Here is a 57,671-nt window from a genome sequence, read left to right on the forward strand (position 1 = left end):
AAAGCGTTTACAGTCAGTGCGCAGATAAAATACGACGATCAGGAGTATCAGGCAAGTATAAAAAGACTTGGCAAAGCTAACTGGGACGTGGAATTTTCTTCTCCGAATACTTTGGCAGGCGTTCTGCTGTCGTACAGAGATGATAACGTAGAAGCGTCTTATAAAGGACTGAGTTTTTCTGTTCCTAAAAGCGCATTGCCTTTGAAAGCTATTATTTCATCTTTGATAGATGTAGTCGATACTACTGCTGAACTTCCTGAAATTAGCGGTGAGGAAAAAGACGGTGAAATACTTGTTGAGGGAGAGTTAGAACAGGGAAAATATACGTTAAAAATGGATAAGACAGGAGTGCTTATAGGATTTAGCATGTCAAATCTTAATTTAGAAATTATATTTACTGATTTTCAGGAAAACGGTTCAGGTATGACTGAAACAACCGAAACAACGGAGAATGTACCGACTGAAACGGTTGTTTCTGAAAGTGAAGAACAAAACGAAATGCAAAGTGAAACATCAGCTTTGGAAGAAATGGAGGAAACACAGGCAGAATAAAAATAAAACCCGGAAAGAAATTATGTTTTCTTTCCGGGTGTTTTAATTTTTTTGATGCATTAGAAATTTTATAAATATCTTGTTAATCAATGGAATTTATCCATTCAATCAAAGGATTTAAATATTTTTTATCGGTCCAGTCACATTTTTGACCTACTGCACACATTAAAGCTTTTTGCCATGGTTCATATGTATCTGGAGACTGTTTTGAAACTGCTTTTTGCAAAAGCTTACATAGGGTTTTGTCTTTAAATGACATTAACGATTCATCCCATGAACCCCGCCCATAATAGCATGGAATTCCGTTTAATGAACCATTAAAATTATGTTTATAAATTTCTTCAAAAGCCTTTTCTTCAAATGGTGATGCTCCTACGCAAAGTACTGCAATTTTTTTATTTGCAAAATGTGCGAAGTTTTTCTTTAAAAACGTTAATCCGGCTATTCCAGAAGCATATATTCCACCGGCAAAAATAATTATATCATATTGAAGTATTTTATTTATATCAATAGATTTATTAATTATACAATCAAAATTAGTTTCTTTTGAAAGCCAATTTGCATATTTTTCTGTTGCTCCGTATTTTGATTTATATATTATTATTCCTTTTTTCATAATAAATGACCTTTATAAATATTATTAAATTTTCTCAAGAGCCTGAGCAATATCTTCAATAATATCATCAATATTTTCAAGACCGCATGAGAAACGAATCATACCTCCGTCAATACCGGCAGCTGCAAGCTGTTCATCGGTTAACTGACGGTGAGTAGCACTTGCAGGGTGAAGTACGCAAGTCCTGATATCCGCAACGTGAACAACGTTTGATGCGAGCTTTAAGCTGTCCATAAATTTGACTGCATTATCTCTTCCGCCTTTGATTGAAAAAGTAATCACGCCGCTGCATCCGTCAGGAAGATATTTTTGAGCCAGTTCGTAATACTTATTGCTTTTAAGTCCGGGATAATTAACGGAAAGAACTTTGTCGGAAGCTTCAAGATAGTCTGCAACTATTTTAGCGTTTTCACAGTACTGCTTCATACGTACTGCCAGTGTTTCCAGACCTAAATTAAGCAGGAAAGCGGAATTTGCAGCAGGATAGCATCCGAAATCTCTCATAAGCTGCATTCTTGCCTTTACGATATATGCAAGCTTTCCGTAGGATTGTGTATAAACTATACCGTGATAGCTTTCGTCCGGTTCGGTGAATTCAGGGAATTTACCGTTTGTCCAGTCAAAATTACCGCTGTCAATAATAACGCCGCCGACTTGTACAGCATGTCCGTCCATGTACTTTGAAGTAGAATGTACAACAATGTCTGCTCCATGTTCAATAGGTCTGCAAAGTATAGGCGTCGGGAATGTGTTGTCAATAATAAGAGGAACATTATTTTTATGGGCAAGTTTTGCGAATTTTTCAATGTCAAGTACTGATAATGCCGGATTTGCAAGTGTTTCGCCGAAAACAGCCTTGGTATTCGGTTTAAATGCTTTTTGAAGCTCTTCTTCAGAAGCGTCTGCATCGACAAATATGCATTCAATACCCAATTTTTTTAAGGTTACGGCAAACAGATTTACTGTTCCTCCGTAAATAGTTCCGGTAGAAATAAAGCTGTCGCCGGCACTGCATATGTTGAGCAACGAACAAAGTGTAGCAGCCTGACCGCTTGATGTTGCCATTGCAGCTGCACCGCCCTCAAGAGCGGCAATTTTTTCTTCAACTGCCATGACGGTGGGATTCTCAAAACGTGAATAAATCAGACTTTTTGTAGGATCGTCAAAGACGGCTGCAACATCGTCTGTAGAGTCATAGACGTAGGTCGTACTTTGTACTATCGGTATAACTCTGGGTTCAGTATTTTTTGGGTGATAGCCTTCATGAAGACATTTTGTTTCAATTTTCATAATAAACTCCGTTCTGCCTAAAGCAGCAAATATTTTTATTTTAATATAATATCATATTTTAAACTCATGGTCAATACTTTATTTCTTAATTTTCATTAAAGCGATATACACTAATTTATCTGTCAGATTTTGTGCAATTTGTGAAATTTTTATTGAAAATATAAAAAAACATTGAAAAATCATTGAAATTTATAGTTGGAATGTGATAAAATAATAAATATGGATATTGGATTAATATTAAAAAATGGAGGTAGATATTAAATGAGAAAAGCAGCTGGATGGAAAAAAGCCATGGCTTCATTAGTCAGCGCTGCAACGCTGTTTTCATGTACGATTACAGGTACAATGAATTTTTCAACAGTTACTGCGGCTGACGGAGCAAATTATGCTGAAGCTCTGGCAATGTCATTGTATTTTTTTGACGCTAATGAGTGCGGTACAGAGGTAGACGATAATTGTCTGACATGGAGAGGAAATTGTCATACATATGATGCACAGGCTTCATTGGACAGTGCTAAAGGCCTTTCATCTTCTTCAAAAAGCTTTATACAGAGTGCAAACGGTGGTTCAAATACAGTCGACGTTTCCGGCGGATATCACGATGCGGGAGATCATATTAAATTCAACAAAACAATGGGATTTGCTATGACAAGTCTTGCATGGTCTTATTACTCACATCCGAATGCATATGACAAAACGGACAGTACAGATCATCTTAAATATATCCTTAAGAAAAATGCTGATTATCTAATGAAGGTTACATACCTTAACGGAAATGATGTTGTTGCTTTTTGTTATATGGTGGGCGATGAAGGTACTGACCATAGCGTATGGAGTTCGCCGGAAAGTCAGAATATGACTCGTAATACATATTGGGCTGATTCATCACATCCTGACGGATGTACAGCGGGTTGGATGTCGTCATGCCTTGCAGCTACGTCTATTGTTTTAAAGGATTCTGCTCCGGATTATGCAAAAGAATGTCTGAAATATGCTAATTCTCTTGAAGCTTTTGCAAAAAAATATCCGTCATGTGCATCGGATGGATATGGTAGTATGTACCAGAACAGTAACGATGCATATGATGAGATAGCATTTGCAGAACTTTGGTGTGCAATTGCAAATAATGGCGGAACACTTCCGGCTTCATATAATCCTACATATAAATGCACAAACAACGGTAAATATACAGGAAACACAGGCGATGTTTATGATTATTATATGTATACATGGGATAAGGCATGGTGCGGTTATGCAGCTCTCCTTGCTGAATGTGGATATGATACAAATACATATGTCAACGAAATGAAGTTTGAACTGAACAATATGGGTGGATTATCTACAAGCAAATATGCGACTCCGGGTTATGACGGCTGGGGATTTTCACGTTATAATTGTGCTTTGCAGATGCTTGCAACACATATAGCTGATATTACAAATGATGATTCGTATTATGAAGCTTCCAAATATCAGATGGATTATATTTTAGGAAACAATCCGACAGGATATAGCTTTTTAATTGGATATAGTGATAAATATGCTTTACGTTATCATCACAGAGCAGCTAATCCGGGAACAGGTAATCCGGCAGATAATACCGAAAGTAAATATGTTCTTTACGGTGCGATGATAGGCGGCTGCGATGCAAATGGAAATTATTTAGATCATCAAAATGAATTCAAATTCACAGAACCTGCACTGGACTACAATGGTAGCTTTGCTCTTGCTATTGCAGCACTTGCAGATAAATACGGCGGAGATTCTTCAACAATTAAAGATATTATAAAGAATGCACCGGAAATTGATGAAAATTACAAATTCGACGGTGAAGAACAGCCTCAGCCGTCAACGGAAACTACTGAAACAACAGGTGATGAAAAGTTAAAGGGCGATGTAAATAATGATGGTGTAGTCAATGTTACTGATGTTGTATGCCTTGGAAGATATCTTGTTAAGGCTGAACTAACTGAAGATGTTGATACTAGTGATTTTAATTATGATGTAAATGATGACGGAAAGATAAATGTTTTTGATCTTGTTGCAGTAAGAAGAATATTAATTGAACAGTAATAATAACTTATAAAATGTCAGTGCATTAAAACGCATTGACATTTTATCTGAAAAGGAGTGTAATGTATGAAAAAAATTATTGCAGCAGCTGTTTCGGCTGTTATTTCTCTTTCTTCTGTGGCTTCTTCCATGCCCTTAATAAAAGAGACGTCAATGACAGTATCAGCTGAGGAAGGAAGCAAATATAATTACGGTGAAGCGTTACAAAAGTCAATGTTTTTCTATCAGGTTCAGCAGGCGGGTGAACTGCCGGACTGGAATGAAGTATCGTGGAGAGCTGATTCAGTTGAGAATGACGTTGTTCCCGGCGGTTGGTTTGACGCAGGCGATCACCTTAAATTCTCATTGACAAATGCTTATTCGGCTACTATTCTTGCATGGGGACTTATACAATATAAGGATGCTGTAAAGAATGCAGGTCTTTATGATTCGTATCTTAGAAATCTTCAGTGGGGACTGGATTTTGTCGCAGGCTGTGACCTAGGCGATAAAGTTATAGGAACAATCGGTGATGACGCTTTTGACCATGTATGGTGGGGTTCTGCTGAAGTTTATATGAGAAAGTATGTACTGAAAGGCGGTACAGATCCCCGTCCTTATGATGAAATCACTTGTACTACAACTGTTGCAGAAATGGCGTCTGCAATGGCGGCGGGATATATCGTGTTCAAGGACGAAAATCCTGAACTTGCAGAAAGCTATCTCAATCATGCAAAAAGTCTTTTTGAACTTGCCGATAAAACAAGAAGCAATGATGATCAGGGCGTGCAGCAAAAATACTATAATACAAAACAGTCAGGCACTGTAGCAGATTATATTGACGAACTTTTTTATGCTGCCAACTGGATGTATATGGCAACCGGAGAACAGAAATATCTGGATCTTTGTGAAAGCGATTATATTCCCTACTTCCCAAAAGAAAATCAGTCTACAGAGCGTAAGTATACGTGGGGTTTATGCTGGGACGATACCTCACAGGCAGCTGCCCTTCTTTATGCTATGAATACAGGTAAGGATGAATGGAAACAGCATGTTAAGCATCATCTTGAATACTGGACTACCGGATACGGCGGAAAGCAGGTTCAATATACTCCGGACGGTCTTGCTTGGCTTTTCAATTGGGGTTCATTAAGACATGCTACAACTACCGCCTTTATGGCTATGATAGCTTCTGATACTATTTTTGCTGATGATGCGGCATTTGTTGATAAATATAACACATGGGCAAAATCACAGATGGATTATGCTTTCGGAGATAATGATCTTGGATTGAGTTATGTTCTTGGAATGGGTGAAAAAAATCCTGTTAATGTTCATCATAGAACATCAAGCGGTATTTATGATGATCACTGGAATGAATTAGGCTCAGACACTCCAAGCGATAAGTGGGAAACTGAATATGCGCATGTTCTTTACGGAGCTTTAGAGGGCGGTCCGAATCAGGACGGAACATTTACGGATACAAATTCATCATACCAGAATACAGAGGTTGCAATTGATTACAATGCTGGATTTACCGCTGCGCTTTGCGCTATGATCGACGATTACGGCGGTACGCCGTTAGAGGATTTTCCTCCTGTTGAAACTCCTACAAGACCTGAATTTCTTATTAAAGCATCAATAAATCAAGCGTCTAATAGCTTTACTGAAATAAAGGCGTATGCTATGAACCATTCGGCATGGCCTGCCAGAGTAATAGAAGATTTATCATATAATTATTATTTTGATATTTCAGAACTGGTTGACGCAGGTTATTCGATAGATGATGTTAAAGTTCAGAAAGGTACTGATCAGCATTCAGGTGATGAGGGCGTTGCAACAGTATCAGATCCGATTCATTATGAAGGCAATATTTATTATGTAAAGATTACTTTTGGCGACGGCAGAGTGGTAATGCCTACGGGACAGTCAGAACATCGTTCAGAACTGCAGTTCAGAATAGGTATTGCAGATACAATTCAGAATGTTTGGGATCCTTCAAATGATTATTCGTTTAAAGACCTTGTACAGGGCGGCGAAGATGCAATGATCGAAACCCCATATATGACGATGTATGACGGAGATAAGCTTATTTGGGGTACTGAACCTAATGGAAAAACGCCTGACGACGTTTCAAAGCTTAAAGGTGATATTAATCTTGACAGTGAATTTAATATAGCTGATGTTGTATTACTTAATAGATATCTTATTAAAGATACGATTAAGATTGATAAGCAGGGCGTAATTAATGCGGATATGAATGAAGATGATAAGCTTAATATTTTTGATGCAGTAATTATGCGAAGAACTTTGGCGAAATAATTAACTTTGTCCGTTCATATATTGAGAGATCTAAATTAACAATTAGAGGGATTTTAAAATGCGATTATATATATAGATATAGGGAATAATGTTCTTCCAAGGGAAAACATGAACTGCATATAAAGCTGATAACATCTGTGTTTTACGCAGATGTTATTGGCTTTTTTATATTTATAAGAGTTTAATTTATTATTTTTATTGCAGGGTTATCTTTACTCAAATAAATCTAATAACTCTACGGCAGTGAATTTACCTCATTGATTGAAACAAAATTCAGTTTCTTTTGACTCAATTAATTTTATCAGTAGTTTTTTATGGAAAAAATTTCACTGAATCATCATGCATTTTCAGGCTTATAAATGCCAATAATTACAATAGAAAAAATTGTGAGGTATTGGCTATGGCATATAATAAAGTTGTTATATCCGGAATTAATACATCTAAGCTGACAGTATTGAAAGAAAAAGAAAAAATGGACTTGCTGCGTGAAATTCAGGAAACAGGCAGCAAGGAAGCTAAGGACAAGCTTATAAATGGGAATTTACGTTTGGTATTAAGCGTTATACAGAAGTTTACAAACAGAGGAGAAGATATAGACGATTTATTTCAGATAGGCGTAGTGGGACTTATCAAAGCAATAAATAATTTTGATCTGACTAAGGAAGTTAGATTTTCAACCTATTGCGTACCGATGATAGCAGGAGAACTCAGGAGATATTTAAGGGATTACAGTCAGATAAAGGTAAGCCGATCAATGAAAGACCTTGCTTACAAGGCTATGCAGGCAAAAGAACGTCTTACGGCCGCTAATCAGCGTGAACCGAAAATTGAAGAAATCGCAAAAGAGATCGGCGCTGAACGAAGCGATGTAGTACTTGCACTGGAAAGTATAAGTGATCCGGTTTCATTATATGAACCGGTTTATTCTGATTCCGGAGATACTCTGTATGTTCTTGACCAAATTGGCGACAAAAATGATGTGGACAGCTGGCTTGATGAAATATCTTTAAAGGAAGCCATAAGGGATTTGCACCCGCGGGAAAAAAATATACTGTATCTACGATTCTTTCAGGGAAAAACACAGGTTGAGGTTGCAAATGAAATCGGAATTTCACAAGCTCAGGTTTCACGGTTAGAAAAAGGCGCATTGGCAAAAGTTAAAGGTCAAATTTGAATTTTTTTTAAATTTATGCAACATTTTGTAGTTTTCAATCGTATAATAAATAGAAAGTAAATTTTCACTGTACAGATAACAAAATGATGCATCATTATTATCAGTAAATAATTGATTTCCAAGACAAATTTCATAAAAAGCATGGTATATATGAAAGTTGCGGCGGAATGGTATAAATGTAAAAAGAGGGATAATAATGAACGAGATTTTAAATAAAAATGATGTAAAAACAAGAGAGGAATATGAGAATTTTGTTTCTAATCATATAAATGGTAATTTTATGCAGTCCCTTTGCTGGACGGGTGTAAAAAAAGATTGGAATTACGAAGCGGTGATTTCAAGAGATAAAAATGGAACAATTAAGGGTACGGCTTTAGTGCTTATTAGGCTAATACCCTTTCTTGGTTGTTCCTTTTTGTATTCTCCTCACGGACCAGTCTGTGATTACAGAGATACAGAAACTCTTAAGGATATTTTTGCAGGAATTGAATTAATAAGGAAGAAATACCGAGGGTATGAACTGAGGGTCGATCCTTGTATTACAGAAAATGATAAAATTGAAATTGAAGTGCTCCGGAATTTGGAATTTGAATTTAATGAAAATGCTCCGGAACTGACAACTATACAAGCAAGAAATAATTATATACTGCGGATAAATGGAAGAAGTGCAGATGAAATTTTTGAAAGTTTTCATAAAAAATGGAGATATAATATAAGAGTTGCTTCAAGAAAAGGAGTAGAGTGTAAAGTTTGCGGTACAGAATGCTTAGATGATTTTTATATGCTTATGGAGGAAACCGGAAAACGTGATGGCTTTTGCATAAGAAGCAAAGAATATTTTAGACGTATGCTTGAAAGTCTTGGGGAACACTGTCGGCTTTATATGTGTTATTATAATGGCGAACCGTTGTCCGGAGCTGTTGCTACTCAGTATGCAGGAAAAACATGTTATGTTTACGGTGCGTCAACAGCACAGCACAGAAACGTAATGCCGAATTATTTAATGCAGTGGAATATGATTTGCTGGGCTGTGGAAAATGGATGCAGTATTTATGACTTTCAGGGAATACCTTTTTATAAAAACGAAAATCATCCTAATTACGGTGTATATAGATTTAAACAGGGATTTAACGGGGAAGTTCTTACATATGCAGGAGAATTTGTTAAGAAATACAGCGGATTCAATTCGGGAATTATTGAAAAGATCGGAATACTTTCCCGTAGATTTTTGCATGTAAGTCCGGCAGGACTTCTTGATATGTGCCGACGTCACAAATAAAAAATCAGGCTTCATTTACGAAGCCTGATTTTTTGAATTACTGTATTTTTTACGGTATGACAGACAGGTTATATTTTCAGATTTTTTAAACTGTTTTGAAAAATAACTTTGATCGTGGAAACCGCATATTTCAGAAATTTCTTCAATAGTCTTATCGGTGAAAGTTAAAAGTTCTTTGGCATATTCTATTCGTTTGTTTAAAATATATTGGATTATCGTAATACCAAATTCCTTTTTGAATTCTCTTGTAAGATAAAATTTACTTATGTAGAATCTTTCTGCTAAATCGTCAAGATTAATGGATTCTGTAAAATGCTTGTCAAGATAATCAATTACTGAAAAAATCTTGTTTTTGGATTTGCCACTGCAATCTTTATATATACAATATTCTGTGATAATAGAAGTCATTAAATCTGTAATAAGCTTTGCGTTTATAATTTCAGTATATTTGGATTTTCGGTCGTTATTATTTATAATTTGACTTATAATTATTTTAATGTTTTGAGGATTATTAGGAATGAACACACAGCATTTTTCACGGGTAAATAACGAATAATAGTATTGCGCCGGGGTGCCGTTGAATTTTACCCACATGACCTCCCATGGTTCTTTCGAATCGGATTGGTAGGAATGCGGACGGCGGCAGTCAAGAAAAATACATTGCTCTGAATCGGCCTTATAAACTGAACCGTCGTATTCTACAACTCCTTTTCCGTTTACTACATACAGGAAGAGAAATGAATCTGTTTGAAATCGCTTTGTGGGAGATACACTTTTAGATGTTAAATATCCTACTTCGTGAACATACAGTACAGATTTCTCGGTTTCTTTTGAAACAATATTGGTTATTTTTATATCTTTTTGTGAAAAATTATCAAGTGAATTGTGCAATGTATTCACATCCTTTTGTTAATTATAAATATATTATAATATATTTTGTAAAATAAGTCAATAGTTTAGAACAAAATAAAAAATAATATGTTAAATATGCACAAATAACATGCGGCTGGGATAACAATAAAATACAAAAAGAATGCAATATTGTCGGTTGATATTTTGCAAAAACAGGTATATAATAATATTATTGTCGGTGGTTTTATAGTCGGCAACGTACAGATGAATAATTTATAAATTTATAGAATTATACGATATTGACTTGGTTGGATATGAATTTTAAAAAGTTTTATATAGTTTTATAAGAAGATAAAAAAATAACTGTAGTTTTTAATTTATTACTAAACATTATAATTAAGTTACCTGTCCATTTTAACTGTTAAAGGGATATGTTATGTCGGACATATCGGAGAGGCCTTTACAGTGTATCGTTTTTGATTATTATTCTGTATTTTACAAGTCTTATTCTGCAATTAAATAGTCAGAATAAGGCTTGTAATTTTTTGCAATATTAAAGCTATACTATATATAATTAAGTATTGCACAGAATTGAAAAATTTGATATAATATATAATAATTAGTGGTTATTTTAACTGAAATCATCATATAGTGCCAAAAATCTCCGTTTGCCGCTGTGGAGATTTTATTATTGTTTATATGGGTACTTCAACGGCATGAAAGGAGTTTAATATGAATATTGCAGCAGCACAATCCGGAGGCCCTACATGTGCAATTAATGCTTCTCTCGCAGGAGTTTTTTCAGAAGCGTCAAGAAATGAGCAAATCGATAAAATTTATGGTTCTATAAATGGTATTGAAGGCATTATTAATGACAGACTTGTGGAAATGAGCAGTATAATAAAAAGCAATAAGGATCTGGAGCTTCTTAAGCTTACTCCTTCTACTGTATTGGGATCATGCAGATTTAAGCTTCCTGATGCTAATGATAACAGTGAGGTTTATGAAAAGATCATTTCCTGCTTTAAAAGAAATAACATTGATGTCTTTTTTTACATCGGCGGAAATGATTCTATGGATACAGTATGTAAGCTTTCTGAATATTTTAAGAAAAACAATATTAATGTAAAGGTTATCGGTATTCCTAAAACCATTGATAATGACCTTATGTGTACAGATCATACTCCCGGATTCGGTTCAGCTGCAAAATATGTTGCGGCAACAGTGCAGGAAATTGCAAGGGATAGCTCTGTATACAGTGTGAAATCTGTAACTGTTGTGGAGATTATGGGACGTGACGCAGGCTGGCTTACAGCTTCAACCTGTGTTCTTAAAGCAAATGATGAAAATGCTCCGCATCTTATTTATTTACCCGAAACGCCATTTAGTGTTGAAAGATTTCTTGAAGATGTAAAAAGAATGCTAGTGGAGCATAACGCTGTTGTTGTTGCTGTTTCGGAAGGATTAAAACTTAGTGACGGGGAGTATGCTGCTGAAGAATTCCAATCGGGACACGATGATGCATTCGGTCATAAATATTTATCGGGAATAGGAAAATGTCTTGAAAATATTGTCAGAAAAGAAATTGGCTGTAAGGTTCGTTCGATCGAACTTAATGTAATGCAGAGATGTGCGTCACATATGGCTTCAAAAACTGATGTAGACGAATCAGTAAAAATAGGTGAAGAAGCAGTAAAGGCAGCCGTAAAAGGCGAGACTGGTAAAATGATGGCATTTAAAAGAATCAGCGACAGACCTTATTTTTCGGAAATTGTTACTGTAGATGCAAAGGAAGTTGCCAATAAGGAAAGACTGTTTCCAAAGGAATGGATAAATAATCAAGGCAATAATGTTACAGCTTTTGCTCTGGATTATTTCCTGCCGCTTATTCAGGGAGAAGTAAATGTTCTTATGGAAAACGGTATGCCGGTACATTTGAAAATTCCAAACTGGTTTTAATAAAAAATACTTGACAAGCTTAAAAAAAACTGATATAATAACTATGTAAATTTTTATATTGTAATCTCAGGAATTGAAGGGGTGCACCACCACGGGTGCAACCCTTTTTTTGTCTTTTTGAGGAATAAAAGGAGGAAATATGAAAATAAACGGTAAAGAAATTAAACTTGAAACTCAAACAATTCTGTCGGGTATTTTGAAGGATCAGGGATTTAATCTATTGAAAATTGCGGTAATGAAAAATGGAGATATTGTTCCAAAGTCAGAATATGATAAAACGTTAATAAATGATAATGATAGTCTTGAAGTCGTAAGTTTTGTGGGTGGCGGCTGATGAAAATTATACTTAATGGTAAGCCGTTTGAAACGCAGTATTTGAGATTATTTGAGATCCGTGATAAATATTTTGATTCCGCATGTATTACTATTTTAAACGGTTTTCAGACATCTGATAATTTAACTGTCAAAGACGGAGATATTGTCAGTATTATCAAAAAAGGAGTTATGCCTCCTAAGGAAGAGTTGGAAAGTCTTATGGCAGCAAGACATACGCCTAAAGTTCACGATACAGTAAAAAAAGCAAGAGTCGCCGTATGCGGACTAGGCGGACTTGGCTCAAATATTGCAGTAATGCTTGCCAGAATGGGTGTAGGGTATCTGAAACTAATTGATTTTGACATTGTTGAGCCAAGTAATCTTAACAGACAGAGTTATTATGTTGAACATCTGGGTATGTTTAAAACAGATGCTTTAAAAGAACAGATCAAAAGAATAAATCCTTTTATTGAGGTTTGCTGTGAAACAATAAAAATTACAAATGAGAATTGTACAGTACTTCTTAGTGACTGTGATATAATCTGTGAGGCTTTTGATAATCCTGAAACTAAAGCTATGCTTACTGAAAGAGCCCTTTCTGATTTTCCTGACAAAAAGCTGGTATGCGGTTCGGGAATGGCAGGATTTGAAAGTTCTAATAAAATAGTAACTAAAAAAATAATGAAAAATCTGTATATCTGCGGAGACGGTGAATCAGAAGCCAGACCGGGAAACGGTCTTATGGCGCCGAGAGTTTCAGTCTGTGCAGGACATCAGGCTAATATGATATTACGGCTTATTATGGAAAATGAGGAGCCGTGAGAGGAGTAAAGAAGATGAATAATGATAAGCTTATTATCGGAGGACATGAATTTAATTCCCGTTTTATTTTGGGTTCGGGAAAGTTTTCTATGGACATGACAAAAACGGTTATTGAAAATGCGGGAGTAGAAATGGCAACTATTGCAGTTCGCCGTGCAGATGCCGGAAGCAGTGACAGTATTATAGATTATATTCCCGAGGGAATAACACTTCTTCCTAACACAAGCGGTGCAAGAACTGCCGAAGAAGCGCTGAAAATTGCAAGACTTGCAAGAGAACTGGGCTGCGGCGATTTTGTTAAAGTCGAAGTTATTCGTGACACTAAATATCTTTTGCCGGATAATTATGAAACGATCAGAGCAACTCAGATGATGGCAGATGAGGGATTTATTGTAATGCCTTATATGTATCCTGATCTGAATGCAGCGAGAGAACTTGTAAAAGCAGGAGCATCGGCGGTAATGCCTCTTGCAGCTCCTATTGGCAGTAACAAAGGACTTTCTACCAGAGATTTTATAAAAATTCTTATTGAAGAAATTGATTTGCCTATAATTGTTGACGCTGGTATTGGACGTCCGTCACAGGCATGTGAAGCAATGGAAATGGGCTGTGCAGCCGTTATGGCTAATACTGCCGTTGCAACTGCCGGAAATGTAGGGTTAATGGCTTCTGCGTTTAAACTTGCTGTTGAATCAGGAAGACTTGCTTATCTTGCCGGTATGGGACGTGTTTTGGAGCATAAGGCAGAAGCTTCAAGTCCTCTTACGGGATTTTTGGAGGATTGATAAATTATGATAAAAATTCGTGAAACCAATCATATGGAATATCAGGAAGGTATGGAGCAGATTGATCATAGTATCATGAACAAGGTTCTTGAAATGACTGATAAATATGATTACTCAAAATATACTGCATGGGATGTCCGCAACGTACTGTCAAAGGATAGTATTGATATTAATGATTTGGCTGTTTTGCTTTCTCCTGCGGCAGAACCGATGCTGGAGCAGATGGCACAGCGTGCAAAAACTGAAACTGCAAAGCATTTCGGCAATACAGTATGTATGTTTACGCCTCTTTATATTGCAAATTACTGTGAAAATTACTGTGTTTACTGTGGGTTCAACTGTTCTAATAAAATTAAAAGAGGAAAGCTTTCAATGGAAGAGATCGAAGCGGAGTACAAAACTATTTCAGAAACCGGACTTCGTGAAATTCTTCTGCTTACAGGAGAGTCAAAAACCGCTTCTCCGGTTGAATATATTGCAGACGCTGTAAGACTTGCAAAAAAATATTTTTCAACTATAGGCATTGAGGTTTATCCTATGAATTCCGATGAATATGCTCTGATCAAGGAAGCGGGTGCGGATTTTGTAAGCGTTTATCAGGAAACTTATAATCCTGTAAAATATGAGGAAGTACATTTAAGGGGAGCAAAGAGAATTTTCCCATATCGTTTTAATGCGCAGGAACGTGCATTAATGGGCGGTATGAGAGGTGTTGCATTTGGTTCTCTTCTTGGACTTAGCAACTTCCGAAAAGACGCTTATGCAGCAGGACTTCATGCATATATGATTCAGAAAAAATATCCATGGGCAGAGATATCATATTCTCTTCCAAGATTGCGCCCATATATAAACAATGCGGAAAATAATCCGAACGATGTTCATGAAACTCAGCTTTTACAGGTAATGTTGGCGTATAGGATTTTCATGCCTTATGCAGGAATTACAATTTCAACTCGTGAACGTGCCGGTTTCAGAGACAATGTAGTTGGACTTGCGGCTACAAAAATTTCAGCAGGCGTTAAAGTAGGTATCGGCGGTCATGGAGATAATGAACAAAAGGGAGACGAACAGTTTGAAATATCTGATCCTAGAAGCGTTGATGAAGTGAGACGGTCTTTGTTTGATAAGGGACTTCAGCCTGTTTTTACCGATTATGTGAGAGTGTAATATATGGTTATTGCGGTAACAAACAGAAAGCTTTGTACAGATAATTTTGTATTGCGAGTACGTGAAATCCTGTCTGCCGAACCTTTTGAAGTAATACTTCGTGAAAAGGATCTGAGTGATGATGAGTACTGTGATCTTGCGAAAGAAATTATTGAAGAGAATAACGAATATAAAAAAATACTTGCTTTGAACCGTCCGGAAATAGCTTTGGAGCTGGGAATTGAAAATGTTCATCTTACTATGCAGCAACTAATGGAACATGGGAGACCGTCTTTTATAAAACGAGTAGGAGTATCGGTTCATTCCGCAGAAGAAGCTGAAACAGCACAGAAACTGGGCGCTGATTATCTTATTGCCGGACATATTTATGCAACCGATTGTAAAAAAGGTGTTCCTCCCAGAGAAATTGAATTTTTCAGGGGTGTATGTGAAAGTGTTGATATTCCTGTTTTTGCGATAGGAGGTATTTCGGAAAATAACTTTAATGAACCGCTTGAAAACGGTGGAACGGGAGTTTGCCTGATGTCAGAATTTATGAAATGTGAAAATCCATATGAACGTGTAAGGATTTATAAATAAATTTATAAAAAACCAAGATGGAATAATGAACCGGTGTACAGAACAACTATACACCGGTCTTTATTGTATTAATGCTTATATAAAAAAGCGACTAAGAGTTATCTTAGTCGCTTTAATTTATTTTTTAGAATAAAATTCATTATCAGGTTTATCTGCCGGACCTAAATCATCTAATGTGTTTAATTGTAGGACGTAATTAATAATAGCAATAGAATCCTTTGTATCTAATATTTCATCATATACAGTATTAGAGTTTTCTTTTGCAGTTGCATTTTGAAGTGAATACATTGTGTTGCTGATTAAATATTTATTTAATACAACAATATCAGTTGAATTAACCTCGCCATCTACATTAGCGTCACCATAAAGAACTCTGTTCCAATCGATTATTGAATCAGGATCAACGGTAGTTGTAACTGCTGTAGTAACAGTAGTAACGACCGGTGTTGTTGAAACAACTGTTGTAACTACAGGTTTTGTTACTGTTACATTAACTATAAATTCCTGTCCTTCAGGAGTTGTAACTGTGATAGTTGCTGTACCGGCAGCAATACCCGTTACATTACCGTTTTTATCAACAATAGCAACATTTATATTTGTTGAACTGAATGTACAGCCATCTACATTTACATTAAGCTGCTTTGTTTCGTCCACTTCAAGTTCAAGTTCAGCGGGATCAACAATTAGCTCGTTTTCTTGTGATATATATGTGTAGTAATCAACAGATTTAAGAGTAACGCTTTTTACTTCTGTACCTTCCTTATCGCCGCCGTACCAGAAACCAAACATTACTTCTCCATTTTCCTTATACACATCATCTCTAATGGATTCCGGAAGGATCCACATGATTTCTGCTGTTTTACCTCCGTCAAGAACAACGATATTTGATGGTTGATACCAACCTTTGTCTGCTACTACATTGTCTTCGCTTACAGAAATGCCAACGCCTGATGTAAGCTTATGAAGATCTGTTGCAGAAGTTACTGTAAACTTAATTGCGGAAATCTTATCTCTTTCACCGAGATTTAAATCAGCAATAGAAAGCTTTGTCTGATTTGTTGCATCGCTTCCGGATGTGAGAGATTTATTTGAAGTTTTTGTAATAGTTTTGTTGTAAGGAACAGTCATGGTTCTTGTGTATGTACATGAAGCTCCTGTAAGGTTAACAGATTCAATTTTAATAGGTTCATATGTTTCTTCATCTTCACCGTTAGCGCCGTACCAATACTGGAAACCGACTGCGTCGCTTTCGCTTTTTGTCACATATTCCTGAACGCTGACTGGAACGTCCCATACAATTTCTACATATTGACCAGCATTTGTTGCTGTATAGCCTTTACCGTAATCGTCAATTTCAAATTTGTCTCCAAATTCTTTTATGTCTTCTTCACCCTGATCGTTATACCAGTAACCATTCTTGCCTTTAGAGTATTCGGTATCAGCAGGAGAACCCTGTCTTACATTGATGCCGCCGCCGTACATAAACTGCTTAAGATCAGTATCAGATTCAATTATGTAGTTAAATGACTGGAACTTAACGTTAGTAATATCTTCAATACCGAATTCAGAAAATTTGAATTTGTGTGAATTAATTGGTGCAGTACCGTCTAAAAACGCTTGTCTTTCTTCGTCTGTCAGTTCAGGATTTAGAGTAGGATCATAATAATCTTCGTCATATCCGAGAGTAAGAAGATAATTTATATCACCTTCAATTTCAGCTGTCAAAGTTGAAGAAATTGTAGCTGTACCATCTTTATTATCAACAAATGTGCAGCCGTTAATGGGGTTATTTGAAGTTGGAATATTTGGGTCATCGCCTGGGGTAGGACCAACGGCAGCGTCTGTTTCAATTGAAGTGAGAGTGAATGTAGTACCGTCTTTTGGATACCATACTCCGACTCCGACTGTCTTAACCTTGCCTTTTACTTCTGACGGAATAGTGAAAGAAACAGAGAATTTTCCGCCGCTTACATTCGGTTTAGCTTCCTGTTTATCATCCGCCCACCATGGATCTTCAGATATTTCCCAACCGTAAATACCGATTGTTGGAGTACCAGTAAAAGAAGTAGTAAAGTTAAGTTTAATTGTAGAAGCGTTACCTATACCTGAAAGCGGGATTTTTGCTTTGTTTGGTGCAGTTTCTGCGGTGCTTTCAGATGTTGTGAAGGTTTTGTTCACAGAAATTGTTGCTGCAGTTACATTGCTAAATGTTGTTAATGAAGGCGTAATAAATGTGGTAGCTATCATAGCTGCACTTACAACTGCGGCTTTGATTCTACCGATAAGTTTTTTCTTAATCATCCTTAATCATCCTTTCGGTTTTTTATTTATAATTGCCCCTTTATTTATATTTATATTATAACATACAGTTTTTAGCAAATTGTTAACAAACTGTTAACAAAACCCCATTTTGCTAAAACTTGTGTTAAAATATTTTTGCAGTTTTTTGTGCATATTCAACAAATTGTTATAACAATGAGAAATTTAGTAGTAAAAAGCATATATATTGCATTGTTTTGAAAAATATGCTAAAATATATATATTATATACTATTAAAGGAGAATTAACATGGCTGATGAACGTGTAATGTCGATTATTGAATTTATTAAGAATAAATATCCGAATCCTGATTTGTCTGCGTTTCCGGATAAATTTGCTGTACAGATAGAACTTATAGATATACCTGGTGGAGTTTTTTATATGGAGGTTTTAAATGGAGAATTGTCAATAGAACCATACGAATATAATGATAGGGATTTGTCAGTAAAAATTTCTAAATCCAATTTGGAAAAACTGATTAATGGAAAATTGAAAGCAGAAAGTGCACTGATAACCAGAAAAATTATTATTTCGGGTAACATGAGTAAGGCTTTGCTTATTAAAAAACTTTTAAAGTAAGGATTTTATATGGATATTATACTTGCATCGTCTTCTCCGAGAAGAAAAGAATTAATGAAATTGATTTTCGATGAATTTATTATCAGACCGTCTGAGATTGAGGAAAATATTCCGTCAGCAATAAATTATGAACTTGCTGCGGAGTATTTAGCGTCAAAAAAAGCAAATTCTGTAGTTAAAAAATCTGATGAACTAGTTATAGGCTGTGATACTGTAGTAACTGCGGGAAATATTATTCTTGGAAAACCTCATGACTGTAAAGAGTGCAGGAAAATGCTTCGGCTGCTTTCTGGCAGAACTCACAGTGTTTATACAGGAGTATCAATAATTTTCAATGGAAAAGAATTTTGCTTTACTGAAAAAACTGATGTGAAATTCCGGAACATTTCAGATGAGGAAATTGAGGAATATATGAACACCGGAGAACCGTTTGACAAAGCGGGCGGATACGGTATTCAGGGCAGGGGAGCGCTGTTTGTGCAATCTATATGCGGAGACTATTTTAATGTTGTAGGACTGCCTGTTTCCCGTTTGAATTATGAATTGAAAAAAATCGTATTATAAAATGGAAAGAAGGTCGGAGTTAAAGTCCTTGTTATTGTACAAACCCTTTCCTAAAACGAAATATGTAGAAATAGCTTTCCCAATCACAAAATCGGAGGAAAATTATGAATAAACAACAGTTAGCAGCAAAGATTTGGGAGTCTGCAAATAAAATGCGTTCTAAAATCGAAGCAAATGAATATAAAGACTACATTTTGGGCTTTATTTTTTATAAATTTCTTTCAGAAAAAGAAGTTAAGTATCTGAAAGAGAACGATTGGACTGACGAATACCTTCCGGAACTTACCGAAGAAGATACAGAAACTTTAGAAAGCGTACAAAAGAATTTAGGTTACTTCATTTCTTATGAAAACTTATTTTCTACTTGGATTGAAAAAGGACGGGATTTCAGCGTTCAAGATGTACGTGACGCCTTATCTGCATTTAGCCGTCTGATTAACCCGACGCACAAAAAAGTTTTTGAAGGTGTTTTTGACACTCTGCAAACAGGACTTTCAAAACTTGGCGATAGTTCGGCCTCCCAGTCAAAAGCAATCAGCGATCTTATTCATCTGATTAAAGATATTCCTATGGACGGCAAGCAGGATTATGATGTTCTTGGTTTTATTTACGAATATCTCATCAGTATGTTTGCCGCTAATGCGGGAAAAAAAGCAGGAGAATTTTATACCCCGCACGAAGTTTCAATGCTTATGTCAGAAATTGTTGCGGATCATCTGAAAGATAGGGACGAGATTAAAATATATGATCCGACAAGCGGTTCCGGTTCGTTGCTTATCAATATCGGCAAGAGTGCTGCAAAATTTATTGAGAATGAGAACAATATCAAATACTATGCGCAGGAATTAAAGCAGAATACGTACAACCTTACTCGTATGAACTTGATTATGCGTGGCATTTTACCAGATAATATCGTCACTCGCAACGGAGATACTTTGGAGAATGACTGGCCGTATTTTGACGAGAACGACCCGATTGGTACTTATGATCCGCTTTATGTAGACGCAGTTGTCTCCAATCCCCCGTATTCTCAGGCATGGAATCCTGAAGACAAAGAAACCGACCCTCGTTATGCCCGTTTTGGTCTCGCTCCAAAAGGAAAAGCCGATTATGCTTTTTTGCTTCACGACCTTTTTCACATTAAGAGCGACGGTATTATGACGATTGTTCTTCCGCACGGTGTTTTGTTCCGTGGAGGTGAAGAAGGCGAAATCCGCAAGAACTTAATTGAGCAAAACCATATTGACGCAATTATTGGATTGCCGGCAAATATTTTCTTCGGCACAGGTATCCCCACCATAATTATGGTATTGAAACAAAAGCGTACAAATACAGATGTCCTTATCGTTGATGCATCAAAAGGTTTTATAAAGGTTGGTAAGAACAACAAGCTTCGTGCTTCTGATATTAAAAGAATTGTCGATGTAGTAACAAAGCGTGAAAGCGTAGAAAAATTTTCAAAAGTTGTCAGCAGAGACGAAATCAGAAATAATGAGTACAACTTGAATATTCCGAGATATGTTGACTCTTCCGAAGCGTCCGAGTCCTGGGATATTTATGCTTCTATGTTTGGCGGTATTCCTTGGTCTGAAATTGATGAACTGAAAGAATATTGGCATGCTTTTCCATCTTTGAAATCAGCTTTATTTGAAAATACATCTTCAGATTATTGTAAATTAACAGCCACGGATATAAAAAAGGTCATCAAGGATCATAATGATATACAGTCTTTTGAAAATAATTACTATGCCGTCTTTAATGGTTTTGATCAATATTTGTATGATGAATTGATTGATAAGATGGATACCCTTAATATTTCAAAAACCGAAGCTGTTTTATCCTTAAACATCTTTGAACGCTTAAAAAATATTCCCTTGGTTGACAAATATGAAGCATATCAGCTTCTTGATGATGATTGGACTAAGCTTGCCGTCGATTTAGAAATGATACAAACGGAGGGATTTGAAGCAACGAAAAAGGTTGACCCCAATATGGTGGTTAAAAAGAAAGACGGAAAAGAGCAGGAAGTACAGGAAGGATGGGTAGGCCGCATAATACCGTTTGATTTAATTCAGGACACTCTTCTTGCCGATGATAAAGTAGCATTAAAAGAAAAAGAAAACCGTCTTTCTGAAATTGCTTCGGAATATGAAGAATTGTTTGAATCACTAACAGAGGAAGAAAAAGAAGGCGATTATGCAAGTGAAGGCGGTTTTGTTAATGCTGAGATTAAGAAAGCGCTCAAATCTGACAGTATTGAACCGGAAACAAAAGAAAAACTTCTTAAAGCAGCAGCATTGAATACGGAGGAAAAATCACTGAAAGCGGCAATTAAGAAAGAAACCAGACTTCTTGAAGTTAAAACCAAGGATACCATCGAAGGACTGTCTGATACGCAAGTTATCGAACTTCTGAAAGCCAAATGGATTCAGCCTCTTATTCAAAGTTTAATGAAATTGCCGGACAGAATTGTAAACGAATTGGTTTCAAAGCTTGAAACGCTCGCTAAAAAATACGAAACTACATTTGCCGAGGTGGAAACGGAAATCGCTGACACACAAGCGGCTCTTTCTGCTATGATTGATGAGCTTGAGGGCAGCGATTCTGATATGCTGGGACTTCAAGAATTCAAAAAAATGCTTGGAGGTTTTGCAAAATGACGAAAAAAGCAAGCACTCCGGCATTAAGATTCAAAGGGTTTACATATACTTGGGAACAGCGTAAGTTAAGCGAATTTGCAGACAAGGTTACAGAGAAAAATGTTGGACTACAATATATTGAAACCTTTACGAACTCGGCAGAGTTCGGAATAATCAGCCAACGAGATTTTTTTGACCACGATATTGCAAAGATGAGTAGCTTGGGCGGTTATTATATCGTGAGAAGTGAAGATTTTGTTTACAACCCTCGTATCTCAACCTCTGCACCTGTCGGACCGATAAATCGCAATAAGTTAGGCAGAATTGGTGTAATGTCACCACTTTATACGGTTTTTAGACCACATGATATTGGCACAACTTATCTTGAACATTTTTTCAAGAGCAAGTATTGGCATTCATTTATGAATTTCAATGGTGACTCAGGTGCAAGGTCGGACAGATTTTCAATTAAGGATTCTGTGTTTTTTGAAATGCCTATTCCAATACCACATATTGAGGAACAAAGAAAAATTGGAGAATATTTAACTCACCTCGACCGACTTATCACCCTTCATCAGCGTAAGTATGACAAATTGACCAATATGAAAAAATCAATGCTTGAAAAAATGTTCCCGAAAAATGGAGCAAATGTGCCGGAAATTCGATTTAAAGGATTTACTGATGCTTGGGAACAGCGGAAGTTGAAAGAGCTGGCTACTTTTGCTAAAGGAACAGGTTATTCAAAGAGCGATTTAACAGAGCAAGGAACGCCTATTATTTTGTATGGTCGCTTATACACAAAATACGAAACAAAAATCAATGATGTTGATACATTTGCAATAGCAAAAAAAAGCTCAGTATACAGCACTGGCAATGAAGTAATTGTTCCTGCTTCCGGTGAAACGGCAGAGGATATTGCAAGAGCCTCATACGTCGCAAAATCGGGCTTTTTGCTTGGTGGTGACTTGAATATTATATATCCAATTGATAGAATTGAACCAACTTTTTTAGCACTTTCAATTTCTAATGGAGAACAGCAAAAATCTCTTGCACAAAAGGCACAGGGAAAATCCGTCGTTCATATTCACAATAGTGATTTGGAAAGTATCAAAATTTCATATCCCAAAATGGAAGAACAAGAGAAAATTGGACGATATTTTCTCAATCTCGACCGCCTTATCACCCTTCATCAGCGTGAGTTGGAAAAGTTGAAAAATCTCAAAAAAGCGTGCCTTGAAAAGATGTTTGTTTGAGTAAAATAAGCGAATTTTAAAAGTAGGGAGGAAAAAATGATTTTTAATAAAGAATCGGATTTTGAAGCTGCTTTGATTAAAATACTATCTGAAAAAGGCTGGGAAAAGGAAATCCTGAAAAACTACTCTGAACAAGATTTACTGCGAAACTGGGCAAATATTCTTTTTGAGAACAATAGAGATATTGATCGATTGAATGATTATCCCCTTACCGATAGTGAAATGCAGCAAATTTTAGAGCAAATTAAAACTTTAAGAACACCATTAAAGCTAAATGGATTTATCAACGGTAAAAGCGTATCAATTGTCAGAGATAATCCCAACGATACGCTGCATTTCGGAAAAGAAGTGAGTTTGAAAATTTATGACCGTCGTGAAATCGCTGCCGGTCAAAGCCGTTACCAAATTGTTCAGCAGCCTAAATTTCCGACAAAATCAAAAATGCTCAATGACCGTCGTGGCGATTTAATGCTTCTGATCAACGGTATGCCGGTAATTCATATCGAATTAAAGAAAAGCGGCGTACCCGTAAGCCAAGCATGCAATCAAATCGAAAAATATGCGCATGAAGGTATTTTCAGCGGATTATTCTCGTTGGTTCAAATTTTTGTTGCACTAGAGCCTAATGAAGCCGTTTATTTTGCAAATCCGGGTCCTGACGGTCAATTTAACCCGAATTATTACTTTCATTGGGCAGATTATAATAACGAACCTATTAACGAATGGGATAAAGTTGCTTCCACGCTTCTTTCCATTCCTATGGCGCATCAGCTTATCGGTTTTTACACGGTAGCTGATAATTCAGACGGCGTTTTAAAAGTAATGCGCAGTTATCAATATTTTGCGGCAAGTGCAATTTCTGATAAAGTTTCTAAAACCAAATGGGAAGGCAACAATCAGTTAGGTGGCTATGTATGGCATACTACTGGTTCCGGTAAAACTATGACCAGCTTTAAATCTGCTCAGTTGATCGCAAGCTCTAAAGATGCTGATAAGGTTGTTTTCTTAATGGATAGAATTGAACTTGGCACGCAGTCCTTAAAAGAATACCGTAGTTTTGCAGATGAGAATGAGTCTGTACAGGCAACAGAAAACACCGGTATACTTATCACAAAATTAAAAAGTACTGACCCTGCGGATACTCTTATCGTTACTTCTATTCAAAAAATGAACAATATCAAAGATGAATCCGACGGACTGAAATCAAGTGATATTGAATACATAAACGAAAAGCGTATCGTTTTCATTGTTGATGAAGCACATCGTTCCACATTTGGAGATATGCTGATTAACATTAAGAATACTTTCCCGAAAGCCATATTTTTCGGATTTACAGGAACACCTATTCAAGAAGAAAACCAAAAGAAAAAGAACACAACAACCACAGTATTTGGCAACGAACTGCACAGATACAGTATTGCAGACGGTATTCGTGATAAAAATGTTCTCGGCTTTGATCCGTATAAGGTACTAACCTTCAAGGATAAAGATGTCCGCAAGGTAGTGGCCTTAGAAAAGGCAAAAGCGCAAACCGAAGAAGAAGCAATCTCTGACCCTGTAAAAAGCAAAATCTATTACAAATATATGGATACCGGTCAAGTCGGTATGGCAGGATACTTTGATAAACTCGGGAATTACATCAAAGGCATTGAGGATTATATTCCGAATGTTCAGTACCAAACCAAAGAGCACACCAAATCAGTTGTAAAGGATATATTGGAAAACTGGACTACACTCAGCCATAACAGCAAATTTCACGCTATTTTTGCCACAAGCAGTATTCCGGAAGCAATTACCTATTATCGGATGATTAAGGAAATGGATCCGAAATTGAAAGTTACCGCTTTGTTTGACCCAAACATTGATAACGGAGGCGGCGTTGAGTTTAAAGAGACCGGTCTATCTGAAATAATTGAGGACTACAACGAAAAATACGGGCAGGATTTTACAATCCCGACCTTTGCCAAGATGAAAAAAGATATAGCGGCTCGTTTGGCTCACAAAAAGCCTTATGAGCGAATTGCAAACGAGTTTGAAAAGCAGATAAACTTGCTCATTGTAGTGGATCAAATGCTTACCGGCTTTGACTCAAAGTGGATTAACACGCTGTATATGGACAAGGTGCTTGTGTATGAAAATATTATTCAGGCGTTTTCCCGTACAAATCGGTTATTCGGTCCAGATAAACCGTTTGGTACAATCCGTTACTATCGGAAACCGCATACGATGGAACGCAATGTCAATGCGGCGGTTAAATTGTATTCGGGAGATAAACCGTTAGGTTTGTTTGTCCAGCATCTTGCAGAAAACTTAAAAATGATGAACGAACTGTTTATCGAAATTTTGGAACTGTTCTCAAATGCAGGTGTTGAGAATTTTGAAAAATTGCCGAATGATATAACCGTGTGCAAAAAGTTTGCAAAAGATTTCAAAGAGTTGAATGAATATCTTGAAGCTGCAAAAATTCAAGGCTTTAAATGGGAAACAAGCTCTTATACAAACGATGAAACCGGAGAAATTATTGAAATGGCTTTTGATGAAAAGGCGTATTTAATTTTGGTTCTGCGTTATAAAGAGCTCAGCAGTGATGGTCCCGTTCTCCCTGGCGGAAACGAAGATGTTCCGTATGACCTTGTCGGGTATATTACAGAAATTGACACCGGTCGAATCGACGCTGATTATATGAACTCTCGTTTTGAGAAATATATGAAATTGCTCAATCTTGACGGAGCAACTAAAGAAGCTATTGAGCAGGCAGAAACAGAACTTCATAAAACTTTTGCCACATTATCGCAAGAAGAACAGAAATATGCCAATATATTCCTTCATGATATCCAAAGAGGCGATGTAGTCGTTACCAAAGGGAAAACGCTTCGTGATTACATTACCGAATACCTATCAAAAGCGAAGGATGATCAAATTCATAAAATAGCAGTTGCTTTGGGCGTTGATGAAACAAAGTTGCAAAATATTATGAGTTTGAAGTTGAACTCTGCCAATATCAATGAGTTCGGACGATATGATAAGCTGAAAAAGACTGTAGACAAAACGAAAGCAAAAGAGTACTTTGAAAAAATTGAGGGTACAAAGATAATACCGCCTAAAGTCCATGTCAAAGTTGACAATTTACTTCGTGAGTTCATTCTCGGCGGTGGATTTGAAATCAACTTGCCGGATAACAACGAATAATATTGCATAAATTCATCTCCGTAACATAAATAAATTATAATATAAAATGGGCAGCATTTGCTGCCCATTAAAACAGCGTTTTTGCAGTGTACTGATGCTTTTAGTTCATCTTGGATACCTGGCATATGATTTTTATATTAAGGTTTTTATTATACTAATAAATTAATTGCAGAAAATCATTTTCTTCGCTGTCAATGAAGAGTTGTATCTTTCTCATGCTTGTCGGCGTGATGGCACAGAATCTCAGTCAGTAAGCAATAAAAATTACAAATGAAATGAACAGCGGCTATTATACTCCCAAAATTAAACTTTTTGTAATTTAGCACAAATATAATGATGTATTTTTGTTTAAATCTCCAAAATGGCAGCAATGCTCTTGACTTAGAGTTCACTCTAGGGCTTATAATAAAATCAAAGAAGAAGATAAGCGAGGTGACGCTATGACCATTAAAGAAGTCAGTGAAAAATACGGTATATCGCAAGATACTCTCCGTTATTATGAGCGTGTGGGCATGATTCCTCCGGTAACACGTACGGCAGGCGGAATCAGGGACTATAAGGAAAAAGATTTAGCTTGGGTAGAGCTTGCAAAATGTATGCGCAGCGCAGGACTTCCGGTGGAGGCGATGATTGAATATGTCAGACTTACACAGGAAGGCGATGCCACAATTCCGGCAAGACTGCAGCTTCTGAAAGAGCAAAGAGAGGCTTTACTGGAACAAAGAGCCAAAATTGACTCTACACTGGAACGTCTGAATTATAAGATCGGACGATATGAAATTGCAGTTGATACCGGAATTTTAACTTGGGAAAAGGAGCAGAATTAACAATGGCTAAAAATGTACTTATTTTATCATCCAGTCTGCGAAAGGGCGGGAATTCAGATTTGTTGTGTGACGAATTTGTAAAAGGCGTTAGGGAAAGCGGTCATAATGCTGAAAAAATATTTTTAAAGGATAAAAGTATTAATTATTGTACCGGATGCGGCTATTGCTTTGAAAGAATCGGTAACTGCTCGCAAAAGGACGATATGGCTGATATCAGAGACAAAATGCTGTCGGCAGACGTGATTGTTTTCGCAACGCCTGTTTATTTTTATACAATGGCAGGACAAATGAAAACGCTGATTGACCGTTGCTGTTTCTTTTATACAGAGCTGACAGATAAGGACTTTTACTATATTATGACTGCGGCTGATAATAATCGTTCTGCTATGGAAAGAGTTTTGACGGAATTCGGCGGTTTTGTTGCATGTTTGGATAACGTAAGAGAAAAAGGCTGTATTTACGGAACAGGCGCATGGAAAAAAGGCGATATTTTAAAAACCGGAGCAATGCGAGACGCCTATGAAATGGGAAAACATATTTAGGGCGTTAAATTTTAAAATTACATAACCATTGAAACAGGAGGAATTTTTTATGTTAGGAAACTTTACTTATTGTAATCCGACCAGAATTCATTTCGGTGCAGATGCTTTAAATCATTTGAGTGAAGAGCTTGCGAAATACGGTGAAACAATACTGTTGGCTTATGGCGGCGGTTCTATTAAAAAGTCTGGTTTGTATGATGAAGTTGTTAGAATCCTCAAAGACAGCGGTAAGCGTATCGTAGAGCTTTCCGGCGTTATGCCAAACCCAACTGTAGAGAAGCTGTACGAGGGCTGTAAGCTTGCAAGAGAAAATCATGTGGATTTGATTCTTGCAGTGGGCGGAGGTTCTGTTTGTGATTATGCAAAGGCACTTTCCGTATCGGCTTATTGTGATGAGGATCCATGGGATAAGTATTACCTGAGTATGGAAGATGCGGATAACGAAATTATTCCGGTGGGTTGTATTCTGACAATGGTGGGCACCGGCTCGGAGATGAATGGCGGCGCAGTAATTACAAATCATAAACAGAAACTAAAAATCGGTCATGTTTTCGGAGAAAATGTATTTCCAAAGTTTTCTATTCTGAATCCGGAATACACCTTTACATTGCCGAAATATCAGATGGTTGCAGGATTTTATGATATTATGAATCATATAACAGAGCAATATTTTTCTGATACTGATGATTGTACTTCCGATTACGTTATGGAGGGACTGATGAAGTCGCTGATTTACAGTTCACGTATCGCTGTTGAAAATCCGAGGGATTATGAAGCGAGAAGTAATATTATGTGGATTGCTACATGGGCTCTGAATACTATGGTTGCCAAGGGTAAAACTACTGACTGGATGGTACATATGATCGGCCAGTCTGTAGGTGCATACACAGACGCAACTCACGGTATGACTCTTTCCGCTGTTTCTTTGGCATATTATCGTTATATTATGCCATATGGTGTGCCTAAATTTAAACGTTTTGCGATAAATGTATGGAATGTCGATCCAGACGGTAAATCAGATGAAGAAATTGCAAACGAAGGCTTATGCGCTATGGAATCATGGATGAAAGAAATTGGCCTTGTGATGAATATCAGTGAACTTGGCGTAACCGAGGATATGTTGGAGGGAATTGCTAACGGAACTTTTATTATGGAGGGCGGTTACAAAACTCTGAATCATATTGAAATTTTACAGGTTTTGAAAGAAAGTATGATTTAAATTTGTGTTAAATGGGATAAGTATATGAAAGTATTGATGATCAATGGAAGTCCGCATGCTAAGGGGAATACATATACCGCTTTGCATGAAATGGAAAAAATATTTGCTGAAAACTGTATTGATACTGAAATTGTGCATATTGGTAATCAAGCGGTGAAAGGCTGTATTGCCTGTTATTCATGTGCAAAAAACGGAAAATGCGTATTTAACGATATAGTTAATGAAATGGCGCCGAAATTTGAAGCCTGTGACGGATTGGTGATTGGAAGTCCTGTTTATTATGCATCCGCCAATGCGACGCTCATTGCTTTTCTTGACCGTTTGTTTTACAGTACTCATTTTGATAAGACTATGAAAGTTGGTGCAAGCGTTGTGGCTGCAAGGCGAGGGGGATTATCCTCTACATTTGATGAGTTGAATAAGTACTTTACAATAACAGGTATGCCTGTTGCGTCCAGTCAGTATTGGAACAGTATTCACGGCAGGAAACCCGGCGAAGCGCAGCAGGATGCAGAAGGTCTTCAGACCATGCGGACTTTGGCAAGGAATATGACTTTTCTGATAAAAAGTATTGCTCTTGGAAAGAAAGCATACGGATTGCCGGAGAAAGAGCCTTTTGAGCGGACAAATTTTATCAGATAAATATTATGAACGGAGGAAATTCAGATGGTAAAACAAACAGCAGGCAGAGACAGTCTGGGAGACTTTGCACCAAAATTTGCAGAACTAAATGATGACGTTCTTTTTGGTGAAGTATGGTCCAGAGAAGATAAGCTGTCTTTGAAAACAAGATCAATTGTGACGGTGACTGCGCTCATCAGCAAGGGTATTGTAGACAATTCTCTGAAATATCATCTTTCTACAGCACGGCACAACGGTGTAAATAAAACGGAAATGGCGGAAATCCTGACGCACATTGCTTTTTATGCAGGCTGGCCCAACGCATGGGCAGCATTCAATATGGCAAAGGAAGTCTATGCCGATGACTGCGGTCGAGAGGAACACGGCGGGTTTTTCGGTCAGGGTGAGCCGAATACGGCGTTTGCTCAGTATTTCATTGGCAATTCATATTTGAAGCCTCTGACAAACCCGAAGGAAACTGTATTTATCGCAAACGTTACCTTTGAGCCGAAATGCCGCAATAACTGGCATATTCATCATGCGTCAAATGGCGGCGGACAGCTGCTCATATGCGTAGAGGGCGAGGGCTGGTATCAGGAGGAAGGCAAATCAGCACAGAGCTTGAAGCCCGGCGATGTAGTGACGATTCCGGCAGAGGTTAAGCACTGGCATGGTGCAAAATCAAATTGCTGGTTTAGTCATCTTGCTGTTGAATGTCCAGGTGATAATACCTTTAACGAATGGTTGGAACCTGTTACAGATGAGATTTATTATGCTTTAGAGGAGAAGTAGGAGGGAAAAATTTTTAACGGTTATAGTGTAAAATTTATGCGAAACGAACGTAATATGCTCATGATAAACTGTATTGGAGGATGAGTTTTTCTCACAGGAAATATGGAACATAGGATAGAGATAAAGCATTGGGTTGGATTTTCTATAGATTTTTACCTGTAGATGTAATCTTATTATAGTAAAAACAAAGGGAGGAATCTTTCCTCCCTTGTTTTATAAAATTATAAAAAGAATAAAAATCATCTGTCTGCATAGGTATCATCAATACTGTTCGGGTACATAATATTTGAAAGTATAGTTGATACAATTAGAAAAGATCAAAATGTACTTGACATCAGGAAGATTTTGGAGTATAATGAACTCATAGGTTACCTATGACTAACTAAAAAGTTAAAAGAACTGTTGGATATTTTTATATTGAAAATTATTTTCCTACTTGCTTTAGTTCTATATTATACGTAATAGGTTTCTCATTTGTGTAAGCTTAAGTTAGTCATAAGCAACTAATGTGTTTATTATTTAAATATTAATAATCGGAAAGGAATTATTTTATGTATCTTGAAGTAAATAACTTAAAAAAAAGTTATGGAAGCGATGCAGGTGCTGTTCAGGTTTTAAAAGGCGTGACAACATCTGTCGGGAAAGGTCAGATGTGTGTCATTCAGGGGACAAGCGGCTCGGGTAAATCGACGCTTCTTAACTGTATAGGCGGACTTGACGTTATGGATTCAGGTTCTGTTAAGGTTGACAATAAAGAAATATTCGGACTGAAATCTTCTGATCTGTCAGACTACAGAAGAGATAATCTCGGATTTATTTTTCAGTTTTACAATCTTATTCCGAATCTTACTGTAAGAGAAAATATTCAGGTATGTCAGTACCTTGCGAATGATCCTCTCGATATGGATGATCTTCTTGAAATTCTTGGTTTAGAAGAACATAAGAATAAATTTCCGTCTCAGCTTTCGGGCGGCCAACAGCAGAGATGTGCCATTGCAAGAGCACTGATAAAGAATCCGAAGCTTCTTTTATGTGATGAACCTACAGGTGCACTTGATTCGAAAACATCAAAGGATATACTTGTTCTCCTTGAAAAAGTAAATAAAAAATACGGCACAACAATGCTGATTGTGACGCATAACAACTCAATAAAAAATATGGTGCATAAAGTAATTGTTATTAAAGACGGTATGATCGTTAAGGACTACAACAATACAACTATTATTCCTGCCGCTGATTTGGAGGAACTGTAATGGTTAATAAGGTTTTGAAAAAAAGAATACCCAGAGATTTGAAGGCGAATTTTTTAAGATATATTGCTTTGATACTTCTTATAGTAATGGGTATTTTTATAGTGGTAAGTATGGCGGGTGCTGCTGATGTAATAACAGAAGGTACAAATAAAAGAGCTGTTTCGTGCAATACAGAAGACGGAGAATTTAATGTTTTTATTCCTCTTTCAGACAGTCAGATATCTGATTTAAAAGAAGACGGAGTAAATCTCGAAAAGATGTTTTCCATAGATTCACAGCTTTCTGACGGAAGTGTTCTAAGAATAATGGAAAACAGAAATAATATAAATAAAATCAGCATTGATAAGGGTAAAATTGCTTCATTGGACAATGAAACACTGATTGAAAAAAGATATGCAAAAGAACACGGTCTTGATGTTGGTGATAAAATAGAAATATCAGGCAAAGAATATACGATCTGCGGTATAGGTTCAGTTCCTGATTATGAAATGCCCCTTAGGAAATCTTCTGATTCTTCAATTGACAGCAAGAATTTCGGTCTTGTATTCTTTACTCAAAATGAATATGAAAACATTAAAAGTTCATCAGATCAGATGGCAGAAGATTATACATATGCTTACACCCTTGAAAAAAATGCGTCAGATGACGACTTAAGAGATAAAATAAAGAATCTTGAATTTGATTATAATGACGTTGAGGATCTTTATTTTCAGGACTATATAAAAGAATTTACTGAAGGTAAAGATAAGATGACAAACGCCGTTAATGATATATATGATGGTGTGAATGAACTGGCTGACGGTCTTAAGGAGGCTTCAGACAATAATGATAATCTTGCTGATGGCGCTGATTCTCTATTTGACGGATATTTACAGCAGGTATCTGCATCATTGAGCGATTATGGTATTACAGAGCCGCTTACAAAAGACAATTACAAATCAAAGCTTGATGAAATAATATCGTATACAAATTCACAGGATATTATATTATTAAAAAATTCTCTTGAGCAGATTGATAAGCTTTGCACAGGAATCAAGGAATATACAGACGGTATCGGATCAGCGTTTGAAGGCTGTGAAGAATTAAGAAAAGGCGTTTATGACCTTAAAGAGGAGACGGAAAGTTTCCTTGATGAAAATTTCAAGGTAGATATTGATAATCTTAAGTCATTTACTAAAGCTGAGGATAATCAGAAAATAGCGGCAGCATCAAATGATGTTCAAACAAACAAATCAATGGCGCTTACTGCCGGAATAGTTGTAATTGCACTGTTTACATATGTTATTTCAGTTTTTGTATCACATCAGATACAAAGAGAATCAAGTGTTATAGGCTCACTTTATGCTTTGGGTGTGAAGAAAAAGAGCTTGCTTATTTATTACATTACATTGCCTACTATAATAACTTTTGTAGCAGGCGCAATAGGTACGGTAATAGGCTTCAGCAGTTTTGGGATCGGAATGCAGACACAGGACAGCTACAATTATTTTTCTCTTCCTGAATTTGATATAATTCACCCTGTTTATCTGCTCGTTTACGGACTTATTGTTCCACCTGTTATATGCATAATAGTAAATGTTATAGTGATAAACAGGCAGCTTTCAAGAACAGCACTTTCACTTATGAGAAACGAGCAGAAAAATCATAAATACAGTAAAGCGGATATAAAGAGCAAAAGCTTTATAAAAATATTCAGAATACGTCAGCTTCTCAGAGAATCAAAATGCGTTGTGATTATTATAGTAGGTATCTTCATTTCAATGCTTATTATGACTCTTGGTATTGATATATGGGCATTGTGTTCAAATATAAAGGACGATACTATAAAAGACGCTAAGTATAATTATATGTATATGTATAAATATCCTGAAAAGAATGTGCCTGATGGAGGGGAAGCAGTTTACACTGAAACGCTTTCCAAAACACATCTCAATAACACTCTTGATGTTACTCTTATGGGTATAGCGGAAGATGACAAGTATTTCAGCGCTGATCCTTCTGCGGATGAAAACAGTGTTGTTGTAAGCAACGGTGTTGCAGAAAGATACGGCGTTTCTGAAGGCGACATAATTACATTGACAAATAAAGTGAATAATGATATTTATGCATTCAGGGTAGAAGACGTGTGCCAGTATGCCATATCGTTTACAGTGTTTATGAATATTGACAATATGAGAGAATTGTTTGGAAAAACAGATGATTATTATAACGTTGTTCTATCTGAAAACAAACTTGACATTGATGACGGCAGACTTTATTCAGTAACTTCAAAGGATGACATTGAAAAAGCGTCTGATGTATTTATCAAGCTTATGAATCCTACAATATATATGCTAATTATCGTATCGATAATTATATTCTGCGTTGTATTGTACCTTATGATGGGCGTTATGATAGATCGTTCAGCCTTTGGAATTTCTCTTATGAAAGTATTCGGTTACAGGTCAAAAGAGATAAAAAAACTATATATTAACGGAAATACCGTTATAGTGCTGATAGGCGCTTATCTGTCGATAATATTGTCTAAAGTGCTTGTTGACGCATATTTTCCGAATACAATAGCAAATGTAGCATGTGAAATGAATCTTAGCTTACCAATATATGTTTATATTATGGAATTTGCACTTGTGACAATTGCTTATTTTGCAGTGAATACTTTGCTTATTCTGAAAATAAACAAAGTAACTCTTGCAGATGTACTTAAAAACAGAGAATAATACAATGATGCTGCAGCAAATGCAGCATCATTAAAAGCAACAGGTTAGCATATTCTAACTATAAATGAAAGGAAGAAAAATGACGAAAGAAGCAATTTTTTTAAGCAAAAGAGAAAGTCTGCAAAATAAGGAAACTATAAACCCTCAGCTTATCCACGGTAATTTTTTTAAAAATGCAGAAGAAAAACCGGATAATGTATGTGTATATTTTTCTGACGGAACAGAGTATTCATACGGATATATTGCAAAAAAGGCAAGGCAGCTTGCGAAGAAAATAAACGATATATGTTCTGATGAAAATGAAAAAATCGCAGTTGTGCTGAACAGGGGAGCACTTCAGATAATTGCCGTTATGGCTGTTTTGTATTCAGGACATACTTATGTGCCCATAGGAACCCATCATCCGGAAGACAGAAGAAATAAGATCATTGATAAAGCCGATATAAAATGTATAATATCAGAAACCTCGCTTGATATAAAATTTAAAAATGTTATTTTGGCTGATAGGATTGATGAAAATGATGAAGAACTTTACCGTGACATAAATAAAACAGATGTAAATTCGCTTGCATATATTATATTCACGTCAGGTTCAACAGGAACGCCAAAGGGTGTTGCGATAAGCCATAAAGCGGCATGGAATACTATTTATGATATAAATAAGCGATTTGAAGTCAATGAAAATGATTGTGCAATAACCGTTTCAGCGCTTGATTTTGATTTGTCTGTTTACGATATATTCGGATTGACATCTGTATGCGGAAAATTACTTATTATTGATGATTCAATATCAAAGGAAGCTGCTCAATGGTCAGAGCTTACTGCAAAATATAATGTTACAATATGGAATTCAGTCCCAGCGCTTTTTGAAATGTATCTTGTTTCAAAGGAGAAAAATATTTCTGAAAAGGGAATAAGGCTTGCGCTTATTTCTGGCGACTGGATCCCTATGACTTTGCCGGAGCTTGCCCGCAGCATATATCCGGACATAAGATTTATTAGTCTCGGAGGTGCAACAGAGTGTTCAATATGGTCAAATTATTTTGAAGTTAAAAAGGACTGGGAGAAAAGTATAAGCAATTCAGAAGGCGAATGGAGTTCCGTGCCTTACGGAATGCCGCTTACAAATCAGAAATTCAGAGTATGTGATGAAACCGGAAAGGATTGCGAAGATAATATTGCAGGAGAGCTTTGGATAGGCGGCGACGGTGTTGCTGAAGGATATTATAATGATCCTCAACTTACAGATAAAAGTTTTATAACAGATAATGGTGAGAGATGGTATAAAACAGGTGACTACGGTTGTTTCCATAAAAGCGGAATAATTGAGTTTCTTGGAAGAAAAGATAATCAGGTCAAGGTTTCTGGTTTCAGGATTGAACTCGGTGAAATAGATTCGGCTACGCAGAGTATTAAAGGGATTGAAAAATCATATTCCGTTGTGAAGAAAACAGGAAACAGTTTACATATACTTACAGCCCTTACAAGTAAGACTCCTGTTTCAGATAAAAGAATAGCTGAAAAAAAAATTATTTCCGAAAATACTGTAAATAAAGAACATCAAACTGAAATAATAGAAAAAATTATGACTGATATAGTAGAAAATACGGAATTTTCTAAGTCGAATGAAAGTACAAAATATCTGTGGCTCAAGTGGCTGGAATCAAGAAATATATTTACATCAGACGGAAATAAAGGCGGCAGATATAGAATTGTTACAGAATATAAAGGCGATGATCTTGATGAAGAAGAGAAAATTTTAATGGAAAAAGCGGAATCATCAAAAAAGCTTTTATCAGAAGTTTTAAGCGGAGATAAAAGTACGCTTTCAATTCTTGATGATGATTTTTTGTCGCCTGAAAAAATGTCTTATAAAGATAAATCGGTTCAGCTTGCTGTTGAAAAGCTTATTCAAATAATAAGAAACGACTACCAAAAAAATAACAAAGTCGTCAATATTGCTTTTGTTGACGGAAGAACAGGTTCGACAGTAGGAAGAATAATTGAAAAAATGTCTTATAAAGAAAGCGACATTACATATATCGAAAATTCAATGGCAATCCTTACGCAAGCAAGAGAAATTCTCAATAAAACTGATATTCCGATAAACTATGAATTCGTGTCCGATTATTCAGTGAACAATGAGTTGATTTTCAAGTTTGATTATGTTATTTCAGTAAACGGGCTTCATAGATATAAGGATACGGAAAAAGCATTGAAAAAATGCCGGCTTCTTCTTAAAAACGGCGGTAAGCTTGTGTTTATTGAACAGGAAAAACTTATGCCTGTAGGTTATATTACAGCTGCGGTAATAGAAAACGGTTTTGAAAATCTTGATGAAGATAGAAAATCAAAGGGTGATCCTATGCTGGCATCAGATTTGTGGAAAAATATTCTGTTCAGACTTGGTTACAGCAGCTTAAAACTTACCAAAATAGAAAACAGTATGACCTTTATGATGGAAGCTACTTTTCTTACTGATAATGAAAGATTAACAGATAAAGAAGTAAAAGAAAAAGTCTCTGAAATAGTGCCTGATTATATGATACCCGAATATGTAAAATATTTTTATGATATTCCTTTAAGTTCCAATGGAAAAATTGATAGAAAGAAAATTGAGCAAGACTTCAGTATTGAAAAGGAACTTACTGAAGACGATATGATGAAAACTCAAACAGAAGAAACAGTATCGGCTATATGGAGCGAGATTCTAGGGCTTGATAGTATATCAAGAAACAGCGGTTTTATTGAAATCGGCGGAGATAGTCTTGCAGCAACAAAGTTTCTGACTATAATCAAAAACAGAATGGGCGTAGATATTTCATTGCAGCAGATGTTTGAAAATCAGACTCTTTATAAAATTGCTGAGCTTATTGAACAGAAGGTCGAAGAATCAGATATGGAGGAGGGCGAGATATGATCGCAATTATAGGAGGATACGGTCAGGTAGGACTAGGAACTCTTAATCTTCTTCTTTCTGAATATGGAGCAGAAAATATAAAAATAGGCGGAAGATATCCTGAAAAAATCAGCGGAGAAACGAAAGAGCAAATAGGAAATATCAGACTTGAAAAGGTTGACGTTTATGATAAGGGGTCGCTTAAAAATTTTATTCGGGAATGTGATATCGTTATAAATTGCTGCGGTCCGTCGCATAAATTATCCTATGATATTTACAAGATTGTTTCAGAATGCGGAAAAAAATATGTTGACGCAGGATTTGATATGAGATTTACAGTGGGAAAATCATCGTCTGCCGCCGCACTTTACGGCTGCGGATCGTCTCCCGGATTTTCAGGCTTGGCACAGAAATATCTTGTTTCACTTTTTGATGAAGCTGAGAATCTCAATTATTATTATGGCGGGATTTCAAAATTCACAAAAGCAGCGGCGGAGGATTATTTAATCGGTGCATGTGAAGAAAAAACAGGATTTATGGCAAATTACAGAAACTACAAAAAGGAGTCTTTAACTTCATTTGAAAGCGAAACAACAGAACTTCCTTATTTTTCTGAAGATATAAAAATAATACCGTTTTATGATGATGAGTGTGAAGAAACAGCCGTTTCTTCAAAGATCAAAAATGCGTCATGGTTTATTGTATCCGAAGGAGAGAGAGTAACTTCGCTTATGAAAAATGCAAGATATGAATGGAATAAAGATAAAGAAAAATGTATTAAGAATTTTATGACGTCGGTTAATCTTGATTTGATTGGACGAAAAGAATATATGTGTTTTCTGCTTGAATGTGATGGTATTAAAGACGGCAGTTATGTCAAAAAGAGAATGGCAGTTAAAACATATCAGCCTTCTTATTTTACGGGCTTTATGACAGGGATTGCCGCTGTATATATGATGAAAAACAATGTAAAAAACGGAGTTTACACAATGTCTGAAATAGTTGATCCTGTTTTTGTATGGAATTCAATACAAAAATACAATGCGGCGCATATTATAAGTATATCTGATGTTAAAGACGACAGTTACTTTGATGAAGGGGAAATATAAAAATTGGAAAAAAGAAAATTAAAAGTTATAATCTGCGGAACTACCTTTGGTCAGTTCTATATGGACGCAATAAGCAGGCTTAAGGATATATTTGAGTTTGCAGGGATATTTGCGGGAGGAAGCAAGCGCTCAGTGATGTGTGCTGAAAGCTATGGAGTGCCGTTGTACACAAAATTTGAGGATATTCCTAGTGACATTGATATTGCGTGTGTTGTAATACGTTCAGGTGCACTTGGAGGAAAAGGAACAGAAATAGCTTTGAAATTTATGGAGAGAGGTGTAAATGTAATTCAGGAGCAGCCTGTACATTATAAAGATATTGCCGTTTGTATAAAATCTGCAATGAAAAATAAAGTATTCTTTAAAACGGGCGACCTTTATATTTATCTTCCTGAAATAAAAAGACTTATTGATGCTGTCAAGGAAATAGAAAAGCAGCAGAAAATATTATATGCAAGTTTTTCATGCTGTCCGCAGGTTTCATATCCTATGATAGATATACTTGAAAAGCTTCTGCCTTCAATTAAGCCCTTCCATGTTCAGAATGTGCTTAATACGGAAGGACCGTTTCAAACTGCAAGCGCCGTTGTCGGAAAAATTCCTGTAATAATAAATTATGACAATGAAATAGATCCTGATGATCCTGATAATTTTATGCATCTGCTTCATTCGATAGTGATAGGGTTTGAGTGCGGACATCTTACTCTTGTCGATACTTTCGGTCCTCTTGTGTGGACAGCAAGACTTCATTCGCCGGGAGAAGGTTACAGTAAGGAAATATCCGAAAGAATATATCCTGAATACATGAAAGATAAAATATCAACGGTTCTCGGAGATTACAGTGACCATACATATGAGGATATGGTAAGAGAATCCTTTCCTTGTGCCGTTGCACGGGATCTGATTAACATGTATGATTATATAGCCAATGAAGAGAATATCAGTAAAGTGTGTCAGAGAGAGATCGATGTTTCGACTGTATGGCATAAAATGACTCAGGCTTTCGGATTTGCAAAATTAAAAAGAGGCTGTGTACATCAGCCGATACCTTCGGAAATTGTTGTGAATGCAGCGCTAAAACAGAAGTATGACGATTTTTTTATTAAATAACAGGAGAATTCAATGGATAAAAAACAAATAAAAGAGAATATTGTAAAAATCAGAAATAACGGCATAAAATTATGGACAGAAGATGGAAAACTCAGATTTAAAGCGCCGAAAGGCGCAATGAATGATGAATTTCTTTCATTTTTAAAGGATAATAAAGCTGACGTAATAAAAGCTTTGGATGAAGAAAACGGTATTGTTCTGACAGAAGACGTTGAAAACAGATATGAAACCTTTCCTCTTACTGATATTCAATCAGCTTATCTTCTTGGAAGAAGACAGGATTTTGCATATGGCGGAGTTGCGTGTCACATCTATATGGAAATAAAATATAATTGTGAATTTGATACTGAAAGAGCTGCTGGCGTGTGGCAGAAAATATACGAGCATCATGAAATGCTTCATTCTGTAATAAACAGAGACGGTTATCAGGTCATACTTAAAAATTTTTCAAAACTGAACGTAAATTGTTATGATTTTGAAAAGACAGATAACTCCGGGGAAAAATTCAGCCAAATACGCAGGGAGTTGAGTCATAAGATATATGATACGGAAAAAGAGCCTTTGTTTACAGTTGCTTTTTCAAAATTTACAGATAAAACAATAATGCATTTTTCAATTGAATTTATAATTGCAGACTGGATGAGTATATGGACAATATTGTCACAGTTTGAAGAACTCTATTTTGGAAAAGTACAAAAGCTGGCTGAAGTTGATGTGAGTTTCAGAGATTATGTTATTTCAGCGTCAAAAATAAAAGATACAATAAGCTATGAAAACGATAAAGAGTACTGGATGAAGAAAATCGACAGTATTCCCAAAGCTCCTGCACTTCCTTTGAACATTAATACGGATAAGAACAAATATTCTGATAAAGTTACATTTGAAAGAAAAAATATGTCACTTTCAAAGACAAAATGGGATAACTTCAAATCAATATGCGGTAAATTCGGTATAACGCCGACATCGGCTGTTATGACGGCGTATGCCTATGTTCTTGAAAGGTGGAGCAGAAATAAAAAATTCAGTATAAACATGACAGTTTTGAACAGACTGCCCCTTCATGAAAATATTGGCAGGGTTATCGGTGATTTTACATCTGTAGATATTGTTGATGTTGATATGAGCAAAAATGAAAGCTTTATTGATTACGGAAAGCAAGTGAATAAAACTCTTTTTGAAAATCTTGATCACAGACTTTTTTCAGGCGTTGAAGTAATACGTGAGCTTTCAAGAAAAAAAGGCGGCGATTACGCTTTTATGCCTATCGTTTTCACAAGCGCTATAGGTCTTATCAACAATGATATGACAAATTTAAAAGGCGATTTGAGTTATGGTATAAGTCAGACTCCGCAGGTTTTTATAGATTGTCAGGTTATGGACGGAGTTTTTGGATTACAAGTGAACTGGGACGTTAGAAAAGGCGTTTTTGAAGAGACTGTTATTGATGATATGTTCAGTATTTTTGAAAAATTGCTCAATGATTTGAGCGTTTCAAAAGAAAATTGGGAAAAGAACGAAGCTTTGAAATTACCACAATGGCAGGAAAAATTATTTAAAGATGTAAATAATACTGCAAAGGAATTGCCGCGTCATCTCATTCATTCAAAAATACTTGAATGCGCAGCAAAAACACCTGACAGAATCGCTCTTGCCGATGAAAACGGCACGGTTACATACGGCGATATGATTGACAAGGCAGAAAAGCTTGCAGCCGAAATAGTTTTGTCAGGAGCAGTGAAAAATGATATTGTAGCAATTATCGTTGAAAAGTCAATAGATCAGATAATTGCTGCGATTGCTGCTCTGATCGCAGGCTGCACCTATCTTCCTCTTGATGTTACGCAGGGAGAAAAAAGAAGAAATTATATCCTTGAAGAAACAAAATGCAAATATTTGTTTTCATTAAAAAAATACGGTTTTGATTTTGATAAAAATATTAAAGCCGTGTATTTAGATAAGTTTGATTATGTTGCGCCTGTAAAAACAAAGGAATTTCCTGTTGCAGACGAAAATTCCCTTGCGTATATCATATATACGTCCGGTTCAACGGGAAATCCGAAAGGAGTTGCCATTTCGCATAAAGCGGCGGTCAATACAATTGAAGATATAAATATGAGATATAATGTTACAGAAAATGACGTTGTATTAAACATTGCGCAGCTTAATTTTGATTTGTCTGTATACGATATATTCGGACTGCTTTCAGTCGGAGGAACAGTTGTCGTGCCGTCTGTTGATAAATATACAAATCCTGCCCACTGGAAAAAGATTATAACGAAATATAAAGTATCGGTATGGAATTCCGTTCCGTCATTTATGCAGATGTTTACTGTCTTGAAAAACGAAACAAATGAAGAGGAATTGGATTCTATCCGGCTTGTTATGCTGTCGGGAGATTGGATACCGGTTTCACTGCCAAATGAAATTATGAGCATGGCACGAAACGCTAGAATTGTTTCTTTGGGCGGAGCAACAGAAGCGTCTATTTGGTCGATATACCATGAATATGAAGCGGAGGACGCAGATAAGGTAAGTATTCCATATGGAAAACCTTTATATAATCAGGGGTATAAGGTCCTAGATGAAAAATTAAACGATTGTCCTGTATTTACGGCAGGAGAACTTTATATAACAGGCACTGGACTTGCAGATGAATATTATCTCAGTAAAGAGCTTACGGAAAAGAGTTTCTTTATTCACCCTGTAACTTTTGAGAGAGTTTACCGAACAGGCGATTTCGGCAGATATATGCCAAACGGTGATATAGAGTTTCTTGGGAGAAAAGACAGTCAGGTTAAGGTTAAAGGTTTTAGAATTGAACTCACAGAAATCGAATCTATAATAAAAAATTATGAAGGTATTATAAATGCTGCCGTTGTCGTAAGCAAATCGGGCGTGGAGAATAAAATTTTTGCGTATGCTGAAGCTGATGAAAGCAAAATAAATAAAGATGATTTTATGGAGTATTTAAAATCATCATTGACCTCTTATATGATACCGTCGGTAATAAAATTTGTTGATTCTTTGCCTTTAAGTCAAAACGGAAAAATTGACAGAAAAAAACTTATTGAAATGTCATCTGATACGATCAATGAAAGAATTGGTGATACTGAAAATGAAAATATGACAGAGCTTGAAAAAAGTATTTCTGAACTTTTTTCAGAAGCAATAGGCTGTTCTTTCATATCTGCCGGTCAAAATTTATATGAAATGGGCGCAGATTCTCTTATTATGGCACAAAGTGCAGGAAAAATAAGAAATGAATATATACCTGATGTTTCGTTTGATTCAATCCTTTCAAATATACTCAATAGTCCGACGGTTAGAGGAATTGCAGCTTATATTGAAAATATAACTGATTCTGACAAGAAGAATGCTGATATATCTGATAGTACACAAAATACGGAAGATTCGATCAATGAAAATATATTTATAAAGAAATTCAGTGAAGGAAACGAAAAGGCTGTTGTTGTAATACACAGCAACAACGGCGATCTTGAAAGCATTGAGTCTGAAATAGATAATATTGTTTCAGATTCAGATGAAGAAGTTATTTTCATCGGAGTAAAAAACAAGGATTATTTTTGCAGTCTTTCAGAACAAAATGCTGTTGAAATCCTTGGCGGGGAATATGCTGATGAAATAATGAAGTGTAACAAATCGTCATACCGTTTTATCGGATATAATATAGGCGGCGCTGTTGCCGTTGAAGCAGCTTCAAGACTTCTCAACAGTGATGTTGAAGTTTCAGAAGTTGAAATAATTGATTATGCTGAAGAAAGTAAAAATGAAATTGCCGAAAAAAGCGTTTTATTTGGCAAAGCAGAACCTAATTTGTATATGGGTAATATTGCATATAAGGGCAATGATGAAGGTGCAGAAAAATGGCAGGAAAGCTGTCTCGGTGAATTCAGAAGAATATAAAGGAGAAATACATGAAAATTTTTAGTTTTATCGACAGTATGAAAAAATTCAGCAGGGAAATGCCTGATGACGATATTTTAGTACAGTATGAACTGAATGGTGAAAAGCAGCCGCTGTCATTTGTCAATTTTGAAAAGAGAGTTATGTCCTTTGCAGCGCTTTTAAATGAAAATGGAATAAAAAAAGGCGATAATGTTATTCTTTTATACGTTGACGTAATGGACTTTATAGTTGCTTTTTATGCGTGTATGTATATCGGAGCAGTTGCTGTTCCTGTAGATTTTCCGACTGACCCTTCAAATATTGAAAAGTGGGAACTTATAGCAAAAGATTCAGGTGCAGGATTTATTCTCACTTCAAAAAAATCTTCCGAAATGCTTGCAAAAATTACGTCATTATCTGAAACGCTTTCAGAACTTGATATATTATCTGAGGATATGGCTGAAAGAAAAATGGAAGCAGTTGAAGTCGACAGTCAAGATCTTGTAACATTGCAGTACACATCAGGTTCTACAGGAAATCCGAAAGGAGTAATGGTAAGCTATGAAAATCTTTTGACTAATATTGATGTGATAGGAAAGTATCTAGATCTTGGAAAATCAAAGAGTTTCATAACTTGGCTGCCTTATTATCACGCAATGGGACTGATTGCATCAATGCTTTCACCTATTTATTATGGCGGTAAATCAGTTATAGTTCCTGCACAGTATTTCACTCAGAATCCGCTTTTATGGTTCAAGGCAATTACAGAATATAAAGGCGAATATACTGTTGCTCCTAATTTTGCATATGAGCTTATGGCAAATGTTCTTGAAAAACTATCCGACGACGAAAAAAGCAAATATTCGCTTAAAAGCATAGTAAGATGCATTTCAGGTTCTGAACCTGTGCATATAAACACATTTATACGTTTTTTCAATCAGGTTGAGAAAATCGGTCTTGATAAACGTACAATCATGTTTGCCTACGGACAGTCGGAAGCAACATTAGTTGAAACAGCTTACAGGATAGGCGAAGATCTGACGATAATCAAAGCAGATTTAAATAAACTGAATTCAGGGATCATTGACGTTATTGAAGAAACCAGTTTTTATAATATCAATGAAATGATAGATGAAAAGTCAGATAAAGAAGTTTTCCTTGTTGCAAACGGAACGGCAATATCAGATCATGAAATTACTATAAGAGATCCTCAAAGCGGAGAAAAACTCGGAGCATATACTGTCGGTGAAATATATTCACACGGTCCGAGCATTACAAACGGATATTATAATAATCCGGAAGCAACGGAAGAAAGTTTTGGTACAGATGAAAATGGAGCGAGATACTTAAAGACAGGTGACCTTGGATTTCTTAATAAAAAAGGTGAGCTTTTCATTACGGGAAGAAAAAAAGACCTTATTATTATACGCGGGAAAAATTTCTATCCGCAGGATATCGAAAGGACGGTTTTTCTTACAGACAGCAGCTTTGTGGATAATGGTACGGCAGCGTTCAGCTCTGTGGAGGACGATACTGAAAAGCTCATAATTGTCCAGGCGCTAAAAGACGGTATTGAATCCCAAGAATATGAAAAACTTTCTGCAAAAATCAGAAACAATGTTTTAATTAGATTTTCTATAGAAGTTGATACAGTTATTTTCGTCAGAGACGGTAATATTGAAAAAACCGCTTCAGGAAAAATCCAGAGAAAAGCAAATAAAGAAAGATATTATACAAAAAATGACGATGCCATTCTCTTTGTCAAGAATTTTGAAGAAACTGGCGCAGCACAAAATACTAAGAAAATTGAAATACGTGAAAATGATATTTTCAGTGATTTAATAGGCTTTATTTCAGAAAGTTCGGGTCTTACAATTTTTGATATTGATTATAATGCAACTTTCCCAGAGCTTGGAATATCTTCAATGATGCTTTATTCTTTAAAGAATCATATAGAAGAAAAATACAATATCAGCATCGACGCTGCATCTGTTACTGCAAACAATACAATAAGAAAAATGACAGGTTATATATATTCACTCGTCTCTGGCAGTGAAAATATATCAAAAAAAAAAATAAAATCAAATCAGTATAAGATAGATACTGATAACAGATATAAGCCTTTTCCGTTAAATGACATTCAGAAAGCCTATTGGGTGGGAAGGAACAAGGATGTATCTTGGGGAGGAGTGAGCTGCTACGGGTATTGTGAATTTGATTTGAAATACCTTGATTTGCAGAAGTTTGAAGCTGCGGTGAAAAAGCTTGTTGAAAGGCATGAGATGCTGAGAACTGTTATAGACAGTAATGGTATGCAGCAAATCAGACACAGCAGCGAAATAAAAATTCCGCTTACAATATATTCTGAAAATGACATAGAAAATGCAAAAGAATTTGCGGAAAAAATAAGACATGAAATGGAACATATGGTTATTCCGACTGACAGACTTCTTTTTGAGTTCAGAGTTCTTCCTTTGGGAGATAATATATACAGATTTTTTTCAGGAGTCGATCTGATGGCGGCAGACGCAATGAGCTTGTTCCTTATGTGGAATGATCTTGACGCATTATATAACGGTGAAGAACTTCCTGAAATAAATTCATCTTTCAGAGATTATGTAACATATATGTCTAACCCTGTAAAAAAAGAAAAGTACCGGAAGGATAAAGAATTCTGGATGAAAAAGCTAGAAGATTTTCCTCCTTCGCCGGAACTGCCTGTAGATCTGTCTCTTGAGAAAAAAGAAAAGGGAAAATTCAAAAGATATCAGCATCTTATAAAAAAAGATGACTGGAAAAGATTTGTAAAAATTTCTGCCGGTTATGGATTGACGCCTTCAGCCGCATTGCTTGCCGTGTACTCTGAAGTCATTTCAGGATTTGGCTGCGGCAGCAGATTCGGAGTTATAGTGACTGTTTTCGGAAGAGATAATGTATCAGATGATATAGTAAATGTTATGGGTGATTTTACAAAGCTTGCGCTTGTTGATATAAAAAGAGACGATGTTTCTTTTGTGCAGAATGCTTTGAATATACAGAACGAACTTCAGGAAAGTATTTATCACAGTGATTTCAGTGCGGTCGAATATATTAAGGAAATAGGAAAGGTTTCAGCTGAAAATAATATATATCCTGTTGTGTTTACAAGCGGAATAGGTTCTGAAAAAATAACACAAAATATGTTTTTTGATAATGTAATCTATTCATCGTCAACTACACCGCAGGTGTTTATGGATCATCAGGTCTTTGAAATAGGCGAAGATGTTCTTATAAGCTGGGATGTTCTTGAGGGAATATATGCAGGCAATAATGCAGAAGTAATGTTTGAAGTATATATCAGACTTTTAAGCAACGCTTCCTCTGACAGAGCATTCTGGGAAAATAAGGTTTCAGACCTCAGACCGCATTCTCAGGTAAGAATTCATGAAAAGGTAAATCAGACAGATAAAGATACAGGAGATCATTTTCTTTATGAATTTATAATGAAAAACTTCAAAGAGAAACCGCAGAACAGAGCAATAGTTTTTGAAGATAAGATATATACATATGGCGATTTACATAGGAAAGTAAATGGAGTTGCGGCTATTCTGGAAAACAAAAATATCAGACAGGGGGACAGGGTTATAATTCAGTGCCGGAAATCCCCTGAGCAGATAGCGGCAATAATTGCAGTTGTAATGTGCGGCGGAGTTTATGTTCCTGTTTCATATGATCAGCCTTTGACGCGTACAAAAGAGATTTTTAATTCCTCTGAAGCAAAATGCATAATATCTGATATTTCGTACGATAAATTTGACGATCTGAGTGAATATATTATTGATATATATTGTGATTCGAAAAAAGAATATAATTTTGAAAATATCAGTAATTCAGCGGATAGTCTCGCTTATATAATTTACACTTCAGGCTCAACGGGAAAACCAAAAGGAGCTGCAATAACACACAGATCTGCAATGAATACGATAATTGATGTAAACAATAAGTATGATGTCAATGAAAATAGTGCGGTCATAGCAGTTTCATCAGCAAGCTTTGATTTGTCAGTTTATGATATGTTCGGAATACTTTCAGCAGGCGGTCTGATTGTTCTGCCAACTGAAAAGGAAAGGACTAGTCCGGAATACTGGTTCAGAAGTGCGGAAAAATATAACGTTACAATCTGGAATTCTGTTCCGTCACTGTTTGATTTGTTTCTTGATTATCTTGAAACAAAAAAATTAAAAAATAAAACTCTTAAAAGCGTTATATTGTCAGGTGACTGGATACCTCTTCATGTTCCTGAAAAAATGAGCAAGTACATTCCAAAAGCTTTGCTTATTAGTATGGGCGGCGCTACCGAAGCGTCTATATGGTCAAATTATTACGAGGTAAAGAAATTCAATCCTCAATGGAAATCAATACCGTATGGTTACCCTCTTGAAAATCAAAAATTTTTTATTCTTGACGAGTTTAACAGGCAATGCCCTGATATGGTAGCGGGCAGACTTTTTATAGCAGGCAAGGGAGTTGCTCAGGGTTATTATAACAGTCCCGAAATAACAGAAAAATCTTTTCAGCATATTGTAAGCGTATATGACGGAATTTTATATGAGACCGGCGACTGGGGAAGATATCATAAAAACGGCTGTATAGAATTCCTCGGAAGAAAAGATAATCAGCTTAAAATAAATGGGTACAGGGTTGAAATAGGTGAAATCCAGGAAGTGATGAAAAAATCAGGTGCGGAAGATTCTGTTATTGTATTAATAGGTGAAAAGGCAGATAATAAAAGACTTATCGCATTTGTTGTTTCATCATACGGTGAAAATGAAATGAAAGCAAATATGAGAAAATATCTGCCTGAATATTTTATTCCTGATAAAATTATGGTCATGGAAAAATTTCCTGTAACGCCAAACGGTAAAATTGATCGAAAAGCGCTTATTTCTGAATATGAAAAAAATAATAAATCAACATCTCCGGCTGTAAACAGAGTTCTGAATGAAACCGAAAAGAAAATAACAGAAATAATAAAAGAAGTTTTATCTGCTGAAAGTATAGATATAAATGAAAGCTTTATGACGTTGGGCGTTTCATCTGTTGAGATAATAAAAATTGCAAATCATCTTGAAGTTGCATTTGGTGAAAGACCAGATATAAGTGAAATAATGGCATATAAAAATATAGGCGGGCTTCTTGATTTCTATAATGATAAAAAACAAACGGAAAAGCCGAAAAAAGCTGAAGATAAAAAAGAAAATACTATAAAGACTTTTCTTGAAGAACTTCTTAAAAGGAATATTTACTTAAGAAATGAAAACGGAAAGCTTAAATTCACTGCTGAAAAAAATTCTCTTACAGATGAAATAAGATCTGAAATAAAAAATAGAAGGTCAGAGATACTTGAATATCTGAGTGAGTCTGAAAATATTCTCGACAGTAGGGAAATACCTCTCAAACCTATTCAAAGGGCATATGTTATCGGAAGAAGCGACAAGTATGAGCTTGGAAACATCGGAGCTCATTATTATACCGAGTTTATCTGGAATGAGTGTAATGTGAAGCGGCTTGAGACAGCAGTAAACTGCGTAGTTCAAAGTCAGGATATAATGCGTATGGTGATAAACGATAACGGTACGCAGACTTTGCCTGAAGCTGTTCATCACTATGAAGTAAAGGTTTTTGATTTTGATGAAAAAGCTCTTGCCGATTACAGAAATGAAATATCACACCGGACATATAAAATAGGTTCGTGGCCTATGTTTGAAATATCCGTCAGCAACGTAAACGGTGAAAAGCATATTCATTTCAGTATAGACTGCATTATTCTTGATGGCTGGAGCGCCTATATGTTTATGGAACAGATTTTTCGTAAATACAATGGTCTTGAGATAACCGCACCATCTATTGGTTTTGGCGAATATATACGTCTTGAGGAAGATTATTTAAAGAAAAATAATTATAGAGAAAAATCTTTGGAGTTCTGGAAAAAACGTATAAAAGAACTTCCGCCGGCGCCTCAGCTGCCTTATGTAAAGGCAATGAGTGAAGTTGACAAACCTTATTTTAAAAGACTTCAGTATGCCTTGAATGAAGAACTGTCAGCAAAACTTGAAAGCAATATAAAAAAATATAATTGCACCGAATCGGTTGTTATATGCGGCGCATATATGAAAACGCTTTTTAGCTGGTGCAATGAAAAGCCTTTCACGCTCAATCTTACGTTATTCAACAGGATCCCTGTTTGCGAAGATATATCAGACGTATTCGGCGATTTTACAAATACGACATTTATTGCATATAACAGAAAAGAAAGCTTTCTTGAGGATATAGAAGATATAAAAAATCAGATGATATATGCAATTGAAAACAGATATGTAAACGGAATAGAGATAGTTAAGGAAATATCAGACGAAAATTCAAACAAGGCTGTATTTCCTGTTGTGTTCACAAGTATGCTTCGTTCAGGAAGCGATACTGATAATGAAATATATTATCCGGAAAATATGAAAGAGGTATATGCGCTGAGCCAGACGCCGCAGGTATCTCTTGATCATCAGATATATAACAGAAATGGAAAATACGTTTTTGTGTGGGACTATGTTTCACAGCTTTATGATGAGAAAGAGATAATGAACTGTTTTGACAGGTATATTGAATTCATCAGAGAAATTGCTGATAATAATAAATGGAACTGATCGAAAAAATTTTATTCAGGGGGCTTTTGCCCCCCGGTAAAATACTATGATATAAGGAGAAGTAAATGTTACTTAATAAAATGTGGTTCCCATACACCAAAATAGAAAAAAGCAGTAAAAAGAAAAATGTTTTTTGTTTTCATCATGCAGGTGGCAGCGGAATAAATTTCAGCAAATGGAACATGCTGTCTGATAAAGTCAGATTCATACCCGCTGAAATGCCGGGACGGGGCGCAAGAATATGTGATAAGTACGACCATTGTTTCAAGAAGGTAGTATATGAAATTACAGAGGCAGTGAAAAAAGAAGTAGATACTCTTGAAATAGATGATTTTGTTTTTTACGGTCATAGTATGGGTGCGATTATTGCATTTTCTGTTGCATGCTGCATTAAGAAAAAATACAAAATATCTCCCAAGGTTTTATTTGTGGTCGCAAGACATGCACCACAGATGCCGGATCCGTCAGTCTTTAAAAGCACGATGTCAGATGAATCGCTTATAGATGAGATGAAACGCCTTGGAGGTACGCCTGATGAGATACTGAACAACAGAGAATATATGAATATGTTCATAAACAGGATCAGAAATGATTATAAGCTTCACGAGGATTATAATTACGGAAATGAAAAACTTGATATTCCGATAATTGCACATACAGGCGACAATGATTATGGGGCAGATGTGTTCAGTATGACGAAGTGGTTTCAGCTGACAAGCAAGGGTGCCGCTGTTGAAGAATTCAAGGGAGGACACTTTTTTCCCTATGAGCTTGGAGAAAAATATGTCAGACATCTTATAGATGAAGTTTCTTTTTTCTGATATGGTTTATATTTTTGAAAATATTAATACTGTTACAAATGATCTGCTTAAAAAATTTGATTCACTTTATACAGAAGAGAGAAAAATCAAAAGTGGAAAATATTGCAGAGAAGATGATAAAAAGAAATCTCTTATCGCATATATTTTGTTACTTTATGCTTTGAAAAAAGAATACGGAATATTTGAAAAACTTTATTTTGATTATGGGAAAAATAATAAACCGTTTCTGAAAAAACATAAAAATATATATTTCAGTATATCTCATTCAGGTAAATATGTATCCGTTGCGGCTGATATCAATAATATCGGAGTTGACGTTGAAGGATACATAGACGATTATAAAACAATATCAAGGTATGTTTTCAGTGAAGATGAGATGAAATATATAGAGAATGGAAATTCAGGCGCTAAAGCCGCAAAGCTCTGGACTTTAAAAGAAAGCTATCTTAAATATACAGGTACAGGTATAACAGACGGTCTTAAGGCTTATGATTTTGCTTATAAACCTGATGTATTTGAAAAATATGGCTGTAAGTTTAAATGTATTAAAAAGGAAAAATATTATCTTTCAGTTTGTTCTGAAAATGATATGACAATAAAATTTGTTAAAGAAGAAGATTTAATAAAATTAGTGAGGTAAATAATATGGAAAATAATAAATCAGAATTTCTAAAGGATCCTATTGAAAAAAAGCAAATTATTTTAAAAGACATTTGGAGTGAAATTTTAAATAAGCCTGACATAGGAATACACGATGATTTCTTTATGGCAGGGGGGACTTCAAAGGATCTTGTGATAATGGTTACAAAAATGAGCGAGATTTTTGAAATATCAATGCAGGAGGTTTTTTCAAAATCAACTATTGCAGAAATTGCGCCCGTCATTGAATACAGAAAAGACGGACTGAAAGATGATGTTGATAAGATATACTATCTAACGGAAAAACTTAAAAATTATGTTCCGTCAGAAGAATATAACAGATATATGGACAATTACATAAAATATAATTCTGAAATTAAGCTTGGAAAGAGGGAAGAATATAAAAAAGTTCTTGTAACAGGCGGGAACGGTTTTTTATCATGCCATCTTATTGAAAAAATATTAAAGAACAGAAAAACTTCAATAGTGGTTCTTGTACGGGAAAAAAGCAATGAAAAAGCAGCGGCAAAGTTCAAAAGGGCAATGGATTGGTATTTTGAAAAGGACGATATACTGAAAAATTACAGCGGCAGATTGAAAATACTTTCAGGAAATGTTTCGGTAGATAAGCTGGGGCTTGATGATGATGTATACAGTGAACTGTCAAAAACGGTAGATGCGGTTTTCCACGTCGCAGGAATCTTAAGACACTATGGACATTGGGAAGAATTTTATAATACGAACGTAGACGGTACTAAAAGAATTATTGAATTTGCAAAACTTAATACCAGAAAGGATATTCATTTTATATCAACAATGGGAACAGGATATAATGAAGAAAGAGCAAAAAATGTTCTGCCGTTTACAGAACTTGAAGTACAAAAGGATTCATATGCTGCAAATTATTATCTTAAGTCAAAGATGCTTGCTGAAAAAGAACTTGAAAAGGAAATAAACCAAAATAATCTCAATGTTAAAATATATCGTCCGGGTTATCTTGTTCAGAATTATGAAACAGGCATATTTCAGGTGAACTCAGACGACAACGCATATTTCCAATTCTTCAAGGCGATTATGGAAATAGGCTGTTTCCCTGCTATGGAAACAGAAATCTTTGATTTTAGTTTTATAGATCAGGCAGCGGAAGCAATCGACATACTTTCGACTGTAGAAGAAGAGGGACATATATATCATCTTTTTAATCCCCAAAGACTTAGTATGAAAGAAATAGGAGAGCTTATGATAGAAAACGGAGTTAATATCAAAAGTGTTTCCGTGAAAGAATTTTGTGAGTATCTCAAAGATAATATGGAAAAATACAAGGATCTTATTTCAAACATCACTATGGTTACATACGTGCGTGAAAAGGATATAGAACAGCTTATTGATTTATGTTTGAAATGTGACAGAACAACACAGATCCTTGCGAATTACGGATTTGAGTGGAATAGTCTTGATAAAAAACATATGGCGGATATAATAAATATTATTAATTAGGGTGATCTGAATATGAGCAGAAAATGGATTAATCATAATACTAATAATGAAAATGCAAAACTGAATATATTTTGTTTTCCTCACGCAGGCAGCAGTTCAACCTTTTTTGCAGGCTGGGTAAAATATTTTTCAGATGATGTGAACATATTTCCGGTTCAGTATCCTGCAAGAGACAACAGAATGAGTGAACCTATGCCGGATTCTCTTTTTGAACTTGCAGAAAATATGATAGATGAAAGTATGGAGCTTTTTGATAGACCGTTTATTTTCGTAGGTCACTGTTCAGGAAGTATCGTGGCATATGAAGCGGCAGAATATTTGCGGGAAATATCAGGCAAGTCTCCTGAATATATGTTTGTATCAGCAAGCGTTGCACCTGAAAACTATAAATTGAGATCAACCAAAAACCTTTCTGATGAAATGTTTTTTAAATATTATAATTATGCTGATTATGAAAAAGAAAAGGATAATCCTTTGTTTAAATTTTTCCTTCCTGTAATAAGAATGGACTTTACACTTTGTGAAAAATATCGTTACAAGGAAAAGCCTCCGCTTGATTGTCCGATATTTGCTTTTGCAGGCTCTGAGGATAAGGAAGGCGGAGATCCTGAAAAGATAAATTTATGGAAAAAATATACGACAAGCGAGATATTCAGTATAAAAGTTTATGACGGCGATCATTTTTACTTTGAAAGAAACGCTGAGGATATAACTGCAATAATAGGAAAAACAGCAAAGAAAATTATAGAAAAAATATAATTTGAAATTTAATAAAAGGGTATGAAAATATGACAGACTTTGAAAACAAAATTGAAAGTCTTGTAAATCTTATAAAAGATGATTACAGGCAAAACAGGGTTATAGACAAGCTTGATATTTTTCAGCAGCCAAGCAAGGGGGAAATAATAAAGATACTTAATAAACTACAAAGCATAATGTATCCCGGATATTTCAGAAACAATGTTTATAAATTCTATACCATAGGAAATAATATGTCTATGCTTCTTGAAGACGCATTATTTAATCTTATAAAGCAAACAAATCTTGTTTTGAAACAGGATATGAGATACAAAGAAATGCCTGCTGACAAAATAGAAAAAATATCAAGGGAAAAAATAATGATATTTATGGAGAAGATACCTCTTATAAGAGAATATCTCAACACAGATATTGAAGCTGCATATCTTGGAGACCCTGCGGCTTACAGTAAAGAAGAGATAATATTTTCATATCCGGGCTTGTATGCAATTTTTGTAAACAGAATAGCACATCAGCTTTATAAGCTTGATATTCCTGTTATACCAAGAATTATGACAGAATATGCACATGGTCTGACAGGTATTGATATTCACCCTGGCGCAGCCATAGGAAAATATTTCTTTATTGATCATGGAACGGGAGTCGTTATAGGAGAAACTACAATAATAGGCGATAATGTTAAGATATATCAGGGCGTTACACTTGGCGCTTTGTCAACAAATGGTGGACAGAAATTAAAGAACATAAAACGTCACCCTACACTTGGAAATAATGTGACCGTGTATTCGGGAACATCAATTCTTGGAGGAGATACTGTTATAGGAAATAATGTTGTAATTGGCGGAAATTGTTTTATAATAAGTTCTGTATCTGAAGGTTCAAAGGTTGTGATGAAACCTTTTGAGATGATATATAAATGATATAATCCTGTAGGATAGTTTTAAATATTAATTATGTATTTTTATGGTATACCTTTTCCAAGCTGTAAAATTTCAAAGTTTTCTACATTTTCAAGAAAAGTTTTAGAGGCTGAACCGTTAATATAAAAGCTGAAAGAACGGGGTTTATCCGGAGTATTTCTATATGATCCTAACATTCCTTCATTTTCTCCTTTCAATCCGACTTTTTCATTATCAACAGTTCCTTCACCGCCGTCTACTTGAATTCTGTTTGACACGCTGTTAATAAATTCATCTTTCATTGCAAATCTGACTAACACGCCGCCGTAAGTAACAGCCTGAGTAAGGTTTCCTGCATGACCATTTATTATATTTAAATTCGCATTATCATGATTTATGTTATAAAATTTTTCGTTTTTGGTTGAAATACCCATCAAATCATTTAGTTCTTTAATAGGCATAGTTCTATAAATATACTTTCCTTTTACTAATTGAAACTTTCTGCTGCCAGTATTGCTTTGAATCATATTATTCCCATTATAATCATTTGGTTTATTAATTAACTGATATTCATTTTTAGACTTATATTTGCCTAATTTATTCTTAACTAATTCTATTAAATGTTCAGACAAATTAATTCCTTGATCCTGTATATTATCGTTATTACTTTGACAGTACATTCTATAAATTGCTGATTTAACTATTTTTTCTTGTCTATTGGGATCGTTACTTGGAATAGAAACATACGGTTCTATTTTTGAAGCAATGTCAACTAATGTATTAATAATATCATTTTTTCTTCCGATATAGTAGTAATCTTCATCCGTTATGAGCCATTTAATAAATTCTATTAAATTATCATTTTGATTATTTCTATGCTCTTTAAATTTTATAAAATTAGCATCAATTTTATTTATATTATTATTTTCATCGGAATAACAATTCAGATAGTCTTTATTTCTTTCATATTTTGTAATAAAATCATTACTGTCATTTTGCTTTAATTCCTTTCCTTGATAAATTAATTTTCTTTGTATAGGTGCAGTACTTTCATTTTTACTGACAATAGCAGATAAAAACTTAAATTCATTAAATGAATCAGTTCTTTTAAGCTGACAAGAATTTTTGTCAGCTTTTTCTTTTGCAAAAGTATCTTTGACTTTTTCAGCTTCAGCATACATAATAATCGTATCCTCATAAGTTTTCAATTGAAATAATAATTTTATTAAATACTATGATTATTCTTTCTGCTGTATTCACCATAAAGGGTTATATATTAGTAAAATTTATAATTAGACTTATCGTTTCAAAATGATTTTAATATAGTATTGCATTCGATAGTATTACATAATAAGTATTAAAGCCACTTTTCAAATCTGTTAATGGCTGCAGCTCTATTTTCAGATATTCAACGTCTACAATTTCCTTAACTTTGAAGCTGCCATGTTTGCATTCAAAAACTGTGTTTCTTTTCTTGTATTCGTTGTATACTATTTGAAACTGATCGTAATAACGGGTATCCGATTGTCCTTTTTTCATAATAATGTTTGAACTTTCGTGATATTAGACAAAACGGCTTTTAAAACTTTGGGTACTATTTCATATATCAGAAAAGGCATATCTGAGATTATTTTTCTCAAATATGCTTCTGAATTCTGAAATATTAAAAAATCGAGAGTTCGAATCTTTTTTATTTGGTTCATTCATCCATGGTTTTTAACCTTGATTTTTCGCAGTTAGAGCAGCAAAAAAGCCCGTAGCTACGGACTTTAAATGGTGTACAGCTATTTAGTATCACCAACATGGAGTGCCTGAATGGAATCGAACCATCGCACATGGCGTCGGAGGCCAATGCTCTATCCGCTGAGCTACAGGCACATTACATTAAAATTATACCAGATTCTATTGAAATTTGCAAGTGTTTATGTTATAATAATAATGAAATTTTATTGAATGAATAATTTTTTTAAAATTTAACACATAAAATTAAACAGTTATAATAAAATCAAGGAAAGAATAATATAAATGTATAAAATTAATTAGTTTAAATTGTTAATATTTGTTGTATTAATATAAGTTGATTTGAAAGAACGTATTAAAAATTATTTTTCTTTCAGGAGATAATTGATTATATGAGGAGAGATTATTTTGAGCTGTCATATTTATATATCAGTGTGTCAGACTGGAACCAATATTGCGAAGATACTGAAAATTTTTACAAGAAAACCGTATAATCATGTATCTGTATTTTCGGATCCGACTCACGGAGAAATGTATAGTTTTTGCAGAAATAAACCGAGCAGACCTCTGCCGGCAACATTTAATAAAGAGATTGTAGGTAAAGGTACGCTGGGTAAATTCAGTTTTATTCCATGTGAAATATATAAACTTGATGTAACTGAAGAGCAAAAAGAATGCTTTGAAAAAAATCTTGAATTTTTTAAAAACAACAGAGATTGTTTTTCATATAACTGTATTGGACTTGGATTAATCTTTTTACATATTGCGTTTAAACGTAAAAATAAATTTGTATGTTCACAATTTGTAGGACATATAATGGAAAAATCCGGAATAAATCTTGATATACCTAAACCTGTCTGTCTTCATACTCCTGAGGATTTCAGACATATAAAATCAGCTCAATTGATTTATAAAGGCGATTTAAATAAATTTCATATAAGTGAAGAATATAATTCTGTGAATTTTATGGAAAATCAAAGTGTTCGCACTGCATAACGATCTCAGCTGTTGTCTTTATTTTGTCCGGCAAAATAATGTAAAGCAGAAATCCGGCAGTATTCTGCAATGATTTATTTTTATCAAAATAAAATTTTTTATTAAGTATTTTTATTTCTGTTTTTGAATTGTTGTTATTTACTTCAGCCATAACAAGCTGATCCTTGCTTATTATATTATAAGAATTTAAATATGCTTTCATAAAGCCCCATACAAAACCGTTTATCATTACATAAATGAAGACGGCAAGTATAGAGGCTCTTTTTATTTTACGTTTTCTTTCCATTATGTTTAATTCTCCTGATTTAATTTAAGCAGAGCTTTGGCTAAAGATTTACCCAGCA

Annotated in this window: 41 protein-coding genes and 1 tRNA gene (2 of these 42 cut by a window edge); 34 read left to right on the forward strand and 8 right to left on the reverse strand. The window is 35.4% G+C overall.

The genetic code is table 11. The annotated features are described in order from the left end of the window. Positions 1 to 552, forward strand: the 3' portion of a protein-coding gene (locus OCV67_RS05715; RefSeq protein ID WP_147643027.1) for a hypothetical protein. 99 nt of this gene lie to the left of the window's left edge; only the last 552 of its 651 coding nucleotides appear in the window; its start codon lies off the left edge, out of view; the stop codon is at positions 550 to 552. Positions 553 to 634: 82 nt separating this feature from the next. Here the strand turns inward: OCV67_RS05715 and OCV67_RS05720 are convergent, their stop codons facing one another. Together OCV67_RS05720 and OCV67_RS05725 are read right to left on the reverse strand one after the other, a co-directional pair. Then, the gene (locus OCV67_RS05720) at positions 635 to 1,168 is read right to left on the reverse strand and encodes a flavodoxin domain-containing protein (RefSeq protein WP_147643028.1); all 534 of its coding nucleotides are present in this window, start codon (positions 1,166 to 1,168) and stop codon (positions 635 to 637) included. A gap of 24 nt (positions 1,169 to 1,192) precedes the next feature. Continuing rightward, positions 1,193 to 2,458, reverse strand: a complete 1,266-nt coding sequence (locus OCV67_RS05725; protein WP_147643029.1) for an O-acetylhomoserine aminocarboxypropyltransferase/cysteine synthase family protein — start codon at positions 2,456 to 2,458, stop codon at positions 1,193 to 1,195. A gap of 261 nt (positions 2,459 to 2,719) precedes the next feature. Between OCV67_RS05725 and OCV67_RS05730 the strand changes: the two genes are divergently transcribed. The 4 genes from OCV67_RS05730 (at position 2,720) to OCV67_RS05745 (ending at position 9,282) form a co-directional block, all read left to right on the forward strand. Beyond that, complete coding sequence (locus tag OCV67_RS05730) at positions 2,720 to 4,528, forward strand: glycoside hydrolase family 9 protein (RefSeq protein ID WP_147643030.1); 1,809 nt, start codon at positions 2,720 to 2,722, stop codon at positions 4,526 to 4,528. A 66-nt stretch (positions 4,529 to 4,594) separates the two neighbouring features. Next, positions 4,595 to 6,829 (forward strand): glycoside hydrolase family 9 protein, encoded by a 2,235-nt coding sequence (locus tag OCV67_RS05735; RefSeq protein WP_178085020.1) that lies wholly within the window; start codon positions 4,595 to 4,597, stop codon positions 6,827 to 6,829. Between the two features lie 400 nt (positions 6,830 to 7,229). Further along, positions 7,230 to 8,003 carry an RNA polymerase sporulation sigma factor SigG gene (gene sigG / locus OCV67_RS05740; RefSeq protein WP_147643031.1) on the forward strand — a complete coding sequence of 258 codons (774 nt, stop codon included), beginning with the start codon at positions 7,230 to 7,232 and terminating at the stop codon, positions 8,001 to 8,003. 196 nt (positions 8,004 to 8,199) lie between these two features. After that, positions 8,200 to 9,282: a lipid II:glycine glycyltransferase FemX gene (locus tag OCV67_RS05745; RefSeq protein WP_147643032.1), complete on the forward strand. Its 1,083-nt coding sequence runs from the start codon at positions 8,200 to 8,202 to the stop codon at positions 9,280 to 9,282. 15 nt (positions 9,283 to 9,297) lie between these two features. Here OCV67_RS05745 and OCV67_RS05750 read toward each other — a convergent pair whose 3' ends face one another. Next, complete coding sequence (locus OCV67_RS05750) at positions 9,298 to 10,173, reverse strand: AraC family transcriptional regulator (protein WP_178085021.1); 876 nt, start codon at positions 10,171 to 10,173, stop codon at positions 9,298 to 9,300. 693 nt (positions 10,174 to 10,866) lie between these two features. On the opposite strand from OCV67_RS05750, the gene OCV67_RS05755 reads away from it, so the two are divergent. From OCV67_RS05755 to OCV67_RS05780, 6 genes are all read left to right on the forward strand, one after another. Next, positions 10,867 to 12,093 (forward strand): 6-phosphofructokinase, encoded by a 1,227-nt coding sequence (locus OCV67_RS05755; protein WP_147643034.1) that lies wholly within the window; start codon positions 10,867 to 10,869, stop codon positions 12,091 to 12,093. A 139-nt stretch (positions 12,094 to 12,232) separates the two neighbouring features. Continuing rightward, entirely contained in the window at positions 12,233 to 12,427 is a 195-nt protein-coding gene (thiS, locus tag OCV67_RS05760; protein ID WP_147643035.1) for a sulfur carrier protein ThiS, read from the forward strand. Next, positions 12,427 to 13,230 carry a sulfur carrier protein ThiS adenylyltransferase ThiF gene (thiF, locus tag OCV67_RS05765; RefSeq protein ID WP_147643036.1) on the forward strand — a complete coding sequence of 268 codons (804 nt, stop codon included), beginning with the start codon at positions 12,427 to 12,429 and terminating at the stop codon, positions 13,228 to 13,230. Before thiS ends, thiF begins: the two co-directional genes overlap by 1 nt. 14 nt (positions 13,231 to 13,244) lie before the next feature. Continuing rightward, positions 13,245 to 14,015: a thiazole synthase gene (locus OCV67_RS05770; protein ID WP_147643037.1), complete on the forward strand. Its 771-nt coding sequence runs from the start codon at positions 13,245 to 13,247 to the stop codon at positions 14,013 to 14,015. 6 nt (positions 14,016 to 14,021) lie between these two features. Continuing rightward, a complete protein-coding gene (thiH, locus tag OCV67_RS05775) occupies positions 14,022 to 15,182 on the forward strand; it encodes a 2-iminoacetate synthase ThiH (protein WP_147643038.1) in 1,161 nt (386 codons plus the stop codon). A 3-nt stretch (positions 15,183 to 15,185) separates the two neighbouring features. Further along, positions 15,186 to 15,761 carry a thiamine phosphate synthase gene (locus OCV67_RS05780; protein ID WP_147643039.1) on the forward strand — a complete coding sequence of 192 codons (576 nt, stop codon included), beginning with the start codon at positions 15,186 to 15,188 and terminating at the stop codon, positions 15,759 to 15,761. A gap of 117 nt (positions 15,762 to 15,878) precedes the next feature. On the opposite strand, the gene OCV67_RS05785 is transcribed toward OCV67_RS05780, so the two are convergent. Further along, positions 15,879 to 18,062, reverse strand: a complete 2,184-nt coding sequence (locus tag OCV67_RS05785; RefSeq protein ID WP_147643040.1) for a DUF5620 domain-containing protein — start codon at positions 18,060 to 18,062, stop codon at positions 15,879 to 15,881. 267 nt (positions 18,063 to 18,329) lie between these two features. On the opposite strand from OCV67_RS05785, the gene OCV67_RS05790 reads away from it, so the two are divergent. The 22 genes from OCV67_RS05790 (at position 18,330) to epsC (ending at position 54,612) form a co-directional block, all read left to right on the forward strand. Then, entirely contained in the window at positions 18,330 to 18,659 is a 330-nt protein-coding gene (locus OCV67_RS05790) for an SCP2 sterol-binding domain-containing protein (RefSeq protein ID WP_147643041.1), read from the forward strand. A 9-nt stretch (positions 18,660 to 18,668) separates the two neighbouring features. Beyond that, positions 18,669 to 19,223, forward strand: coding sequence for a Maf family protein (locus OCV67_RS05795; RefSeq protein WP_147643042.1), 555 nt, complete (start codon positions 18,669 to 18,671; stop codon positions 19,221 to 19,223). 104 nt (positions 19,224 to 19,327) lie between these two features. Continuing rightward, positions 19,328 to 21,883, forward strand: a complete 2,556-nt coding sequence (locus OCV67_RS05800; RefSeq protein ID WP_147643043.1) for a type I restriction-modification system subunit M — start codon at positions 19,328 to 19,330, stop codon at positions 21,881 to 21,883. Then, positions 21,880 to 23,115: a restriction endonuclease subunit S gene (locus tag OCV67_RS05805; RefSeq protein ID WP_147643044.1), complete on the forward strand. Its 1,236-nt coding sequence runs from the start codon at positions 21,880 to 21,882 to the stop codon at positions 23,113 to 23,115. Before OCV67_RS05800 ends, OCV67_RS05805 begins: the two co-directional genes overlap by 4 nt. 36 nt (positions 23,116 to 23,151) lie before the next feature. Continuing rightward, positions 23,152 to 26,304 (forward strand): type I restriction endonuclease subunit R, EcoR124 family, encoded by a 3,153-nt coding sequence (locus OCV67_RS05810; protein ID WP_147643045.1) that lies wholly within the window; start codon positions 23,152 to 23,154, stop codon positions 26,302 to 26,304. A gap of 440 nt (positions 26,305 to 26,744) precedes the next feature. Next, the gene (locus tag OCV67_RS05815) at positions 26,745 to 27,131 is read left to right on the forward strand and encodes a MerR family transcriptional regulator (protein WP_147643046.1); all 387 of its coding nucleotides are present in this window, start codon (positions 26,745 to 26,747) and stop codon (positions 27,129 to 27,131) included. A gap of 2 nt (positions 27,132 to 27,133) precedes the next feature. Further along, positions 27,134 to 27,673, forward strand: a complete 540-nt coding sequence (locus tag OCV67_RS05820) for a flavodoxin family protein (protein WP_147643047.1) — start codon at positions 27,134 to 27,136, stop codon at positions 27,671 to 27,673. Positions 27,674 to 27,722: 49 nt separating this feature from the next. After that, positions 27,723 to 28,892 carry an iron-containing alcohol dehydrogenase gene (locus OCV67_RS05825; protein WP_147643048.1) on the forward strand — a complete coding sequence of 390 codons (1,170 nt, stop codon included), beginning with the start codon at positions 27,723 to 27,725 and terminating at the stop codon, positions 28,890 to 28,892. Between the two features lie 24 nt (positions 28,893 to 28,916). Next, a complete protein-coding gene (locus tag OCV67_RS05830; RefSeq protein WP_147643049.1) occupies positions 28,917 to 29,534 on the forward strand; it encodes a flavodoxin family protein in 618 nt (205 codons plus the stop codon). Positions 29,535 to 29,558: 24 nt separating this feature from the next. Continuing rightward, complete coding sequence (locus OCV67_RS05835; protein ID WP_147643050.1) at positions 29,559 to 30,305, forward strand: carboxymuconolactone decarboxylase family protein; 747 nt, start codon at positions 29,559 to 29,561, stop codon at positions 30,303 to 30,305. A 551-nt stretch (positions 30,306 to 30,856) separates the two neighbouring features. Beyond that, positions 30,857 to 31,558, forward strand: coding sequence for an ABC transporter ATP-binding protein (locus tag OCV67_RS05840; RefSeq protein WP_147643051.1), 702 nt, complete (start codon positions 30,857 to 30,859; stop codon positions 31,556 to 31,558). After that, positions 31,558 to 34,275: an ABC transporter permease gene (locus tag OCV67_RS05845; protein ID WP_147643052.1), complete on the forward strand. Its 2,718-nt coding sequence runs from the start codon at positions 31,558 to 31,560 to the stop codon at positions 34,273 to 34,275. Before OCV67_RS05840 ends, OCV67_RS05845 begins: the two co-directional genes overlap by 1 nt. Before the next feature lie 79 nt (positions 34,276 to 34,354). Continuing rightward, the gene (locus OCV67_RS05850; protein ID WP_178085022.1) at positions 34,355 to 37,195 is read left to right on the forward strand and encodes an amino acid adenylation domain-containing protein; all 2,841 of its coding nucleotides are present in this window, start codon (positions 34,355 to 34,357) and stop codon (positions 37,193 to 37,195) included. Further along, positions 37,192 to 38,283 carry a saccharopine dehydrogenase NADP-binding domain-containing protein gene (locus tag OCV67_RS05855; RefSeq protein WP_147643054.1) on the forward strand — a complete coding sequence of 364 codons (1,092 nt, stop codon included), beginning with the start codon at positions 37,192 to 37,194 and terminating at the stop codon, positions 38,281 to 38,283. The genes OCV67_RS05850 and OCV67_RS05855 overlap by 4 nt, the downstream gene beginning before the upstream one ends. A 3-nt stretch (positions 38,284 to 38,286) precedes the next feature. Further along, positions 38,287 to 39,393 (forward strand): Gfo/Idh/MocA family oxidoreductase, encoded by a 1,107-nt coding sequence (locus OCV67_RS05860; RefSeq protein WP_147643055.1) that lies wholly within the window; start codon positions 38,287 to 38,289, stop codon positions 39,391 to 39,393. A gap of 12 nt (positions 39,394 to 39,405) precedes the next feature. Then, positions 39,406 to 43,317, forward strand: coding sequence for a non-ribosomal peptide synthetase (locus tag OCV67_RS05865; RefSeq protein WP_147643056.1), 3,912 nt, complete (start codon positions 39,406 to 39,408; stop codon positions 43,315 to 43,317). Between the two features lie 11 nt (positions 43,318 to 43,328). After that, positions 43,329 to 49,976 (forward strand): non-ribosomal peptide synthetase, encoded by a 6,648-nt coding sequence (locus OCV67_RS05870; RefSeq protein ID WP_147643057.1) that lies wholly within the window; start codon positions 43,329 to 43,331, stop codon positions 49,974 to 49,976. Between the two features lie 65 nt (positions 49,977 to 50,041). Then, complete coding sequence (locus OCV67_RS05875; RefSeq protein ID WP_147643058.1) at positions 50,042 to 50,797, forward strand: thioesterase II family protein; 756 nt, start codon at positions 50,042 to 50,044, stop codon at positions 50,795 to 50,797. Continuing rightward, positions 50,778 to 51,437 (forward strand): 4'-phosphopantetheinyl transferase family protein, encoded by a 660-nt coding sequence (locus tag OCV67_RS05880; protein ID WP_147643059.1) that lies wholly within the window; start codon positions 50,778 to 50,780, stop codon positions 51,435 to 51,437. Before OCV67_RS05875 ends, OCV67_RS05880 begins: the two co-directional genes overlap by 20 nt. A gap of 5 nt (positions 51,438 to 51,442) precedes the next feature. Continuing rightward, positions 51,443 to 52,933 carry an SDR family oxidoreductase gene (locus tag OCV67_RS05885; protein ID WP_147643060.1) on the forward strand — a complete coding sequence of 497 codons (1,491 nt, stop codon included), beginning with the start codon at positions 51,443 to 51,445 and terminating at the stop codon, positions 52,931 to 52,933. Between the two features lie 12 nt (positions 52,934 to 52,945). Then, positions 52,946 to 53,692, forward strand: a complete 747-nt coding sequence (locus OCV67_RS05890) for a thioesterase II family protein (protein WP_147643061.1) — start codon at positions 52,946 to 52,948, stop codon at positions 53,690 to 53,692. A gap of 29 nt (positions 53,693 to 53,721) precedes the next feature. Continuing rightward, entirely contained in the window at positions 53,722 to 54,612 is an 891-nt protein-coding gene (epsC, locus tag OCV67_RS05895; protein ID WP_147643062.1) for a serine O-acetyltransferase EpsC, read from the forward strand. A gap of 41 nt (positions 54,613 to 54,653) precedes the next feature. Here epsC and OCV67_RS05900 read toward each other — a convergent pair whose 3' ends face one another. Together OCV67_RS05900 and OCV67_RS05905 are read right to left on the reverse strand one after the other, a co-directional pair. Further along, positions 54,654 to 55,772, reverse strand: coding sequence for a hypothetical protein (locus OCV67_RS05900; RefSeq protein ID WP_147643063.1), 1,119 nt, complete (start codon positions 55,770 to 55,772; stop codon positions 54,654 to 54,656). A 622-nt stretch (positions 55,773 to 56,394) separates the two neighbouring features. Continuing rightward, positions 56,395 to 56,469, reverse strand: a tRNA-Arg gene (locus OCV67_RS05905). A gap of 270 nt (positions 56,470 to 56,739) precedes the next feature. Here OCV67_RS05905 and OCV67_RS05910 point away from each other — a divergent pair. After that, positions 56,740 to 57,327, forward strand: a complete 588-nt coding sequence (locus OCV67_RS05910; protein ID WP_147643064.1) for a hypothetical protein — start codon at positions 56,740 to 56,742, stop codon at positions 57,325 to 57,327. Here the strand turns inward: OCV67_RS05910 and OCV67_RS05915 are convergent. Together OCV67_RS05915 and spoIIP are read right to left on the reverse strand one after the other, a co-directional pair. After that, complete coding sequence (locus OCV67_RS05915) at positions 57,296 to 57,613, reverse strand: hypothetical protein (protein ID WP_147643065.1); 318 nt, start codon at positions 57,611 to 57,613, stop codon at positions 57,296 to 57,298. The two genes, OCV67_RS05910 and OCV67_RS05915, sit on opposite strands and share 32 nt — an antisense overlap. A gap of 5 nt (positions 57,614 to 57,618) precedes the next feature. Beyond that, on the reverse strand, positions 57,619 to 57,671 hold the final stretch of the coding sequence (gene spoIIP, locus OCV67_RS05920) for a stage II sporulation protein P (protein WP_147643066.1). 1,072 nt of this gene lie beyond the right edge of the window; the window shows 53 of its 1,125 coding nt (coding positions 1,073–1,125); its start codon lies off the right edge, out of view; it ends in the stop codon at positions 57,619 to 57,621.

The organism is Porcipelethomonas ammoniilytica, from assembly GCF_025567485.1.
In the GTDB taxonomy this organism is placed as follows: Bacteria; Bacillota; Clostridia; order Oscillospirales; family Ruminococcaceae; genus Porcipelethomonas; species Porcipelethomonas ammoniilytica.

Excerpts from the sequence above, each read along its gene's own strand:
- OCV67_RS05845 (WP_147643052.1), top strand. The coding sequence starts at position 31,558 with ATGGTTAATAAGGTTTTGAAAAAAAGAATACCCAGAGATTTGAAGGCG.
- OCV67_RS05785 (WP_147643040.1), bottom strand. The coding sequence starts at position 18,062 with ATGATTAAGAAAAAACTTATCGGTAGAATCAAAGCCGCAGTTGTAAGT.
- OCV67_RS05805 (WP_147643044.1), top strand. The coding sequence starts at position 21,880 with ATGACGAAAAAAGCAAGCACTCCGGCATTAAGATTCAAAGGGTTTACA.
- OCV67_RS05720 (WP_147643028.1), bottom strand. The coding sequence starts at position 1,168 with ATGAAAAAAGGAATAATAATATATAAATCAAAATACGGAGCAACAGAA.
- OCV67_RS05800 (WP_147643043.1), top strand. The coding sequence starts at position 19,328 with ATGAATAAACAACAGTTAGCAGCAAAGATTTGGGAGTCTGCAAATAAA.
- OCV67_RS05870 (WP_147643057.1), top strand. The coding sequence starts at position 43,329 with ATGAAAATTTTTAGTTTTATCGACAGTATGAAAAAATTCAGCAGGGAA.
- thiH (WP_147643038.1), top strand. The coding sequence starts at position 14,022 with ATGATAAAAATTCGTGAAACCAATCATATGGAATATCAGGAAGGTATG.
- OCV67_RS05875 (WP_147643058.1), top strand. The coding sequence starts at position 50,042 with ATGTTACTTAATAAAATGTGGTTCCCATACACCAAAATAGAAAAAAGC.
- OCV67_RS05850 (WP_178085022.1), top strand. The coding sequence starts at position 34,355 with ATGACGAAAGAAGCAATTTTTTTAAGCAAAAGAGAAAGTCTGCAAAAT.
- OCV67_RS05825 (WP_147643048.1), top strand. The coding sequence starts at position 27,723 with ATGTTAGGAAACTTTACTTATTGTAATCCGACCAGAATTCATTTCGGT.
- OCV67_RS05780 (WP_147643039.1), top strand. The coding sequence starts at position 15,186 with ATGGTTATTGCGGTAACAAACAGAAAGCTTTGTACAGATAATTTTGTA.
- OCV67_RS05735 (WP_178085020.1), top strand. The coding sequence starts at position 4,595 with ATGAAAAAAATTATTGCAGCAGCTGTTTCGGCTGTTATTTCTCTTTCT.
- OCV67_RS05745 (WP_147643032.1), top strand. The coding sequence starts at position 8,200 with ATGAACGAGATTTTAAATAAAAATGATGTAAAAACAAGAGAGGAATAT.
- sigG (WP_147643031.1), top strand. The coding sequence starts at position 7,230 with ATGGCATATAATAAAGTTGTTATATCCGGAATTAATACATCTAAGCTG.
- OCV67_RS05865 (WP_147643056.1), top strand. The coding sequence starts at position 39,406 with ATGGATAAAAAACAAATAAAAGAGAATATTGTAAAAATCAGAAATAAC.
- OCV67_RS05880 (WP_147643059.1), top strand. The coding sequence starts at position 50,778 with ATGAAGTTTCTTTTTTCTGATATGGTTTATATTTTTGAAAATATTAAT.
- OCV67_RS05790 (WP_147643041.1), top strand. The coding sequence starts at position 18,330 with ATGGCTGATGAACGTGTAATGTCGATTATTGAATTTATTAAGAATAAA.
- OCV67_RS05885 (WP_147643060.1), top strand. The coding sequence starts at position 51,443 with ATGGAAAATAATAAATCAGAATTTCTAAAGGATCCTATTGAAAAAAAG.
- OCV67_RS05840 (WP_147643051.1), top strand. The coding sequence starts at position 30,857 with ATGTATCTTGAAGTAAATAACTTAAAAAAAAGTTATGGAAGCGATGCA.
- OCV67_RS05835 (WP_147643050.1), top strand. The coding sequence starts at position 29,559 with ATGGTAAAACAAACAGCAGGCAGAGACAGTCTGGGAGACTTTGCACCA.
- OCV67_RS05855 (WP_147643054.1), top strand. The coding sequence starts at position 37,192 with ATGATCGCAATTATAGGAGGATACGGTCAGGTAGGACTAGGAACTCTT.
- thiS (WP_147643035.1), top strand. The coding sequence starts at position 12,233 with ATGAAAATAAACGGTAAAGAAATTAAACTTGAAACTCAAACAATTCTG.
- OCV67_RS05810 (WP_147643045.1), top strand. The coding sequence starts at position 23,152 with ATGATTTTTAATAAAGAATCGGATTTTGAAGCTGCTTTGATTAAAATA.
- OCV67_RS05890 (WP_147643061.1), top strand. The coding sequence starts at position 52,946 with ATGAGCAGAAAATGGATTAATCATAATACTAATAATGAAAATGCAAAA.
- OCV67_RS05725 (WP_147643029.1), bottom strand. The coding sequence starts at position 2,458 with ATGAAAATTGAAACAAAATGTCTTCATGAAGGCTATCACCCAAAAAAT.
- OCV67_RS05795 (WP_147643042.1), top strand. The coding sequence starts at position 18,669 with ATGGATATTATACTTGCATCGTCTTCTCCGAGAAGAAAAGAATTAATG.
- OCV67_RS05770 (WP_147643037.1), top strand. The coding sequence starts at position 13,245 with ATGAATAATGATAAGCTTATTATCGGAGGACATGAATTTAATTCCCGT.
- epsC (WP_147643062.1), top strand. The coding sequence starts at position 53,722 with ATGACAGACTTTGAAAACAAAATTGAAAGTCTTGTAAATCTTATAAAA.
- OCV67_RS05755 (WP_147643034.1), top strand. The coding sequence starts at position 10,867 with ATGAATATTGCAGCAGCACAATCCGGAGGCCCTACATGTGCAATTAAT.
- OCV67_RS05815 (WP_147643046.1), top strand. The coding sequence starts at position 26,745 with ATGACCATTAAAGAAGTCAGTGAAAAATACGGTATATCGCAAGATACT.
- OCV67_RS05900 (WP_147643063.1), bottom strand. The coding sequence starts at position 55,772 with ATGTATGCTGAAGCTGAAAAAGTCAAAGATACTTTTGCAAAAGAAAAA.
- OCV67_RS05730 (WP_147643030.1), top strand. The coding sequence starts at position 2,720 with ATGAGAAAAGCAGCTGGATGGAAAAAAGCCATGGCTTCATTAGTCAGC.
- OCV67_RS05915 (WP_147643065.1), bottom strand. The coding sequence starts at position 57,613 with ATGGAAAGAAAACGTAAAATAAAAAGAGCCTCTATACTTGCCGTCTTC.
- OCV67_RS05820 (WP_147643047.1), top strand. The coding sequence starts at position 27,134 with ATGGCTAAAAATGTACTTATTTTATCATCCAGTCTGCGAAAGGGCGGG.
- thiF (WP_147643036.1), top strand. The coding sequence starts at position 12,427 with ATGAAAATTATACTTAATGGTAAGCCGTTTGAAACGCAGTATTTGAGA.
- OCV67_RS05830 (WP_147643049.1), top strand. The coding sequence starts at position 28,917 with ATGAAAGTATTGATGATCAATGGAAGTCCGCATGCTAAGGGGAATACA.